The organism is Reyranella sp. (assembly GCF_052439685.1).
Lineage (GTDB): Bacteria > Pseudomonadota > Alphaproteobacteria > Reyranellales > Reyranellaceae > Reyranella.
In genome coordinates, this window is the sequence record NZ_JBQVQG010000008.1 from 160400 (window position 1) to 215336 (window position 54937).

The 54937-nt window shown below is 65.8% G+C and carries 60 protein-coding genes (1 of these 60 only partly in view); 28 read left to right on the top strand and 32 right to left on the bottom strand.

Annotation, left to right across the window (positions count from 1 at the left end):
• A protein-coding gene (locus tag ACT6UX_RS13330) for a YheT family hydrolase (RefSeq protein WP_444775641.1) crosses the window boundary here: on the bottom strand, positions 1 to 458 show its start. The gene continues 526 nt to the left of window position 1, outside the view; the window shows 458 of its 984 coding nt (coding positions 1-458); the start codon lies at positions 456 to 458; the stop codon falls past the left edge of the window.
• Positions 455 to 1465 (bottom strand): YheT family hydrolase, encoded by a 1011-nt coding sequence (locus ACT6UX_RS13335; protein WP_444775642.1) that lies wholly within the window; start codon positions 1463 to 1465, stop codon positions 455 to 457. Before ACT6UX_RS13335 ends, ACT6UX_RS13330 begins: the two co-directional genes overlap by 4 nt.
• Before the next feature lie 47 nt (positions 1466 to 1512).
• Between ACT6UX_RS13335 and ACT6UX_RS13340 the strand changes: the two genes are divergently transcribed.
• The 3 genes from ACT6UX_RS13340 to ACT6UX_RS13350 are packed head-to-tail and all read left to right on the top strand — an operon-like array spanning position 1513 to position 5980.
• A complete protein-coding gene (locus ACT6UX_RS13340) occupies positions 1513 to 2370 on the top strand; it encodes a DMT family transporter (protein WP_444775643.1) in 858 nt (285 codons plus the stop codon).
• Positions 2371 to 2379: 9 nt separating this feature from the next.
• Positions 2380 to 3537: a CaiB/BaiF CoA transferase family protein gene (locus ACT6UX_RS13345; RefSeq protein ID WP_444775644.1), complete on the top strand. Its 1158-nt coding sequence runs from the start codon at positions 2380 to 2382 to the stop codon at positions 3535 to 3537.
• 4 nt (positions 3538 to 3541) lie between these two features.
• Positions 3542 to 5980 (top strand): penicillin acylase family protein, encoded by a 2439-nt coding sequence (locus tag ACT6UX_RS13350; RefSeq protein WP_444775645.1) that lies wholly within the window; start codon positions 3542 to 3544, stop codon positions 5978 to 5980.
• Positions 5981 to 5983: 3 nt separating this feature from the next.
• On the opposite strand, the gene ACT6UX_RS13355 is transcribed toward ACT6UX_RS13350, so the two are convergent.
• From ACT6UX_RS13355 to ACT6UX_RS13365, 3 genes are read right to left on the bottom strand one after another with little or no spacing between them, the layout of a single operon-like run.
• Positions 5984 to 7294, bottom strand: a complete 1311-nt coding sequence (locus ACT6UX_RS13355; RefSeq protein WP_444775646.1) for a hemolysin family protein — start codon at positions 7292 to 7294, stop codon at positions 5984 to 5986.
• Positions 7295 to 7306: 12 nt separating this feature from the next.
• Complete coding sequence (locus ACT6UX_RS13360) at positions 7307 to 8143, bottom strand: TauD/TfdA dioxygenase family protein (protein WP_444775647.1); 837 nt, start codon at positions 8141 to 8143, stop codon at positions 7307 to 7309.
• 2 nt (positions 8144 to 8145) lie between these two features.
• Positions 8146 to 8946 carry an enoyl-CoA hydratase/isomerase family protein gene (locus ACT6UX_RS13365; RefSeq protein WP_444775648.1) on the bottom strand — a complete coding sequence of 267 codons (801 nt, stop codon included), beginning with the start codon at positions 8944 to 8946 and terminating at the stop codon, positions 8146 to 8148.
• Here ACT6UX_RS13365 and mepA point away from each other — a divergent pair.
• Positions 8945 to 9811 carry a penicillin-insensitive murein endopeptidase gene (mepA, locus tag ACT6UX_RS13370; protein WP_444775649.1) on the top strand — a complete coding sequence of 289 codons (867 nt, stop codon included), beginning with the start codon at positions 8945 to 8947 and terminating at the stop codon, positions 9809 to 9811. The genes ACT6UX_RS13365 and mepA overlap by 2 nt on opposite strands.
• A 4-nt stretch (positions 9812 to 9815) precedes the next feature.
• Here the strand turns inward: mepA and ACT6UX_RS13375 are convergent, their stop codons facing one another.
• Genes ACT6UX_RS13375 through ACT6UX_RS13390 form a run of 4 tightly spaced genes read right to left on the bottom strand, consistent with a single transcriptional unit; the run spans position 9816 to position 12928 of the window.
• Positions 9816 to 10211: a hypothetical protein gene (locus ACT6UX_RS13375; RefSeq protein WP_444775650.1), complete on the bottom strand. Its 396-nt coding sequence runs from the start codon at positions 10209 to 10211 to the stop codon at positions 9816 to 9818.
• A 26-nt stretch (positions 10212 to 10237) separates the two neighbouring features.
• On the bottom strand, positions 10238 to 11035 hold the full coding sequence (locus ACT6UX_RS13380) for an ABC transporter permease (RefSeq protein WP_444775651.1): 798 nt from the start codon (positions 11033 to 11035) through the stop codon (positions 10238 to 10240).
• Positions 11032 to 11805, bottom strand: a complete 774-nt coding sequence (locus ACT6UX_RS13385) for an ABC transporter ATP-binding protein (RefSeq protein ID WP_444775652.1) — start codon at positions 11803 to 11805, stop codon at positions 11032 to 11034. The genes ACT6UX_RS13380 and ACT6UX_RS13385 overlap by 4 nt, the downstream gene beginning before the upstream one ends.
• A 7-nt stretch (positions 11806 to 11812) precedes the next feature.
• Complete coding sequence (locus tag ACT6UX_RS13390; protein ID WP_444775653.1) at positions 11813 to 12928, bottom strand: pyridoxal phosphate-dependent aminotransferase; 1116 nt, start codon at positions 12926 to 12928, stop codon at positions 11813 to 11815.
• Between the two features lie 195 nt (positions 12929 to 13123).
• On the opposite strand from ACT6UX_RS13390, the gene bamE reads away from it, so the two are divergent.
• Genes bamE through ACT6UX_RS13410 form a run of 4 tightly spaced genes read left to right on the top strand, consistent with a single transcriptional unit; the run spans position 13124 to position 15495 of the window.
• The gene (gene bamE, locus ACT6UX_RS13395) at positions 13124 to 13420 is read left to right on the top strand and encodes an outer membrane protein assembly factor BamE domain-containing protein (protein WP_444775654.1); all 297 of its coding nucleotides are present in this window, start codon (positions 13124 to 13126) and stop codon (positions 13418 to 13420) included.
• A gap of 31 nt (positions 13421 to 13451) precedes the next feature.
• Positions 13452 to 14402: a hypothetical protein gene (locus ACT6UX_RS13400; protein ID WP_444775655.1), complete on the top strand. Its 951-nt coding sequence runs from the start codon at positions 13452 to 13454 to the stop codon at positions 14400 to 14402.
• Positions 14399 to 14965 carry a chromate transporter gene (locus tag ACT6UX_RS13405; RefSeq protein WP_444775656.1) on the top strand — a complete coding sequence of 189 codons (567 nt, stop codon included), beginning with the start codon at positions 14399 to 14401 and terminating at the stop codon, positions 14963 to 14965. The genes ACT6UX_RS13400 and ACT6UX_RS13405 overlap by 4 nt, the downstream gene beginning before the upstream one ends.
• Complete coding sequence (locus tag ACT6UX_RS13410; RefSeq protein ID WP_444775657.1) at positions 14962 to 15495, top strand: chromate transporter; 534 nt, start codon at positions 14962 to 14964, stop codon at positions 15493 to 15495. Before ACT6UX_RS13405 ends, ACT6UX_RS13410 begins: the two co-directional genes overlap by 4 nt.
• Here the strand turns inward: ACT6UX_RS13410 and ACT6UX_RS13415 are convergent.
• A complete protein-coding gene (locus ACT6UX_RS13415; protein ID WP_444775658.1) occupies positions 15477 to 16070 on the bottom strand; it encodes a hypothetical protein in 594 nt (197 codons plus the stop codon). The genes ACT6UX_RS13410 and ACT6UX_RS13415 overlap by 19 nt on opposite strands.
• A gap of 126 nt (positions 16071 to 16196) precedes the next feature.
• On the opposite strand from ACT6UX_RS13415, the gene ACT6UX_RS13420 reads away from it, so the two are divergent.
• On the top strand, positions 16197 to 16493 hold the full coding sequence (locus ACT6UX_RS13420; RefSeq protein WP_444775659.1) for a hypothetical protein: 297 nt from the start codon (positions 16197 to 16199) through the stop codon (positions 16491 to 16493).
• A gap of 30 nt (positions 16494 to 16523) precedes the next feature.
• Positions 16524 to 17093, top strand: a complete 570-nt coding sequence (locus tag ACT6UX_RS13425; protein ID WP_444775660.1) for an NnrU family protein — start codon at positions 16524 to 16526, stop codon at positions 17091 to 17093.
• On the opposite strand, the gene ACT6UX_RS13430 is transcribed toward ACT6UX_RS13425, so the two are convergent.
• The 5 genes from ACT6UX_RS13430 to ACT6UX_RS13450 all read right to left on the bottom strand — a co-directional run bounded on the left by ACT6UX_RS13430 (position 17090) and on the right by ACT6UX_RS13450 (position 21762).
• Entirely contained in the window at positions 17090 to 18628 is a 1539-nt protein-coding gene (locus ACT6UX_RS13430; RefSeq protein ID WP_444775661.1) for an amidohydrolase family protein, read from the bottom strand. The two genes, ACT6UX_RS13425 and ACT6UX_RS13430, sit on opposite strands and share 4 nt — an antisense overlap.
• A 26-nt stretch (positions 18629 to 18654) precedes the next feature.
• Positions 18655 to 19485 (bottom strand): ABC transporter permease, encoded by an 831-nt coding sequence (locus ACT6UX_RS13435; RefSeq protein WP_444775662.1) that lies wholly within the window; start codon positions 19483 to 19485, stop codon positions 18655 to 18657.
• Positions 19457 to 20239 (bottom strand): ABC transporter ATP-binding protein, encoded by a 783-nt coding sequence (locus ACT6UX_RS13440; RefSeq protein WP_444775663.1) that lies wholly within the window; start codon positions 20237 to 20239, stop codon positions 19457 to 19459. The genes ACT6UX_RS13435 and ACT6UX_RS13440 overlap by 29 nt, the downstream gene beginning before the upstream one ends.
• Positions 20240 to 20249: 10 nt before the next feature.
• Entirely contained in the window at positions 20250 to 21248 is a 999-nt protein-coding gene (locus ACT6UX_RS13445) for an ABC transporter substrate-binding protein (RefSeq protein WP_444775664.1), read from the bottom strand.
• Positions 21249 to 21312: 64 nt separating this feature from the next.
• Complete coding sequence (locus tag ACT6UX_RS13450) at positions 21313 to 21762, bottom strand: YqaA family protein (protein ID WP_444775665.1); 450 nt, start codon at positions 21760 to 21762, stop codon at positions 21313 to 21315.
• Positions 21763 to 21896: 134 nt separating this feature from the next.
• Here ACT6UX_RS13450 and ACT6UX_RS13455 point away from each other — a divergent pair, with 134 nt between their 5' ends.
• Entirely contained in the window at positions 21897 to 22229 is a 333-nt protein-coding gene (locus ACT6UX_RS13455; protein ID WP_444775666.1) for a hypothetical protein, read from the top strand.
• Between the two features lie 156 nt (positions 22230 to 22385).
• Complete coding sequence (mdlC, locus tag ACT6UX_RS13460; RefSeq protein ID WP_444775667.1) at positions 22386 to 23987, top strand: benzoylformate decarboxylase; 1602 nt, start codon at positions 22386 to 22388, stop codon at positions 23985 to 23987.
• Here mdlC and ACT6UX_RS13465 read toward each other — a convergent pair.
• On the bottom strand, positions 23972 to 25435 hold the full coding sequence (locus ACT6UX_RS13465) for an amino acid permease (RefSeq protein WP_444775668.1): 1464 nt from the start codon (positions 25433 to 25435) through the stop codon (positions 23972 to 23974). The two genes, mdlC and ACT6UX_RS13465, sit on opposite strands and share 16 nt — an antisense overlap.
• A gap of 56 nt (positions 25436 to 25491) precedes the next feature.
• On the opposite strand from ACT6UX_RS13465, the gene ACT6UX_RS13470 reads away from it, so the two are divergent.
• Together ACT6UX_RS13470 and ACT6UX_RS13475 are read left to right on the top strand one after the other, a co-directional pair.
• A complete protein-coding gene (locus ACT6UX_RS13470; protein ID WP_444775669.1) occupies positions 25492 to 25866 on the top strand; it encodes a hypothetical protein in 375 nt (124 codons plus the stop codon).
• An 88-nt stretch (positions 25867 to 25954) separates the two neighbouring features.
• Entirely contained in the window at positions 25955 to 26620 is a 666-nt protein-coding gene (locus ACT6UX_RS13475) for a dihydrofolate reductase family protein (protein WP_444775670.1), read from the top strand.
• A 5-nt stretch (positions 26621 to 26625) separates the two neighbouring features.
• Here ACT6UX_RS13475 and ACT6UX_RS13480 read toward each other — a convergent pair whose 3' ends face one another.
• Entirely contained in the window at positions 26626 to 27594 is a 969-nt protein-coding gene (locus tag ACT6UX_RS13480) for a Bug family tripartite tricarboxylate transporter substrate binding protein (RefSeq protein WP_444775671.1), read from the bottom strand.
• A 199-nt stretch (positions 27595 to 27793) separates the two neighbouring features.
• On the opposite strand from ACT6UX_RS13480, the gene ACT6UX_RS13485 reads away from it, so the two are divergent.
• Both ACT6UX_RS13485 and ACT6UX_RS13490 read left to right on the top strand, forming a co-directional pair.
• The gene (locus ACT6UX_RS13485) at positions 27794 to 28192 is read left to right on the top strand and encodes a helix-turn-helix domain-containing protein (RefSeq protein WP_444775672.1); all 399 of its coding nucleotides are present in this window, start codon (positions 27794 to 27796) and stop codon (positions 28190 to 28192) included.
• An 83-nt stretch (positions 28193 to 28275) separates the two neighbouring features.
• Positions 28276 to 28662, top strand: coding sequence for an MliC family protein (locus tag ACT6UX_RS13490; protein WP_444775673.1), 387 nt, complete (start codon positions 28276 to 28278; stop codon positions 28660 to 28662).
• 9 nt (positions 28663 to 28671) lie between these two features.
• Here the strand turns inward: ACT6UX_RS13490 and ACT6UX_RS13495 are convergent, their stop codons facing one another.
• From ACT6UX_RS13495 to ACT6UX_RS13510, 4 genes are all read right to left on the bottom strand, one after another.
• A complete protein-coding gene (locus tag ACT6UX_RS13495; RefSeq protein WP_444775700.1) occupies positions 28672 to 29337 on the bottom strand; it encodes an amino acid ABC transporter permease in 666 nt (221 codons plus the stop codon).
• The gene (locus ACT6UX_RS13500) at positions 29334 to 30014 is read right to left on the bottom strand and encodes an amino acid ABC transporter permease (protein ID WP_444775674.1); all 681 of its coding nucleotides are present in this window, start codon (positions 30012 to 30014) and stop codon (positions 29334 to 29336) included. Before ACT6UX_RS13500 ends, ACT6UX_RS13495 begins: the two co-directional genes overlap by 4 nt.
• A gap of 12 nt (positions 30015 to 30026) precedes the next feature.
• Complete coding sequence (locus ACT6UX_RS13505; RefSeq protein WP_444775675.1) at positions 30027 to 30767, bottom strand: amino acid ABC transporter ATP-binding protein; 741 nt, start codon at positions 30765 to 30767, stop codon at positions 30027 to 30029.
• Between the two features lie 95 nt (positions 30768 to 30862).
• A complete protein-coding gene (locus ACT6UX_RS13510) occupies positions 30863 to 31714 on the bottom strand; it encodes a transporter substrate-binding domain-containing protein (protein WP_444775676.1) in 852 nt (283 codons plus the stop codon).
• An 88-nt stretch (positions 31715 to 31802) separates the two neighbouring features.
• Here ACT6UX_RS13510 and ACT6UX_RS13515 point away from each other — a divergent pair, with 88 nt between their 5' ends.
• Positions 31803 to 32465 carry an aspartate/glutamate racemase family protein gene (locus tag ACT6UX_RS13515; protein ID WP_444775677.1) on the top strand — a complete coding sequence of 221 codons (663 nt, stop codon included), beginning with the start codon at positions 31803 to 31805 and terminating at the stop codon, positions 32463 to 32465.
• 1 nt (position 32466) lies between these two features.
• On the opposite strand, the gene ACT6UX_RS13520 is transcribed toward ACT6UX_RS13515, so the two are convergent.
• From ACT6UX_RS13520 to ACT6UX_RS13535, 4 genes are all read right to left on the bottom strand, one after another.
• The gene (locus tag ACT6UX_RS13520; RefSeq protein ID WP_444775678.1) at positions 32467 to 33090 is read right to left on the bottom strand and encodes a flavin reductase family protein; all 624 of its coding nucleotides are present in this window, start codon (positions 33088 to 33090) and stop codon (positions 32467 to 32469) included.
• Positions 33091 to 33100: 10 nt separating this feature from the next.
• Positions 33101 to 34051 (bottom strand): N-carbamoyl-D-amino-acid hydrolase, encoded by a 951-nt coding sequence (locus ACT6UX_RS13525; RefSeq protein ID WP_304850439.1) that lies wholly within the window; start codon positions 34049 to 34051, stop codon positions 33101 to 33103.
• 110 nt (positions 34052 to 34161) lie between these two features.
• On the bottom strand, positions 34162 to 35631 hold the full coding sequence (gene hydA / locus ACT6UX_RS13530) for a dihydropyrimidinase (RefSeq protein WP_444775679.1): 1470 nt from the start codon (positions 35629 to 35631) through the stop codon (positions 34162 to 34164).
• Positions 35632 to 35635: 4 nt separating this feature from the next.
• A complete protein-coding gene (locus ACT6UX_RS13535; RefSeq protein WP_444775680.1) occupies positions 35636 to 36592 on the bottom strand; it encodes a dihydrodipicolinate synthase family protein in 957 nt (318 codons plus the stop codon).
• A gap of 136 nt (positions 36593 to 36728) precedes the next feature.
• Here ACT6UX_RS13535 and ACT6UX_RS13540 point away from each other — a divergent pair, with 136 nt between their 5' ends.
• The 10 genes from ACT6UX_RS13540 (at position 36729) to ACT6UX_RS13585 (ending at position 49345) form a co-directional block, all read left to right on the top strand.
• Positions 36729 to 37667 (top strand): ABC transporter permease, encoded by a 939-nt coding sequence (locus ACT6UX_RS13540; protein WP_444775681.1) that lies wholly within the window; start codon positions 36729 to 36731, stop codon positions 37665 to 37667.
• Positions 37664 to 38569 (top strand): ABC transporter permease, encoded by a 906-nt coding sequence (locus ACT6UX_RS13545; RefSeq protein ID WP_444775682.1) that lies wholly within the window; start codon positions 37664 to 37666, stop codon positions 38567 to 38569. The genes ACT6UX_RS13540 and ACT6UX_RS13545 overlap by 4 nt, the downstream gene beginning before the upstream one ends.
• A 25-nt stretch (positions 38570 to 38594) precedes the next feature.
• The gene (locus ACT6UX_RS13550) at positions 38595 to 40169 is read left to right on the top strand and encodes an ABC transporter substrate-binding protein (protein WP_444775683.1); all 1575 of its coding nucleotides are present in this window, start codon (positions 38595 to 38597) and stop codon (positions 40167 to 40169) included.
• Positions 40170 to 40203: 34 nt separating this feature from the next.
• Positions 40204 to 41667, top strand: a complete 1464-nt coding sequence (locus ACT6UX_RS13555; RefSeq protein ID WP_444775684.1) for an amidohydrolase family protein — start codon at positions 40204 to 40206, stop codon at positions 41665 to 41667.
• A gap of 130 nt (positions 41668 to 41797) precedes the next feature.
• Complete coding sequence (locus ACT6UX_RS13560; RefSeq protein WP_444775685.1) at positions 41798 to 42808, top strand: ABC transporter ATP-binding protein; 1011 nt, start codon at positions 41798 to 41800, stop codon at positions 42806 to 42808.
• Positions 42805 to 43881, top strand: coding sequence for an ABC transporter ATP-binding protein (locus ACT6UX_RS13565; RefSeq protein ID WP_444775686.1), 1077 nt, complete (start codon positions 42805 to 42807; stop codon positions 43879 to 43881). Before ACT6UX_RS13560 ends, ACT6UX_RS13565 begins: the two co-directional genes overlap by 4 nt.
• 53 nt (positions 43882 to 43934) lie before the next feature.
• Positions 43935 to 44453, top strand: coding sequence for a sigma-70 family RNA polymerase sigma factor (locus ACT6UX_RS13570; RefSeq protein ID WP_422036289.1), 519 nt, complete (start codon positions 43935 to 43937; stop codon positions 44451 to 44453).
• Between the two features lie 88 nt (positions 44454 to 44541).
• The gene (locus ACT6UX_RS13575; RefSeq protein WP_444775687.1) at positions 44542 to 45525 is read left to right on the top strand and encodes a FecR family protein; all 984 of its coding nucleotides are present in this window, start codon (positions 44542 to 44544) and stop codon (positions 45523 to 45525) included.
• A gap of 116 nt (positions 45526 to 45641) precedes the next feature.
• Complete coding sequence (locus ACT6UX_RS13580) at positions 45642 to 48083, top strand: TonB-dependent siderophore receptor (protein WP_444775688.1); 2442 nt, start codon at positions 45642 to 45644, stop codon at positions 48081 to 48083.
• A gap of 8 nt (positions 48084 to 48091) precedes the next feature.
• Positions 48092 to 49345 (top strand): PepSY-associated TM helix domain-containing protein, encoded by a 1254-nt coding sequence (locus ACT6UX_RS13585; protein WP_444775689.1) that lies wholly within the window; start codon positions 48092 to 48094, stop codon positions 49343 to 49345.
• Between the two features lie 108 nt (positions 49346 to 49453).
• Here the strand turns inward: ACT6UX_RS13585 and ACT6UX_RS13590 are convergent, their stop codons facing one another.
• Together ACT6UX_RS13590 and ACT6UX_RS13595 are read right to left on the bottom strand one after the other, a co-directional pair.
• Positions 49454 to 50218, bottom strand: coding sequence for a hypothetical protein (locus tag ACT6UX_RS13590; RefSeq protein ID WP_444775690.1), 765 nt, complete (start codon positions 50216 to 50218; stop codon positions 49454 to 49456).
• 10 nt (positions 50219 to 50228) lie between these two features.
• Entirely contained in the window at positions 50229 to 51251 is a 1023-nt protein-coding gene (locus tag ACT6UX_RS13595; protein ID WP_444775691.1) for an NAD(P)/FAD-dependent oxidoreductase, read from the bottom strand.
• 235 nt (positions 51252 to 51486) lie between these two features.
• Here ACT6UX_RS13595 and ACT6UX_RS13600 point away from each other — a divergent pair, with 235 nt between their 5' ends.
• On the top strand, positions 51487 to 51786 hold the full coding sequence (locus ACT6UX_RS13600; protein ID WP_444775692.1) for a hypothetical protein: 300 nt from the start codon (positions 51487 to 51489) through the stop codon (positions 51784 to 51786).
• 193 nt (positions 51787 to 51979) lie between these two features.
• Here ACT6UX_RS13600 and ACT6UX_RS13605 read toward each other — a convergent pair whose 3' ends face one another.
• The 5 genes from ACT6UX_RS13605 to ACT6UX_RS13625 form a co-directional block, all read right to left on the bottom strand.
• Positions 51980 to 52201, bottom strand: coding sequence for a hypothetical protein (locus ACT6UX_RS13605; RefSeq protein ID WP_444775693.1), 222 nt, complete (start codon positions 52199 to 52201; stop codon positions 51980 to 51982).
• 366 nt (positions 52202 to 52567) lie between these two features.
• Positions 52568 to 53368, bottom strand: coding sequence for a dienelactone hydrolase family protein (locus tag ACT6UX_RS13610; protein ID WP_444775694.1), 801 nt, complete (start codon positions 53366 to 53368; stop codon positions 52568 to 52570).
• A 192-nt stretch (positions 53369 to 53560) separates the two neighbouring features.
• A complete protein-coding gene (locus ACT6UX_RS13615) occupies positions 53561 to 54274 on the bottom strand; it encodes a carbonic anhydrase (RefSeq protein ID WP_444775695.1) in 714 nt (237 codons plus the stop codon).
• Between the two features lie 176 nt (positions 54275 to 54450).
• A complete protein-coding gene (locus ACT6UX_RS13620; protein ID WP_444775696.1) occupies positions 54451 to 54615 on the bottom strand; it encodes a hypothetical protein in 165 nt (54 codons plus the stop codon).
• A 52-nt stretch (positions 54616 to 54667) separates the two neighbouring features.
• On the bottom strand, positions 54668 to 54937 hold a 270-nt coding region (locus ACT6UX_RS13625), incomplete at its 5' end, for a hypothetical protein (protein WP_444775697.1).

Below are 54937 nucleotides of genomic sequence, written 5' to 3' on the forward strand. Positions count from 1 at the left end.
ATCGCTGCCCCGAGCGAATAGCCGACGGCCCGGACGCCGTCCGTCTTCAGTCCAGTGGGGAGGTTCGCCAGAAGGTTGCGAAAATCCTGGCTCCGGCCGGCATAGTACTGGCCAGCGCAGGTCGCGCGCGACGGCCCCGCTCCCCGCAGGTTCACCCGCAGGACACGCTCTCCGGCGTCCAGCAGACAACGGGCCATGCTGATCGCATAGGAACTCTCCTGTGATCCGGTCAGTCCGTGGATCAGGATCGTGAGGGGCTTGTTCGGCGCCGGCACCGACGGGCGGTCCAGCATGCAGGCCAGCCGATCGCCCGTCCCATCGCGCAGTTCGACGGTCAGCCGCTCCGACGTATGCGGCGCCAGCTCTTTCGGGGGCGGCCTCAGGAAATTGGCGAGAGTCTGGAGATCGGGGCCCCACCAGGGGAAACGCGGACGGAACGGCGGGAGGTCGAGGCTCACGCCTCGATGATATCAAGCCGGTCGAAGAATTTCTCCACGGCAAGGTCGCACCAGGGCCGCGCACTGTCATGCGCATGGAAGCCGATATGCCCACCGGCGGGCGGCATCAGCGGCACCAGCGACGGATTCTCGGACCAATTGAACTCGCGATAGTATTCGACGGGAATCCACGGATCGTCGCACGAGGCAATGACCATCGTCGGAACGCGAATCTCGGGCATGAAGGCCAGCGGCGAGCAGAGTTCGTAGTAATCTTCGGCACCGCGGAAGCCGTAGCGCGGCGAGATGAACCTGTCGTCGTACTCCCACACGCTGCGGGCCGACCGGATGACCTCGCGCTCTTCGGGCGAGGTCAGCGCGCCGGGCGCCAGCGCTTCCGCCTTCATGTCGTTCAGCAGATACGTGTGATAGAGCCAGTTGCGCGCCCGCATCATGTGCTTGCAGGTCCGCGCCAGATCAATCGGCGCGCAGATCGTTGCCGCACCGCGCAGCGGCGAGAAGGACCCTTCCTCGCCCAGATACTTGAGCAGCATGGCACCGCCCAGCGAATAGCCGATGGCAACAATGCCGTTGCCCGTCAGGTCCTCTGGAAGCTGGGACAGAACACGGCGAAAATCGGCGGTCCGGCCGACGTGATAATGCTCGCGACAATGTGGCCGCGAAGGCCCACAACCGCGCAGATTGAGCCGCAGGACGCGATATCCCCCGTCCAGCAGGTGACGTGCTGCATTCAGCATGTAGGCGCTGTTCTCGCTCCCGGTCAGCCCGTGAATGAGGACCGCCAGCGGACGCTCCACCACCGGTTCGACCGGATGGTCGAGCATGCCGAGCAGAATGTCGCCGGTGCGGTCGCCCATCGCAAAAGCCATGCGCTCGCTCGTATGCGGTGCGAGATCGCACACGCGGGCCGACGTCAGCCGTATGGCGATGGTCTGGAGATCGGGGCCCCACCACGGAAACCGTGGCTTGAATGGCGGCAAATCGAGGGAATCGATGGACGGGGGCACGGGGGGTCCGTATTCACACTTTGGTTCGGATGAAAACGCTCGCTACCTTGCCAAGTTCCTCTCTGCTCGGAGTGCTCTTCGCCGTCGCCGCCGCCATTGCCTTCAGCACGGCGGGAGTCATCGTGCGACGGATCGACCTCCCCGCCTGGGACGTCTCCTTCTGGCGCTCCGCCCTCCTCGTCGGCACCATGCTGCCGCTGCTGATCTGGCAACGCCGGCAGGTGATGATCGACATCCGCAATGGCGGACCCGCGCTGCTGCTCAGCGCCGTCCTGCTCGCGGGCAGCTTCGTGAGCTTCATCCTGGCGTTGGGGCTGGCGCCGGTCGCCAACGTGCTGATCATGTTCGGCGCCACGCCCTTCATCACCGCCATTGCGGCGCGCCTGTTCCTGCGCGAGCCGCTGCACCGCCACACCGTCCTTGCCATGCTCGCGGCGGTCGCCGGCCTGGCGATCAGCGTCGCCGGCTCCCTGCAGCCCGGCGCCCTCGCGGGTATGGCCGTCGCCTTCATCGTCGTGTTGTGCATGAGCGGCAACTACGTCGTGGTCCGCCATCGGCGCGACATCGGCATGACGCCCTCGATCTGGCTGGCCGGCCTGATTTCCGGCCTGGTGGCGCTGCCCTTCGCCCACCCCGAGAACGTCACCTGGGCGCAGCTTCCGTGGCTGTTTGCCCTGAGCCCAGGGCAGCTCGCGGTCGGGCTGCTGCTCTACATGGCGAGCCTCCGGCGCATCCCGGCGGCGCAGGCCGCCCTGCTCGGACTGCTCGAACTGGTGCTGGGACCGGTCTGGGTGTGGCTGTTCGATGGCGAAAAGCCGGACGATCTCACCTTGTTCGGTGGCGTCATCGTGATCTCGGCGGCAGCGGTCAATGTGTGGCTGGATTCGCGGCGATCCACTGGCTAAGAACCGGACATGACCCAGAATATCAAGGGCCCGCTGTCGGGCATTCTCGTCGTCGATCTCTCCCGCATCCTGGCGGGCCCCTACTGTACCCTTCTGATGGCCGAAATGGGCGCCCGGGTAATCAAGGTGGAGCCGCCCAAGGGGGGCGACGACGCCCGCGCCTACGGTCCCTTCGTCAACGGCAAGTCGACCTATTTCGCCTCGGTGAACCGCGGCAAGGAGAGCATTGCGCTCGACCTCAAGAACGACGAGCACCGCAAGATCTTCGAGAAGCTGCTCGAGAAGGCCGACGTCGTCGTCGAGAATTTCCGCCCCGGCACCATGGAGAAGCTGGGCTATGGCTGGGAGACGCTGCACGCCAAATATCCCAAGCTGATCTACGCCTCGGCGTCGGGCTTCGGCCACACTGGCCCGAACTCCAAGGATCCCGCCTATGACATGGTCATGCAGGGCCAGGGCGGCATGATGAGCATCACCGGCAACGAGGGCCAGCCGCCGAGCCGCGTGGGCATGTCGATCGGCGACATCGGCGCCGGGCTCTACACCGCCGTCGCCGTGAATGCGGCGCTCGTCCACCGTCTCAAGACCGGAGAGTCCACCAAGGTCGACATCGCGATGTTCGACTGCCAGCTCGCGCTGCTCGAAAACGCGATCATGCGCTACACGGTCGAGAAGGAAATCCCCGGTCCGCTCGGTGCGCGGCACCCGACCATCACCCCCTTCGAAGCCTTCGCCACCTCCGACGGCTCGATGATCATCGCAGCGGGCAACGACAGCCTGTTCATCAAGATGTGCGAGGCGCTCGGCCGGTCCGACATGGCGACCGATCCCGCCTACAAGTCGAACGCGCTACGCCAGAAGAGCCAGAAGAAGCTGAAAGAGGAAATCGAGTCGGTCCTGAAAACCAACACGACCGAGCACTGGATCGGCGTCGTGTCCAAGGGCGGCGTGCCGTGCGGTCCGATCAACAACATCGCACAGGCGATTGAGCATCCTCAGGTCGCGGCGCGCAACATGCTGGTCGATGTACCGGATGGCAGCGGCGGCACGCTGAAACTGGCAGGCAATCCGCTGAAGATGTCGGCCTTCCCCGATCCGACCACCCGCCCGGCCGCGCCGGACCTCGACGCCGACCGCGACGCGATCCTCTCCTCCTTGGGCGGTTGAGCCGGTGAGGCTGTTGGTCCGCGTCGCAGCCTTTCTCGGAAAGTTCCTGCTCGGTACGGCGCTGGCTCTCGCGGTCTTCGTGGCCGGCACCTACTTCCATGTGCGCGGGGCCCTGCCAAGCTATGCCGGCCAGCTCGAGGCGACAGGCCTCAAGGCTCCGGTCGAGATCCTGCGCGACAAGAATGCCGTACCGCACATCATCGCGGGATCGATCGAGGACGCGTCCTTCGCCCTGGGCTATGTCCATGCCCAGGACCGGTTCTGGCAGATGGAGCTCATGCGCCGCATCGGCCAGGGACGTCTGGCGGAACTCGTACCGCCGGCCGTGGTCGGCCAGGGCCTGGTCGACAGCGACCGCACGATGCGCGGTCTGGGCGTCTACCGTCGCGCCACGGAGAGCGTGGGCGCGCTTTCGCCCGCGATGCGCACCCGGCTGGAGGCGTATGCGGCGGGCGTGAATGCCTGGATTTCAAACGATGCCCAGCAGTACGGTCTGGAACTCTCGCTGATCAAGCTCCTGTCCGGCGGACGCTACCGCCCCGAGCCATGGCGCCCGGCCGATTCGCTGGTCTGGGCCAAGCTCATGGCACTCGGCCTCGACGGCAACTGGCGGGCCGAGCTTCTCCGCCTGCGCCTCTCTCAGAAGATCGGCGAGGACGGGGTGAAATTCCTGATCGAGCCGTCCGGCGACAGCAAGGATTCGACCCTGTCGATGGTCATGGCGGCGACCAAGGACATCGACCTCGACCGTATCTTCCGCGGTACCGACAACGAGGTGACGCGCAAGCGCGAGGCCTCGAACGAGTGGGTCCTGTCGGGCGCCCATGCGGTGTCGGGACGTCCCCTTCTCGCCAACGACCCGCATCTCGGATTCTCCTTCCCCGGCGTCTGGTACCTCGCCCGCCTGGTCGGTCCGGGCTTCGACATCCGCGGCGCCACCTCGCCAGGATCGCCCGCCGTGGTGCTGGGCCACAACGGCACCATCGGCTGGGGCTTCACGACCACCAACCTCGACAGCCAGGACGTCTTCGTCGAGCGCGTCGATCCGACCGACCCCAACCGCTACATCACGCCCGACGGCGCCCGCCCCTTCGCAGTGCGCGACGAGACGATCAAGGTCGCCTGGGGCGATCCGATCACGATGCGCGTGCGCGAGACACGGCACGGACCAGTAATCGACGACTTCGTCCGCCGCGGCGACAATCTCACGCCGCAGGGACATGTCCTGGCACTACAGGCCACCGCCCTCGACGGCGCCGACACTTCTGCCGAGGGCTTCGCCCGCATCGGCTCGGCGCAGAACTGGGAGGATTTCCTGGCGGCGGCCCGGCGCATCGTCTCCCCGATGCAGAACATGGTCTATGCCGACACGTCGGGGAACATCGGCCTGATCTCGCCGGCACGTGTGCCGATCCGACGCAAGGGCGACGGCTCGATGCCGGTGCCGGGCTGGACCTCGGAGTTCGACTGGGCAGGCTACGTGCCGTTCGACGACCTGCCGAGAGTCTACAATCCGGGGGTCGGCGTGATCGTCAACGCCAACGGCCGGCTCGTGCCTGACGACTACCGTCACTTCATCAGCCGGGACTGGGCCGAACCCTATCGCCAGCGCCGCGCCGCGCAACTGCTCGGCGAGGTCCAGCGGCATCCGGTCTACGGCATGATCGTCATGCAGGCCGACAATCTCACGCTCGACGCCGCGGAGATGCTGCCCTACCTGCTGAAGGGCACGCCGCGCAACGCCCGCGCCGCCCAGGCCCGCGAGCGGCTCGCGCGGTGGAACATGTTCATGCTGGCGAGCCGGCCCGAGCCGCTGATTTACGATGCCTGGCTCGCAGAACTCCAGAAGGGACTGTTGGGCGACGAACTGGGCCAGGATCTTTACGCCTCCCTGGCCGTGCCCAACGTCCCCCTGCTGGTGCGCATCCTGCGCGACAAGCCGGGCTGGTGCGACGATGGCGGCACTCGCCAGACCGAGTCCTGCGAGGACGCGATCGCCCTGGCTCTGGACCGGGCGCTCGACTGGATCGCACGGCGCCAGGGGCCCGACATGACCAAGTGGCAATGGGGTCGAGAGCATCTGGCCGTGCATCGCCACCCGTTGTTCGACGGCATTCCCCTGCTGCGCGACCTCGCCTCGGTCCGCTACCCGTCGGATGGCGGCAACCAGACGCTCAACCGGGCCTCGCCCTCGTTCCGCGGCGACCGGCCCTTCGACGCCGTTCACGGCGCCGGCTATCGCGGCATCTACGATTTCAGCGATCTCGAGAACAGCCGTTTCGCGACGCCGCTCGGACAGTCCGGAAACATGCTGTCGCCATGGGCCCGCAACTTCGTCGAACCCTGGCAGGAGCTCGCCTACATCAACATCGGCGGCACCCGCGCCGAGACGGCCCGCAGCGCCATCGGCACGCTGACCTTGTCGCCCCCGTCGGCGCGCTGACGGTCAGGCCTCGAGAGTCGGCGTGCGGCGCACGAGGAGCTTGTCGATGCGCCGCCCGTCCATGTCGACGATCTCGAAGGTCCAGTCCTCGTAGGTGAATTGCTCGCCGGCCACCGGCAGGTGCCCGAGCTGGGCCAACGCAAAGCCGGCGATCGTATGGAACCTGGTGCTGACCGGCAGCTTCTTGAGCTGCAGCCGGTCGAGGGTCGCGTGCACCGGCGCCATGCCGTCTATCAGCAGCGAGCCGTCCTCGCGCTCGTAGACGTCGGGGTCCTCGCCCACGGCCTCCGGGAGGTCGCCGGCCAATGCTTCCAGCAGGTCGGCCTGCGTGACGATTCCCTCGATGCCACCATACTCGTCGACGACCACCGCGAGCCGCACCGGCGACTTCTTGAACTGCTCCAGCACCTTGAAGATCGGCATGGCCTCGTGGACCATCAGCGGCACGGCGACCACCGCGCCCGGATCGATCGCGCCGCCGCGCAGCGTCTGGTTCAACAGCTCCGTCTTGGTGACGGTGCCCAGCAGATTGTCGATGCTGCCCTGGCCTACGAGCATCTGCTCGTAGGGACTTTCCAACACCGTCCGCACGATCTCGTCATGCCCGTCGTTCATGTCGATCCAGTCGAGTTCGGTGCGCGGTGTCATAATCTCGCCGATCCGGCGATTGCCGATCTCGAGGGCGCGTACCATGACCTCTTCCTGGGCGTCCTGCAGCAGGCCGGCATCCTGGCTGGCCTCGACCAGCAGCTTCAGCTCACCAGGCGAATGCAGGGATTCCTCCCCTGTTCCAGGCCGCAGGCCGCACAATCTCAGCACGAGATTTCCCATCCCGTTCAGCACGAGGATAGCGGGGCTGAGAAGCCACCTGAACAGGCTGAGCGGCCGCACCACCCACAGTGCCGTCGCCTCGCTGCGCTGGAGCGCGAGGCTCTTGGGCGCCAGCTCGCCCAGCACGATGTGCAGCGCCGTGATCAGCAGGAAGGAGATGCCGACCGCAATCGCGTAGGCGCTGATGCCAGCCGTCGTGCCCCACAGGTGCGCCAGAGGCTCTTCGATCAGGTGGGCGATCGCCGGCTCGCCGATCCAGCCCAGTGCCAGTGACGAGATGGTGATGCCGAGCTGTGTTGCGGCAAGGTTGGAATCGAGATGGTCGAGGGCGCGGACCAGCGCCTTGGCGTTGATCCGCCCCGAGGCGGCGAGTTCGATGACGCGGCTGCGACGCACGGCCACCAGCGCGAATTCGGCGGCCACGAAGAATCCGTTGGCCGCGACCAGCAGCAATACGGCCAGCAAACCTCCCGCTCCGGACATGCCCCTCTCCCCCTATCGCGGCTTGTCGCCGGCCAGCGTGATCCGGTGCATGATGCGCCGGAAGCCGTGATAGTCGTTGATCGGATTGTGCATCGCGCAGCGATTGTCCCAGAAGGCCAGCGAGCCGGGTTCCCAGCGGAAGCGACAGGTGAATTCGGGCCGCGTCTGGTGCTCCCACAGAAAGCGCAGCAGCGGCAGGCTCTCCTTCTCGGTCCAGCCCTTGATGTGCGCGGTGTGGGCGTCTGACGTGTAGAGCGCCTTGCGGCCGGTTTCCGGATGGGTCCGCACGATCGGATGCTCGGCCGTCATCACCTTCAGCTCGGCACCGGCCGCTTTCATGCGGTCCTCGCGGGTCTTGGTGACGTCGGCCTTGGCCGAGGAGCTGACCCCGATCAAGCCATCCAGCGTCGCCTTCAGCCCATCCGACAGCGCCTCGTAGGCAAGGTACTGGTTGGCGAACATCGTGTCGCCGCCGAACGGCGGCACCTCGCGCGCCAGCAGCATGCTGCCCATCGGCGGGACCGGCAGATAGGTCGTGTCGGAGTGCCAGATGCCGCCAAAATTGTTGCGCTCGTGTTCGAGCTTCACCACCGGCGTGATCATCTGCGATTCCGGCAGCCCCTTGAGCTGCGGATACTCGACCGGTTCGCCGAACTTCCGCGCAAAGGCCAGCTGCTGCAGCGGAGTCACCGTCTGGCCGCGCAGGAAGATCACGAGATGGTCGAGCAAGGCCTGGCGCATTTCGGCCACGACCTCCGCATCGAGATCCCGCGCCATGTCGACGCCGTGGATTTCAGCGCCCAGCGCCCCCGCGATCGGCCTCACTTCGATGTGGCGATAGTTTCGCATGTCTACCTCTTGGCCCAGGAGGGCGTCGTCTTCGCCATGAAATGCCGGATGCCCTCGGCCGCCTCCGGTTGACGCAGCAGCCCGACCAGATTGGCCGCCGCCTCGTCGAGCACGTCGAGATCATCCTTCTTCGCGCAGGACAGGACCAGCCGCTTGGCCACGGCCAGCGCCTTGGGCTCCATCTTCAGAACGTCATCCAGCAGGCCCTGCAGCGCCACCTCGACCTCGGCGCCGGCCGCGCAGAGATGGCGGCCGATCCCGAGACGGTAGGCCTCCGCGGCATCGATGACCCTCCCGGTGACGGCGAGGTCGCGCACCGGCCCCTCGCCGAGGCGCCGCACCAGGAAGGGAATGATCTGCGAGGGGATGAAGCCGACCCTGGGTTCGGGAATGCCGAAGCGGGCGTCGCCGCGCAGGATCACGACATCCGAACAGCAGGCCATGCCAAAACCGGCCCCAACCGCCGAGCCTTCGACCACCGCGATGGTGGCTTGCGGCAGCGCTTCCAACGCCAACAATGCATTGCCGAACTGGCGATAGCTCGGGAGCAGCGGGTCCGTGCCACCGGGCGGTACAGACGGCAGGTCGGCCATCGTGTCGAGATCGCCGCCGGCGCAGAAATGCCCGCCCGCCCCGCGAAGGACCAGCACGCGGCACGCCGCATCGCTGGCGACGCCGACGAAGGCGTCCTCCAGTTCCAGCATCATCCGGTGCGTCAGCGCATTGCGCCGCTGCGGGCGATTCAGTGTCAGGAAGGTGACGGCGCCCTGCCGTTCGATCTCGAGGAACTCGTAGTCGGCCATGGGCAAAGTCTTAGCGAGCGACTATCGTGCCAACAAGATGATGCGCTTCGCGGTTCCGCTCCTCGCGGCTCTCCTTTCCCTGACGAACGCGGCCCGCGCCGACGACTGGGCCACCGTCATGACGCCGGCGCCCGGCCCGACACAATCCATTGGGTTCTATACCGCCGGATGCCTGCAGGGCGCCCAGGCGCTGCCCCTGGAAGGTCCGGGCTACGAGGCCATCCGGGTCAGCCGCAATCGCTATTGGGGCCAGCCGGTCACGATCGAGTTCATCAAGACGCTGTCGGAGAAGATCCGGGCCGCCGGCCAGGCCCATCTCTACATCGGCGACATCGGCCAGCCGCGCGGCGGTCCCGCCCCGTCCGGCCATGCCAGCCACCAGGTGGGCCTCGACGCCGACATCTGGTTCGAGCGCCAGCCCGGACCACGTCGCACGCCCGCCGATCGGGAAAATCCACGCCTGCGTTCGCTGGTGCTGGCCGACGACAGCGGCATCGACGACTCGGTCTTCAACGAGCAGCACGTCTTCCTGCTGAGGACGGCGGCGCAGATGCCGAACCTGGACCGCATGTTCGTCAACAAGTGGATCAAGCAGCGGCTCTGTCAGACGGTCGGCGGCGACCGCTCCTGGCTGCGCAAGCTGGTCCCCTGGTACGGGCACGACTCGCATTTTCATGTCCGCCTCTATTGCCCGCCGGGCAATCCGCAGTGCCAGCCGCAGGCCGACTATGCGCAGGACGACGGCTGCGGAGAGGCGCTCGACTCGTGGTTCCGCAAGGCGCCGGTCGTTCCGCCGACCACCCCGCCCAAGCCCTACCGGCCCAAGTTGCCGGCGGCCTGTACGGCGGTACTGAACGCGCGGTAGCCGATCAGCCGATCCCGCCGCAGCGATTGGCGCGCTGGCGGGCCTGGACGTCGAGCCAGTCGAGACCACCCACCGTGCCGACGCGGATCCAGTCGACCTGGATCGTACCGTCGGGCACGCGCTTCACGACGTAACGCGATTCCGCCTGGGGCGCGCTCTGCGGCACGTACAGGACCGTTGTCGTGCCAGGCGCCGATGAAGGCTCGATGTTGACCACGAAGCCGCTGGCCGCCGGGGCCGCAAGGCACCCCACCATCGCGTCATAGGGGACAGTGTAGACACTCGACCAGGCCGGCACCGGCTTGGGCGGCGTAATCGGCTCACTGCCCAACTTGTCGACGGTCGAACACGCTGCGGCGGCGAGCGATAGAAGGGCGGGAACCATCACGTGCTTGAACATCACTCACCTCCGGAAACGTCCCTATTCTACTCGCCTTGCCCAAGGAGGGAACCGGCCCGGCGCGAAGAGCGGAAGAACCACTGGAAGACCTGAAAGCCGATCACGAGGTAGACGGCCGACAGGCCAAAAGCGACCGCCAGCATGTCCCAATGGACCGTCTTCTCCAGCATGATGGAGCGCATTCCCTCGAAGATATAGGCCGGCGGCAATCCCCAGGCGATGACCTGCAGCCAGTGCGGCAGCACGGTGATCGGATAGTAGACCCCGCTCACCGGCATCAGCACGAACACGGCCGCCCAGGCAAAGCTCTCCGCACTCTGCCCCACCCGCATGACCAGGCCCGACATGGCGAGCCCGATCGACCAGGAGAACATCTGCAGGATCACGAAGAAGGCGAGCAGCGGCAGGCCGAGCGTGTAGATCGAATAGCCGAAGAACGCCCAGGCCATCAGCGACACCGGGATCATGCCCAGGAGGGTACGCAGCAGCGACGCGACGATAATGCCGGCGGCCAACTCCCAGGAGCGGATCGGGCTGACGAAGAGATGGCCGAGATTGCGCGACCAGATCTCCTCCAGGAAGGCGATCGAGAGCGAGAGATTGCCGCGGACCACGACCTCCCACAGCAGCAGCCCCGACAGAAGCACGCCGGCGGCTTGCGCCACGAACGAGGCCTGCGGCAGGAGGTACTGGGTCATGAAGCCCCACATCACCATCTGCACGGCCGGCCAGTAGATCGAATCGACCAGACGCATCACGGAGCTGCGCCAGAGATAGATGTGGCGCAGCACCAGGGCATAGATGCGCTGGAGAGAACCGGTCATGACGTGCTCCCGTCGCGCTTGAGCGCATCGAGCCCGCGTCCCCGGCCGCGCGCCATGTCGAGGAACACCTCCTCCATGTCCTCGCGGCCGAACCGCTCCAGCAGTTCGCGCGGACTGCCGCGCTCGAAGACCTTGCCGGCCTGCAGCAGGATGACGTCGTCGCACAGCCGCTCGACCTCGGCCATGTTGTGCGAGGCGAGCAGGATCGTGGCGTGGGTTTCGTGCTGGTAGGATTCGAGGTAGCCGCGCACCCAGTCGGCCGTGTCGGGGTCGAGCGAGGCGGTCGGCTCGTCGAGCAGCAGCACGTCCGGCCGGTTGATCAGCGCCTTGGCCAGCGCCACGCGCGTCTTCTGGCCGGCCGACAACTTGCCCGCCGGGCGGTCGAGGAAGGCCGAGACCTGCATGTGCTCCGCGATCTCCTCGATGCGGTGCCGCAGGTCCTTCACGCCATAGAGCCGGCCGTAGAACTGCAGGTTCTGGCGCACCGTCAGGCGATGCGGCAGGTCGACATAGGGCGAGGAGAAATTCATCCGCGGCAGCGCCGCATATCGGCGCCGCAGCATGTCGATGCCCAGGATCTCGATGCTGCCGCCGGTCGGCTCCAGCAACCCGAGCAGCATGGCGATGGTCGTCGTCTTGCCCGCGCCGTTCCCGCCGAGCAGCCCCAGCACGGCGCCGCGCGGCGCCGAGAAGCTCAGATCGTCGACCGCGACGATCTCGCCATACACCTTGCGGAGGTGCTGGACCGCGATGGAGGGCGTTTCGGGCATGCCGGCATCACAACGCCTTGACGGCGGCTTCGATACGATCGAGCCCCTTGCTCAGCCGCTCGGCGCTCGAGGCGAAGCACAGGCGCACATTGCCCTGCCCGCCCGGGCCGAAGGCCTCGCCAGGGGCCAGGCCCACCTTGTACTGCTTTGCCATCGTCTTGCAGAAGGCCAGCGTGTCACTGACGCCCTCGACCGAGAAGAAGGCGTAGAAGGCGGCGTCCGGCCGCGCGATCTTCACTTTCGGCAGCGCGGAGAGCCGCTGGAACACCAGCTCCCCACCGGCGCGGCAGCGGTCGACCATCTCGTGGACGAAATCGTCGCCCTGCTCGAGTGCCGCGACCGCGCCCTTCTGCAGGAAGGCGGGAACGCCCGAGGTGTTGATCTGGACCAGCTTGGCGAACTGGTCGCCCAGCGCCGCCGGATGGGTAAGCCAGCCCAGGCGCCAACCGGTCATGGCCCACGGCTTGGAGAAGCTGTTGAGCACGATGACCGGATCGTCCGGCCCGGCCACTTCGAGGAAGGACGGCGCCACCTGGCGGCCATCGGGCCGTTTCGTATAGATCAGCCGGGCATAGACCTCGTCGGCCATGATCCAGACGCCGCGCTTGCGCGCGAAGTCCAGCAGTGCCGCCTGCTCCTCGGTGGACATCGTCCAGCCCGTCGGATTGCCCGGCGAGTTGACGAAGATCGCGCGCGTGCGGTCGTCGACGGCATCGAAGATCTTCTGGAGGTCGAGCGTCCAGCCGCCGGTCGGCGTCCGCTCGAGCGCCACGTATTTCGGAACGCCGCCCACCAGCCTGGTCGCCGATGTGATGTTCGGCCAGATCGGCGAGACGATCACGACATTGTCGCCGGGATCGAGCAGCAGCTGGCAGGTCAGCAGGATTGCCTGCATGCCGCCGGTGGTGACCGTGAGGCGCTCCATCGGGCATTTGATCCGGTAGAGCCGCTCGGTATAGGCCGAGAGGGCACTCCGCAGCTCGGGGATGCCCCGCTGCCAGGTATAGAAAGTCTCCCCCGCCTGCAGGCCCCTGGCCGCGGCGTCGCGCACGAAATCCGGCGTCACGAGATCGCTCTCGCCGAACCACAGCGGGACCACGTCCGGGTCTCCGAACACGGTCATGGCCACTTCGGAAATAGGCGTTTCGGCCATGCCGGCGGTGGCGCCGCTCAACGAAGCCGGGAGGCCCGGCGCGACAAATCTGGGGTGGTCTTGCATCCATCGGACGTACCGCATCGTTCGGAATTGCGCCAGCCATCCGCCTGCACGACAATTGTTGGCGGCGAGGCCCAACCCTACTAATCACAGGAGAAAGCCATGAAGTATCCAGCATGCCTGCTTGCGGCCGCCCTGCTGCTGGCCGGTTGCGTGCACGGCGACAACGTCGAGCGCCTCCAGGCAGGAATGGATCGCGAGCAGGTCCGTTCCGTCATGGGACCGCCCGAGGGATCGACCTACACCCCCGGCAAGGACTGCGCCTACTACAGCGTTCTGAGGGATTTCTGGAGCCGCACGCCGTGGTCGATGTCCGACCGCTACTACGTCTGCTTCACGGACGGGAAGGTCGAGACCTACGGTAAGGCGACCCAATCGGCCCAGATGACAGCGCAATAGGGCGGCGCTACGGTACCGCCAGGGAGAGACAATGCATTCACATCAGGATGACGGGCAGATCGCGCAGTGGCTCGGCGATCGCCAGGACAGCCTCTATGCAGACGGCCGCCGCTGCGACGAAATCCAATATCTGCAGTGCAAGCTGATTCTCAAGCCCGATCGTTTCACCTCGGCTCACGTGTTCAAGGAGTTCGCCGCGCTGGTCCAGCGTGCTGCGGCAACCACGGGCGTCGGGTATCAGCACACGCCGAAGTCCCAGCAGCGGCCCGAGGTGCGCGAGGTCCTGTTCCTCGATACCGGCGGCTACCACCTCTACAACAACAACTTCATCGTGCGGCGCCGGATCGCCTATCAGGACGGTTTCGCCATCGGCGATCCCGAGATCGTCTTCAAGTATCGCAGCGCCAACATGGAGAAGGCCCAGGCCCTCGACGTACGGCCGCGCATCGACGGTAAGTACAAGATCAAGTTCAAGCTCGAGGTAATGCCGCTCAAGGAGAAAATCGGCGGCATCCGGCGTCTGCTGTCGCACAATGTCGAGTTCGGCCTCAGCCAGGCCCCCCAGGCAGCCCGTATCGTGATGTCTTCGCTCGGCAACATGTCGCTGCCGGAACTGACCCAGATCTTCCCGACGCTGAGCGGGATCTCCTGTGATGGCCCCAACGACATCTCCCTCGTCAACCAGACGATCGTCGAGGAACTCCTGCAGGATATCTGCCTGCTCGACTTCGGCCATCACACGGCGGCGACAGCCAATCTCGGCCTGTGGCGCGCCCGCGGCGACCACCATGCCTTCGTCGGCGAGTTCGCCTTCCAGCTGAGGTTCGCGGGACCCACCGACATCAAGCACAAGTCGCTGAATCACTGCGAGCGCTTCTTCCTCGAACTCCAGCAGGTCGCCGCCGACTGGCTGACGCTGACCACGACCAAGACCGGCGCCGTGTACCGCCTGAAGGGCAACCCGCCGCAAGCGCACGAATGAGCGACGCCGCAACTCCTCCACCCCCGCCGTCGCTCGGAAAGCTCTTCTGGGTCTTTCTGGTCATGGGAGCGACCAGCTTGGGCGGCGGCGTGGTCGCCTATCTGCGCACCGGCCTGGTCGTTCGCCAGCGTTGGCTGGACGATGTGTCCTTCGTCGAACTGCTGTCGATCAGCCAGACCCTGCCCGGCCTCAACGCCACCAACATGTCGATCCTGGTGGGCGACCGCCTGCGCGGCGGCATGGGAGCCCTGGTCGCCACCCTGGGCATGTGCATTCCCGGGGCCAGTCTGATGACCGCGGCCGGACTGCTCTATGGGGCGGGCGGAGACGGTCCCTGGTCGAAGGCCTTCCTGCACGGGATCGCCGCGGGTGCGGTCGGCCTCATCCTGGTCGTCCTGGTCCAGCTCGGCGCAAAGACACTGAAAACCTACGCCGACTATGTGTTCGTGGCCGCCACCGCCGTAGCCGTCGCCTTTTTCAAGGTGCCAGTCCCCTATGCGCTGATCGTTGCGGGAATCGTCGCCATCTGGTGGCATCGGCCACGCAACAAGGACGTCCCGTGAAGCAGCTGTGGGACCTCGCCGGCGTCTTCGCCTACCTGTCGCTGCTCACCATCGGCGGCGGCATGGCTGCCTTCCCCGAGATGAAGGAACTCACGGTCGACACCTACCACTGGGTGACCTTCCCGGAGCTGCTTCATTTCTACAGCCTGGGCCAGCTCGCGCCCGGACCGAACATGATGATGGTCGCGTCGATCGGCGTCACCGTGGCCCATATTCCAGGGGCACTCGTGGCGCTCGTGGCCTTCTTCCTGCCGACCGGCCTGCTGACCTTCTTCGTGGGCCGGCTGTGGACCCACCTGGCGACGTGGCGCTGGCGGCCCGCCATCCAGACAGGCTTGGGTTCCGTCGCCGTGGGTCTCGTGCTGGCGGGCGCCATCATCATGGGTCGCGGTGCCATCACGCAGTTCTTCTTCGGCGTGATCGCCCTGGTGGTTTTCCTGCTGCTGTGGCGGACGAAAATCAATCCCGCCTATCCGATCGTGGCCTCCGGGCTCGTCGGGATGGCCCTGCACTATTTCAACATCGCCTGATCGGGCGGCAGCTGCGCGGTCTCGCCAACATATTCGGGCTCCGGCGCCTGGTCGCAGCTTGCCAATGGAACCCCAATCGCCACGGATTTGTCGCCTGCCCTGAGGCAGCCATCCCGCCACTGCCCGGACAGAGTGACTCCTGAAACCGTCACGGCCCCGTAGCCGTTCGGGAGACCCCTGGCATAGCTGCCTTCGAACCGGTCCTCGCCATTCCACGAATATCGACCAAGCCCCTCACGGCGGCCATTCCGGTAGGTCCCCTCGAAGCGGTCGATTGGCTGGCCATGCTCCGTCCATTGGGCCACGCCCATACCCTCCCGCAGAGCGGCGCGGCAGGACGCACTCCAGGTTACCTTATCTTGCGGATCGGGATGCCAGTCGGCGATGCGGCAGCCGACGCCCGGCTCGTAGATCCAGGAGCCTGTCTTACACGGTGTGTCCCAGCTGATCTGAATGGGATCGGGCTCGGTCGTACCGCAGTCGGGTTTCCCCGGCACCAAGGCAATCTGCTGAGCGAACACCGGGAATACGGCCAGGATCAGCGTCGACGATACTAGAGCGGCAAAAATCTTCACGGGACCCTCGACGAACGCTTGGTCTGGACGATTGAAACGCCCTGCCCGCGCGTGCGTTCCAGACCGCAACGTCCGGCAGCTTTCCGCATTAACTCCCTACATTGTGCAGAATTGAAGGATGCCCCGATGAAGCTCGTCCTCCCGACCGCCGCCAGCCTCGTCCTCTTTGCTTCTTTGGCGGCAGCGCAAATGCCGCCAGCGACCGGAAAATCCACCACCCCGGCCGCCCCGCCAGCCGGCATGCCCGGAAGCGCCCAGACCGCCACGTCGGCCCGCACCCAGATCGAGGCGAGCGGCTATACCAACATCAAGGAGCTCAAGCGCCGCGACGACGGCTCGTGGCAGGCGCTCGCGACCAAGAACGACACCGAAGTCGCCGTGACGGTCGACACCAGCGGTGGCGTAACCCAGATGTCGCGGTAACCTTCCCGGGTCGGCATGCTATGCTGAAACATGTCGACCCTCCTGCTTGGCCTCGCGCTCTTCATCGGCGTCCATATTTTCACCACCCTCCGGGGCACGCGGACCGCCGTGATCGGCCGGCTCGGTGAAGGCGGATACAAGGGCCTCTATTCCCTGATTGCGGCCATCGGCCTAATCTTGATCGCCATTGGTTTCGGGCAATATCGCGGTGCCGGGTACATCCAGATCTGGAACCCGCCCTTCCGGGCCTTCCATCCCATCGCGGCAGCCCTCCTGTGGTTCGCCTTCGTGGCGCTCGTGGCGACCTATGCACCGCCCAGCCGCATCAAGTCGCTCCTCCGTCATCCCATGCTGGTCGCGGTCAAGGCGTGGGCCCTCTCCCATCTGCTGGTGAATGGCGACCTGGGCTCGATGCTCCTGTTCGGTAGCCTGCTCGCCTGGGCGGTCTATGACCGCATCGCCGTCAAGCGCCGGGGCGACGTGGGCGCGCCCCGGGTGGCTTGGTCAAAGAACGACCTTCTTGTCGTGGTGATCGCCACCGTGGCCTATGCCGCGATGATCTGGCTGCATGAATCGCTGATCGGCGTCACCGCCGCCTAGTGGTGGTGATGACCGTGATAGGCGTGGTGATGGCTCCCGCCGAACCGGTCGATATGTAGCGGTTGCTTGGCGAGCCCCGGGCAGAAGGTGTTCACCACCTTCTCGAGCTTGTCGTAGAGCGCCTTGGCCGGCTTGCGACCCCGCTCCAGCCGCTCGCGGGCCTTCTCGGCAAGGCGCGCGAGCTGCACCATGTCGACGTTCAGCAGCTTGCGGTCCTCGAGGATCATGCGGCCGCCGACCATCACCGAATGCACGGCCGCGCCGTCCTCGGTGTGGACGATCTGGTTCGTCGGATCGTTGAACGGGATCCAGTTGATGTGGCCCAGATCCAGGAACACGATGTCGGCCTTGTAGCCGGCCTCCAGCTTGCCGATCTTGTCGCCCAGCCCCAGTGCCCGGGCGCTGCCCGCGGTCGCCGCGTGCAGCACTTCCTCGGTCGTGATCCACTCGCGGTTATCGGGCCCCTGCACTTTCGAGACCATCGAGGCCAGACGCATGTTCTCGTACATGTTCTGATTGTCCGAGCAGCTCGCGCCATCGGTGCCGATGCCGACATTGACCTTGGCATCCAGCATGCCGCGCATGTCGGCGATGCCGTTGCCCAGCACCATGTTCGAGCCAGGATTGTGCGAGACCGAGGCGCCCTTGTCGCCCAGCAGCTTCATGTCGTCGCCGTCGAGCCAGACACCATGCGCCACGGTGAATTTCGGCCCGACCAGGCCCAGCGAATCCATGTAGGCGGTGAGCGACGTGCCGTAGAGCCGGTAGCCGGCGACGACCTGCACCTTGGATTCGGACACATGGGTGTGCAGGCCGGTATCGTAGTCCTTGGCAAGCTTCAGGCAGGCCAGCAGGAACTCCCGGCTGCAATGATGCGGGATCGTCGGCGCCACCGCCAGATGCACGCCCTGCCGGTCGAGCTTCCAGCCATGCAGTGCCTTCTTCATCTGCTTCACGCTCGCCTTGTAGGGCGAGAATTGATAGGCCTCGACCTCCTTCTGCAGCGATGGCGGCAGCTGGTCCATGAGGCCGGGGATGGCCTGGAAGAAGCTGGTGTCGGCCACCATCGGCGCCAGCATGGCGCGCATGCCGACATCGGCATAGGCCTGTCCGATGGACGCCAGCCCTTCCGCCGTCGGCATGGGAAACTCGGCCGCCAGGTCATAGGCGGCCGTGCAGCCTTTCATCACCATCTCGCACGCGCCGATCAGGCTCGACAGGTACTTGTCCTCGAGGGTGCGGGCGCCGCTCATGTAGGGACCCGCTGTCAGGAGAAGCTCCAGGGTCACGCGATCGACCATGCCCTTGGCGAGATTGCCATGGCTGTGGGTATGGCCGTTGATCAGGCCTGGATGAAGCAGCTTGCCCTTGGCGTCGATCACGATGGCGGATTCGGGTGCCGATACCTTGGGACCGATTTCGGCGATCGTGTCGCCATTGACGAGGATATCGGCTTTCGGCGCTGAATGCCCCTTGATGTCGACCACACGGCCACCGCGGATGACCGTCATCGGTGCGTTCGGCTTCTTCGCCATATGATTCACTCCCCTCTTTCGGCCGGTCAGGCACCCGGCGTCGTATTGCTGCTCGACCACGGGAAGAAGACCCGCTCGGCGACGACCACGATCTGGAACAATACGACGCCCATCACCGACAGGATGATAAGCGCCCCGAACGCCACGGGCACCTTGAAGAACGCCGTCGACGTCTGAATGAGGAATCCCAGGCCTGCGTCGGCATTGACGAACTCCGCGACCACCGCGCCGACGACGGCGAGCGAGATCGCCACCTTGAGGCCCGCGAAGATGAAGGGAATGGCATAGGGCAGCCGGATGCGCAGCAATTCGCTGAGCTTGGAGGCGCGGCAGGCGCGGCTGAGTTCGATCAGTTCGGGCGGAACGGACAGCAGCCCGGTCGCGATCGAGATGACCAGCGGAAAGAACGCGACCAGCACGGTGATCACGATGCGCGGCAGTTCGTTGGTCCCGAGGAGCACCACGAGAATCGGCGCCAGCGCCACCTTGGGGATCGACTGCGTCCAGACGAGGAACGGATAGACCGCGGCCGCGATCGCGGGCGACGCGGTCAGTACGACGGCCAGCGGCAGGCTGATCAGGATCGAGACCACGAAGCCCAGCATGACCGTCTTGAAGGTCGCCATCGTATGGCCGGCGACGGTCGGCCCGATGGCCATCGTGTCCTTCCAGATATCGGACGGCGTCGGCAGCAGGTATCCGGGAATTGCGAAGGCGCGGCAGGCGCCTTCCCACAGCAGGAACAGGCCGGCCGTGGCGATCAGGGGCACCACCACCTCGTACAGGGCGGCGCTCCTCTTTCGTCGTCGCGGCGGCTTCTGCCGCTGCTCAAGCGGCGGCGCGGCCTGGACTGACATTGCGTGTTCCGAAGATGAGTTGGCGGATGCGGTGACTGGCTTCGTGGAAATCAGGCGTGGCCTCGGTTTCGAAGCTGCGCGGGCGCGGCAGGCCGATATCGATGATTTCGGCGATGCGGCCGGGCCGCGGCGACATCACCACCACCCGGTCGGCCAACACGACGGCCTCCGTGATCGAATGCGTCACGAACAGCACGGTTTTGGGCCTCTCGCTCCAGATCCGCAGCAGCTCCATGGTCATTTCCTCGCGCGTCAACGCGTCGAGCGCCCCGAACGGCTCGTCCATCAGCAGGATGTCCGGATCGTGGACCAGGGCTCGGCAGATGGCGACGCGCTGCTGCATGCCGCCCGACAGCTCGCGTGGCGACTTGCCCTCGAAGCCTGTGAGGCCGACCAGCTTGAGCAGCGCCATCGCCTTGTCGGTACTGGTCGAATCGATGCGGTGCATCATGCGCAGCGGAAACAGCACATTGTCGAGCACGCTGGCCCAGGGGAGCAAGGTCGGCGCCTGGAAGACGATACCCGTTTCCGCCCGCGGCTCGGTGATTTCCTCGCCACCGATCGAGGCCCGCCCCGCCGTCGGCAGGATCAGCCCGGCGACGATGCGCAGAAGCGTGGACTTGCCGCAGCCAGACGGCCCAACGAGGGTGATGAACTCGTTGCGTCCGATCTCGAGCGACACGTCCTGCAGCGCCGTGACCTGATCGCCGTCACGGCTGTTGAAGATGCGGGTGACCCGGTTGAGCGAGATCACGTCGAACCCGTCATTTGGCGATCTTGCTGGTGTCGATCGCGGTCTTGTAGTCGAACTCGGGCTTCAGCTCGTTGGCCGTGGCGATGGTTTCCCACGAGAACTTGAGCCGGTCCGGGCTTTCCTTGCCCCAGCCGAACTCCTTGCTGTGGTCGTTGAAGACGAACTTCATCACCGCCTTCACGCTGCCCATGCAGTCGTCGAGTTCGACCTCGGGGAACCGGGCGACATGCAGCTTGCAGGCCTCTTCCGGATTGGCCGCGGCCCATTCGAAGGCCTCCTTGGTGGCGGCCAGGAAGCGCGTCACCAGGTCGGGTTTGTCCTGGATCATCTTGTCGGTGGTGATGAGGCTCGCCGCGTAGATCTTGAAGCCGACCTCGACGAAGGGCAGCGGCAGGATCTCCTGCCCGGCCTTAACCGCCGCCTTGTTGATGTAGTAATAATGGATCGAATAGAACGGCGCGGCGTCGATGTTCTTGGCAATGAGCTGGGCCGCCATTGCGGCCCCGTCCATGTTCGTCCAGATCAGCTTGTTGGGATCCGTCCCCGCCTTCTTGGCGACTTCGGGGAAGTAGAAGCGATGGCTGTTGCCCGGCGTGATGCCGATCTTCTTGCCTTCCAGTCCCTTGAAGTTGGTGATGCCCGAACTCTTCAGCACGAACAGCGAATGCGGCGATTCGTTGTAGAGTACGGCGATCGTCTTGACCGGCACGTTGGTCCGCGCCCTCGCCGTCATGACGGCCGCGATGTCGGCCACCCCGAAATCGGCAGCCCCCGAGGCCACCTTGGTGACGGTGTCGCCCGAGCCGTAGCCGCGGGTAATCGTGATGTCGATGCCGTGCTTGGCGTAGATGCCCTTGCTCCAGGCACCGTAGTACATCGCGTGTTCGCCGGACGGGATCCAGTCGGTCTGGAACCGAACCTTGTCCTGCGCAAACGCCGCCCCTCCGAACAGGAACGTCAGGGCAAGCGCCGCCAATCCTGTGCGTCGGCGAAACGATGATGACTGCATGAATGCCTCCCCCTGGCGTGTCGAGCACTGCGAGGGAAGCAATATCGGTGCCACGCGCTTATCGCTAAGCGAGCCAGCCCAAGGTCGCCGCGACCAGGACGGCGTAGCGCGCCGTCTTGCCGATCCCGACCAGCAGGACAAATGGCAGCAAGGGCGTGCGCAGCGCGCCGGCTACAACGGTGAGAGCGTCGCCGCCGAACGGCAGCCAGGCCAACAGCAAGGACCAGATCCCCCACCGGGCATACCAGCGCTCGACGCGCTCGTAGTCGCGCGGCTTCACGGGAAACCACGAGCGGTCGCGGAAGCGCTCGATCAGGCGACCCAAAATCCAGTTGATCACGGAGCCCAGCGTGTTCCCGAGCGACGCCGCGAACAGCAGCGTCTCCCCATGGGTCGGCTCGGCGACCAGCAGGCCGATCAGCACCAGCTCCGACTGAAAGGGCAAAACCGTTGCCGCCAGGAAGGCGGCGGCGAAAAGGCCGGTATGGCTAAGGATGAAAGAACCCGGGTCCATGCACCTTTCACTTACAGGATGGAGTTTCTTCGCGCAGCCGACGGCGGCGGACGGACCGTGTTTCAGCAAATCCATGCAACACCTTTCAGAAGCCGGCGTTGATCCCCCACAGCCTGAAACCCCTGGAGGAATGCATGAAGAAGACCCTCGTTACCTTTGCCGCGATTGCCGTGACCAGCATCGCCGGGGCCGCCTTCGCCCAGACGGTGCAGCCGAGCACGCCGGCTGGCCGCGACATGAACTCGATGCCCGGCCAGACCAGCAATCCGAACACCAACCTTCCGGCCACCTCGTCCAACGCCACCGCGGCGGAGGCCGCCGCCAAGTCGAAGCTCGAGGCCAAGGGCTACAACGGCATCAAGTTGCTGAAGCGCGATACCGCCGGCAACTGGACCGGCAAGGCGATGCGCAACAATGTCGAGGTCGCGGTGACGCTCGACCCGTCGGGTAACGTCCGCGAGCAGTAGGAGCCACACCCTACTGGCCTGCGGATTGGCGGAGCGCCCTACCCCTCGTGGGGCGCTCCGTTCGCATGTCTGAACCTGGCTCGTGCAATCGAGGGTGCCACAGCTCGGCCGCCACGCTACGATGCGTCCCTCATAACGGCGGCGGGGAATCTGCGCATGCGCACAGTCAAGGACGTCACGTTCGATCTGCTCCGCAAGCTCGGTCTCACGACGATCGTCGGCAACCCCGGTTCGACGGAAGAGACCTTCCTCAAGGACTTCCCCAAAGACTTCGACTACGTGATGGCGCTGCAGGAGGCCAGCGTCGTCGGCATTGCCGACGGGATCGCGCAGGGGCTCCGCAAGCCAGTCATCGTCAATGTGCATACGGGCGCCGGCATGGGAAACGCGCTGGGCTGCATCGTCACGGCCTTTCAGAACAAGACACCGCTCATCATCACCGCCGGCCAGCAGACTCGCGAAATGCTCCTGCTCGAGCCACTCCTCACGAACATCGACGCCGCCAACCTGCCGCGGCCCTGGGTGAAATGGGCCTATGAACCCACACGGGCGGAAGACATTCCAGCCGCCTTCATGCGGGCCTATGCGACGGCGATGCAGCAGCCAGCCGGTCCGGTGTTCCTCTCGCTGCCGCTCGACGACTGGGACAAACCGATGCCGGAGATCGATGTCTTCCGCACGGTCGCCACGCGCATCGGCCCCGATCCGGTCCGCGTCGCCGAGTTCGCCGAACGCATCAATGCCGCCCGGTCGCCCGTCATCGTCTATGGATCGGACCTGGCCCGCAGCCAGGCCTGGAAAGATGGCATCGTATTCGCCGAAACGCTGGGCGTTCCCGTCTGGACGGCCCCCTTCGCCGAGCGCACGCCCTTCCCCGAGACCCACCCCCAACATGCGGGCGCGCTCCCTGCAGCCATCGGGCCTCTGGGCAAGAAGTTCGCGGGCCACGATCTGGTGATCGTCATCGGCGCGCCCGTTTTCCGCTACTATCCCTATGTCGGGGGCGACTACATTCCCAAGGGCACGCAACTGCTACAGGTTACCGACGACCCGAATATGTCTTCAAAGGCGCCGGTCGGCGACAGCCTGGTGTCGGACGCGCGGCTGTTCCTGGAGGCGATCCAGCCGCAGCTCAAGAAGCGGACTTCGTCCATCGCCTCGCCACTGCGCCCGGCCCCGAAGACGCCCGACATGGAAGCGCAGCCCCTGGCGGGCGACGCCATCATGGCCGCGGTGCGCGACGCCTGCCCCGCCGACTACGTGCTGGTCGAGGAAGCGCCTTCGGTCGTTGCCGAAATGCAGGACCAGTTCCGGATCGACAAGCCGGATTGCTTCTACACTTTCGCATCTGGTGGGCTCGGATGGGACATGCCGGCGGCGGTCGGCCTGGCGTTGGCGGAACGCAGCAGTGGCCGCAATCGCCCGGTCGTCGCGCTGATGGGGGACGGTTCGTTCCAGTATTCGGTCCAGGCGCTCTACACGGCGGTCCAACAGAAGGCCCACGTCGTCTTCGTCGTCCTGCAGAACCATGAATACGCCATCCTGAAATCCTTTGCCGAGCTCGAGGAGACGCCGAACGTCCCGGGCCTGGACCTGCCAGGGATCGACCTGGAGGCACTCGCAAAAGGCTATGGCGCGCCGGCGAAGCTGGCCAGGACCGGTGCGGAGGTCACGGCGGCCGTCGCCGAAGCGATCGCACGGCCCGGCGCCAGCATCGTCGTCGTGCCGCTCACGCGGAAGCGTCACTCCCTGATCTGAGGGCCTGTCCTCAGACGGGCGGCGTGCGACCGGCCGTAGGCGTAGTAGATGACGAGGCCGATCGCGATCCAGAGGACGAGCCGCGCCCATGTCACGGGGGCCAGCCCGACCATCAATCCGAGGCACGAGAGGATTCCGAGCATCGGGATCAACGGCACGGCCGGCACCCGGAAGGGTCTCGGAGCATGCGGCTCGAGACGACGAAGACGCACCACCGACGCGCAGACCATCAGGAATGAGAACAGCGTGCCGACGCCGACCAGCTCGCTCAGCATCTCGATCGGTGACAGGGCGGCGATCGTCGCGACCACTACGCCAATCAGAATCTGACTCACCCACGGCGTCTTGAGCCGCGGATGGACGCGGCTGAACAGCGGTGGCATCAGCCCGTCATTCGCCATGGTCGCGAAGATGCGACATTGTCCGTAAAGCAGAACGAGGATCGCCGTCGTAATGCCGATCAGCGCCCCGAGCTGGATCAGTGCCGCGAACCAGCCGATGCCCATGCGATCGGCCGCGAGCCCGACGGGAGCAGCCACGTTCAGCTCCAGATACGGGACGATGCCGACGAGCACGCCCGCGACCAGGATATAGAGGACCGTCGAGATTACGAGGGCGCCCAGAATGCCGATCGGCATGTCCCGCTGCGGCCGCTTCGCTTCCTGCGCGCAATTCGAAACGGCGTCGAAGCCGATATAGGTGAAGAACACGACCGAGGCGCCATGCAGGACGCCGCTCCAGCCGAAGGTTCCGAAAGTTCCGGTATTCGCCGGCACGAAGGGCTGCCAGTTGGCGGCCGAGACGTGGCTGATCCCGAAGCCGATGAACGCCAGAATGACGAGCAACTTGATCGCCACCATGAGATTGTTGAGGCGCGCCGACTCACGCGTGCCCTGCACGAGCAAGAGGGTGAGCAGCGCGACGATCGCCGCGGCCGGCAGGTTGGCGATCGCGGTCACGGAGGTGCCATCGGCGAGCTGGACGACCTGCCCTGTCGAGGCCGAAAGCCGCGGCGGGATGGCAAGCCCGATGGAGGCCAGCGTGCCGTTGAAGTAGCCAGACCATCCCACGGCCACCGCCGCCGCACCGATCGAGTATTCGAGAATGAGGTTCCAGCCGACCAGCCAGGCGGTGAGCTGCCCAAGGCTGGCATAGGTGTAGGTGTAGGTGCTGCCGGCCACCGGCATGAGCGCCGCCAGCTCGGCATAGCAGAGCGCCACGAAGGCGCAGGCGGTCCCGGCCAGCACGAAGGACACGACCACGGCAGGCCCGGCGTACAGTGCGGCTGCCGTGCCGGTCAGGACGAAGATCCCCGCGCCGATGATGGCGCCGATCCCCATGAAGACGATGCTGACGGGACCCAGGACCCTGGGCAGCGCGACAGCATGGCTCGCTGGCGCCAGGATCTCGGAAAGCAACTTACGCGACGCAGCGCCTTGAATTCTCATACGGGTCCCCCGTCCTCCTCATAGCAAGAGCGGGCCGGACAACCCATATAAAGTGGATGCGTACCACCCTCCTCACCGTCGTCTTCGTGATGGCCCTGGTCGCTGCGGCGGACACGGCCTTCGGTCAACTCGTGCCCGGATCGATCGGCAATGGCGGCCGGATGCCCGACACCATGTCGCCTGGTGCCCTGCCGCCGCCGCCCGTCGCCCCACCCGCGCCGGTCATGGCACCGCCCCCATCCCAGCCGAATACCTACTCGCTAACCCGCGACCGCCTCGAGAATCAGGGCTACCGGGTCCAGCGACTGGAAGAAAAGAATGACGGTTCCTGGCGCGCCAACGTGAGCCGCGATCCCGTACCGACCCGCCCCCAGGGGGTACCCAAGCGGGTCACAATCCACCCGAACGGTCAGGTCGTCGAGGAGTACTGATACCCCTCCTCCTGCGACAATCTGCGACGCCGATGTCGGATCTGGCCCCTCTCGGCCGTCCTCGGGGCAGTAACATCGGAGGATTGCCATGAGAAAGATCGTTGCCGGCGCGTTCGTCAGCCTGGACGGGGTCATGCAGGCGCCCGGCGGGCCCGAGGAGGATCCGACGGGCGGTTTCGAACACGGCGGCTGGACCGTGCCCTACTGGGACGGCCCGATGGGCCAGTTCATGGACGCATGCTTTTCTCAGCCCTTCGACCTGCTGCTCGGCCGCAAGACCTACGAGATCTTCGCCGCGCATTGGCCGTTCGTGGGCGAGGACGATCCCATCGGCAGGGTCTTCAACGAGGTGACCAAGTATGTCGCGACCTCCTCGGCCGTGTCTCTTGGATGGACCAATTCGGTCGCTCTGGAGGGCGACGTCGCCGCGGAGGTCGCCCGGCTGAAGCAGGGCGACGGGCCAGTCCTGCTGACGCAGGGCAGCAGCGTCCTGCTGCAGACCCTGCTCGCTCACGACCTGATCGACGAGTTCCGCCTGCTCACCTTCCCGCTCGTGCTCGGACACGGCAAGAAGCTGTTCGGCCCGGGCACGAAGCCCGGCGCGCTGAAGCTTACGGAGAGCAAAGTCTCGACGACGGGCGTCACCATGGGCGTTTACGCTCGCGAAGGCAGCGTGAAGTCCGGCAGCTTCGCGTTGCCGCAAAGCTCCGACGCCGAGCTGGCCCGACGCGAGAAGATGAAGAAGGAAGGCTGACGGAGCTACTGCCTCGTCTTGATGTTGGCCTCCTTGATCACCTTCGCCCATTTCGGAATGTCCCCGGCGATGGCGGCCCGGGTCTCCTCCGGCGTACTGCCGACGAGGTCGAGGCCCATCGCCGCGAACTTCCTCTGCATCTCCGGATCGGCCAGCGCCTTGAGCGATTCCGCGCGCACTTTTTCGACGATGGGACGCGGCAGGCTAGCGGGGCCCATCAGGGCGAACCACGAGGTCGCCTCGAAACCGGGAAAACCCTGCTCCGCCAGGGTCGGCAGGTCCGGGGCGCTCGAGGCCCGCTTCAGCGAGGTGACGGCGATACCGCGTACGCGGCCGTCGCGCACCAGCGGCATTCCCGCACCGGCATTCTGGATGCCGACCGGGACCACACCGCTCATCACGTCGGTGAGGTTGGCGCCGCGGTATGGGATGTGCTCCATCTTTATGCCGGCCAGATGGCAGAACAGCTCGCCTGCGATGTGTTGAGGCGTGCCGACACCCGGCGTCCCGTAGGAGAGCTTGCCGGGATTGGCCTTGGCATAGGCGATCAGCTCGGCAATCGACTTCACCGGCAGGTCGTTGTTCACGACGAAGACCGACGGCATGACCAGCGAGGTCGAAATCGCGGTCAGGTCCTTCAGCGGATCGAAGGGCAGCGCCTGCAGCGACGGCAGGATGGTGATCGCGGCATTCCCCGACCACATCAGCGTGTAGCCGTCAGGAGGGGCCTTGGCGACGCGGTCGACCCCGATCGCACCGGAATTGCCCGAGACGTTTTCGACGATCACCGGTTGTCCCCAGGCCTCGCTGAACTTCTGCGCAAACATCCGGGCGGTGACGTCGGTCGCACTGCCGGCCGTGAAGCCCACGACCAGCTTGACCGGCTTGTCCGGCCAAGTGGTTTGGGCGGCTGCGCCGTGTGCGCAGAACAAGGCGAGCAGGCACGAAGCCATAGCGCGAATGAGACTTAACATTTGCCAGTCCTCCCGTGGGCGGTCTTTGCCGCCTCTTGGCACACGGTAGGGGCCGTGCCCGCGTACGGCAACCGCCCCCGACTCCGCGCCCGTCGTCACGCGAAGGTCACCGAGACTCAGTCGTCCTGTCGCACCCTGTGGGGCGAAAGGTAGGTGTAAGACCTGCGTGCAATACCCATATTAATCGGCGGAGGTATATGTGACGGTTTCCCATCCAGTAGACACCCACGTCGGCAGCAGACTGCGCCAGCGGCGCGCGCTTCTCGGCATGAGTCAGACCGATCTCGCTAACGCGGTCGGATTGACCTTCCAGCAGGTCCAGAAATACGAGCGCGGCTTCAATCGCATCAGTTCGAGCCGGCTGTTCGAATTCTCGAAGGTCCTCGACGTCCCCGTGACCCATTTCTTCGACGGGATGGATGCGTCGGTGGGCAGCACCAAGCGCAAGCCGGGTCGACCCAAGGCGGCCGTGAAGCAGACGGAGGATCTCAATACGAAACGCGAGACCCTCGAATTGGTCCGCGCTTACTACAAGATCCGGAACAAGGGCCTGCGGACCAAGACGCTCGACCTGATCCAGGCACTTGCGAAGGATTGACGGACGGTCGCAACATTCGTTCCTCCAGAACGTTGGGTGTCTCTCTACCAACGTCGTGCCGCCTGCGGCTTCGGAGACCTTGAATGACCCGTCCGCTGGTCGCGACCGCTCTGCTTCTCCTGCCCGCTCTCGCTGCGTGCAATGACGGCCCGCCGCTCAAGGCCCCTTCTCCGGATGCCCCGATCTCGACGGTCCGGTACCAGTGCCAGCAGGACAAGACGATCGTAGCCGACTTCTACGATGGAAAGTCGAGTGTCGGACCCGATGGCCGCCCGATCCCCGGGGGCCGGGCCATCGTCCAATTGAGCGACGGCCGAAAGTTCAGTTTGCCGCAGACCCTGTCGGGGTCGGGCGTCCGCTACGCCGATTCGAGCGGGACGTTCGTCTTCTGGACCAAGGGTGACACCGCCTTCGTCGAGGAAGGCGCGACCCAGACGGTGACCTACCGGGACTGCCTTCAGAAGCGCTGAGGCCCTGCCCTACCGCCGCCCGGCGAGCGCCCGGTTCTCGAGGCGACTGAGCAAGCGCACCAGGGGCCACAGCAGCAGGAAGTAGATCACCGCGGCCATGACGATCGGCGTCGGATTGTAGGTGATGCTCTGCGCCTGGCGGGCCTCATAGAGCAATTCCGGCACGGCAACCACCGAGCCCAGCGAGGTGAGTTTCACCACTTCCAGCGTGTTGGAGAGCAGGTCCGGCATCACGTTGCGCACGGCCTGGGGCAGCACGACGTATCGCATCGCCTGCATCCGGCCGAGACCGGTGGAGCGCGCCGCCTCGACCTGCCCGCCCGGCACCGAGTCGATGCCGGCGCGGAAGATTTCTCCGTAGTACGAGCCGGTATTCAGAAAGAAGGCGATGGCCACGCAGGCGAAGCCCCCCAGCTCGAGGCCGGCGAAAGGAAGCCCCGCGAACAGCAGGACCAGAAGGACCAGCGGCGGAAAGGCCCGGAAGAAGTCGACCCACGCCATCAGCGGCCAGCGCACCAGCGGATGCTTGATCGAGGCAAGAAGCGCCAGGATCAACCCGCCGAACAGTCCGAGCGGCACGACGATCAGCGACAGCAGGATCGTGTTCCAGAGACCCGTCAGCACGATGGGCCACGCCGCCTTCATGATCTCGATGTTGAAGAAGGCTTCGATCATCGCTTCCACGCGAACTTGGCCTCGATCCAGCGGGCCGCAACGACGACCGGCAGGAACAGCACGACGTAGGCCGCCGCCCCCATCATCAAGGGCGAGGGATTGTAGGAGTTGGACATCGCAGAGCTGGCCTGTCCCAAGATCTCGGTCACCGCCACGACGGTGCCCAGCGCCGTCCCCTTGGTGATCGAGATGGTGCGGTTGGTGAGTGGCGGGATGGTGAGCCGGAAGGCCTGCGGCAGCACGACGTTGAACAGGGTCTGGCCGAACGACAGGCCGGTCGAGCGCGAAGCTTCCCACTGGCCCTTCGGGATCGAGGTGATGCCCGCCCAGAAGATCTCCTCGGAGAAGGCCATCAGGACAAAGGCGAGCGAGAGCCAGGTCGAGACGAATCCCGACGGCGACGGGCCTGCATAGGGGAGTCCGAAGTACATCAGGACGATGATGACCAGCGGCGGCAGTGAGCGAAACAGATCGACGACGAAGATGATCAGCCAGTTGAGCGGCCGGATCGCCAGGCTGCGCAACAGAGCGAGCGCCAGCCCCGCCCCGAGGCCCGAGACGACGATCAAAATCGCGAGCTCGATGGTCACCACCATGCCGGACAGGATGTCCGGCAGGTACTTCCACATGACCTTCGCGTTGAAGAAGGTTTCGACGAATTTGTCCCAGCCGCTCATGCCAAACCGGCCTCAGTGCCGCTGGATCTGGCCGATGAAGGCGCGCGTGCGTTCGTGGGCCGGGTTCTCGAAGATCGCCGAAGGCGGTCCCTGCTCCACGATCAGCCCGTCATCCATGAACACGACACGGTCGGCCGCATTGCGCGCGAACCCCATCTCATGGCTGACCACGATCATGGTCATGCCGCTCTCGCGCAGGCCGCGCATCACCTCCAGGACCGAACCGACCAGCTCGGGGTCGAGGGCACTGGTCGGCTCGTCGAACAGCATCACGCGCGGCTCCAGCGCGATCGAACGGGCGATGGCGACACGCTGCTGCTGGCCGCCGGAAAGCTGGCCCGGCGTGTGATCCGCACGCTCGGCGAGGCCCACGCGTTCGAGCGCCGCCCGGCCCAGCGCCTCGGCCTCGGCGCGGCCCTTGCCCGCCACCTTGCGCAGCGCCAGGGTCACGTTCCCCAGCGCCGTCATGTGCGGGTAGAGATTGAACGACTGGAAAACCATGCCGATGCGACGGCGGGCATGGTTGATGTCGGTCTTCGGGTTGAGCATGTCGATGCCGTCGACCACGATCGAGCCGGAGGACGGTTCCTCCAGCCGGTTGAGACAGCGCAGCAGCGTTGACTTGCCGGAACCCGACGGCCCGATCACGAAGACCAGTTCCCGCTCGTCCACCTTCAAATCGACGCCCTTCAGGACGTGAAGGGTGCCGAAATGCTTGTGGATGGCGCGCGCATCGACGATGTGGCTGGTCACGGGACCCTTGTCATTTCAAACGGATCAAAACGAAATCGAGGGGCCCTTGCCGACGCCGGAAAGGCCCCTCGGTCTGGCGATTCGGAAGGACGAACTCAGCCGCCGCACTTCAGTTCGTGCGGGGTCGGATCGTACCCGGGCATGCCCGGGACGCCGTAACCCGGCGTGATCACGACGGCGAGGTCATCGGCCGCCGGCTTCTTGTTGAACCACTTCTCGTAGAACTTCGCCATCGTGCCGTCCTTCTTCATGCAGTCGAGCGCATCCTGCAGCTCGGCGCGAAGCTTGGGATTGTCCTTCGGCACGGGCGCGGCCCAGTGGGCACGCGTTTCGGCAAGTTCGAGGTCGGCGATGAACTGCGGGTTCTTCGAGGCGGCGTAGACGATCGTGGTATTGCCGCCCAGTGTCGCATAGGCGCGGCCCGAGAGGACGGCCTGCGTCGCGTCGGGCTGCGTGTCGTAGACCTGCACGGTGAAGCCGTGCTGCTCGGCCATCTTCTTGGCCAGCGTCTCGTAGGGCGTGCCCTTGTTCACGGCCACGGCCTTGCCCTTGAGGTCGGCCCAGCTCTTGATCGGCGCGCTGCCCTTCTTGATGCCGAACTGGAACGCCGTCCACAGATAGCCTGCGGTGAACAGCATGTTCTCGGCACGCTCCTTGGTCACCGTCGTCGGCGCCGCGATGAAATCGTAGCGGCCGGACTGCATGCCCGGAATCAGGGTCGAGAAGCTCACGGCGTCGATCGTGATGTCACGCTTCATACGCTTGGCGGCCTCGGTGAAGACGTCGATCTGGAAACCCTCGACGCCGCCCCCCAGTTTCGGCATGGCGTGCGGTGCGAAGGTGCCATCGACACCGGTGCGCAGCGGCGGCTTCTTATCCTGGGCGAGCGCGGGGCTCACGCACATCAGCGCGGCCACGGCCAGCGCGGCAAAGCGACGGTGCATCATTTCGTCAGTTCCCTTCCCATGAAATCCCCAAGCGGCAAAGTTAGAACAAGCGTTGTCGGATAGCAATTTAGGGGCCATCTTGCGGCCCATGTCCGACCGCATCCTCGTCATCAATCCCAATTCCACCGAAGCCGTCACCCGCGGAATCGATGCCGCCATGGAACCGCTGCGCATGCAGGGCGGCCCGGCCATCGAATGCGTCACGCTGAAGGACGGTCCGCCCGGCATCGAGAATCAGGGGCATGTCGAACAGGTCGTGCCGCTGATCGGCGCCATGGTGAAGCAGCGCGACAACGACTGCTCGGCCTTCGTCATCGCCTGCTATTCCGATCCCGGCCTGCATGCGGCGCGCGAACTCACGACCAAACCGGTGCTGGGCATCGCCGAATGCGGCATCCTGACCGCCCTCACCCTCGGTCAGCGCTTCGGCGTCATTTCGATCCTGAGGAAGTCGATCCCGCGCCATCTGCGCTACGTCGGCCAGATGGGCCTCAACGATCGCATGGCCGGCGACCGCGCGATCGGGCTCGGCGTGGTGGCACTCGCCGACGAGGCGCGCACCTTCAGCCGCATGGCCGAAGTCGCCGCCGAGTTGCGCGACGAGGACGGTGCGGACGTGCTGGTGATGGGCTGTGCCGGCATGGCGCGGTACCGGGAACGGCTGCAGCGCCATGTCGGCCTGCCGGTGGTCGAACCCAGCCAGGCCGCCGTCGCGATGGCGATCGGCCGCTCCCGGCTGAACTGGTCCTGAGCTATTCGGCCGCGGCCTTGACGACCGGCGCCGCCGGGAAATCCATGCGGTCGTTGGTGCGACAATAGCGGTCGGCGAACATGCGGCCGACCGGATGGTACTTGTCCATGTGGACGCGCTTGGCCTTGTCGTCCCACAGCTCGTCGCGGATGTGGAAGCGCAGCCCCTCGCCGATCACGAGCTGACGGTCGTCCTTGACGTTGATGACCTGCCAGGTCTTGCACTCCATCGCCCACGGCGCCTCGGCGAGACGCGGAGTCTTGATGTCCACCGAGGGCGCGAGCTTCAGGCCGAGATAGTCGGGCTCGCCGACATTCGGCGGAAAGTCGCCGCTCGATTCGTGCATCTTGAGCGCCAGCGGCTCGTCGGTCAGGTTGATGACGAACTCGCCTGTCCGCTGGATGTTCGTCCAGGTGTCCTTGAGGCGCCCGTCCGGCCGCTTGTTAATCGCGAACATGCAGAGCGGCGGGTCTTCGGCGAAGACGTTGAAGAAGCTGAACGGCGCCGCGTTTACCACGCCGGTCGGTCCCAGCGTCGTCACCCAGGCGATCGGCCGCGGAAGAACGAAGGCGGTCAGGACCTTGTAGCGCTCGTGCGGCGTCAGCTCGTCGGAAGCGTATTGCATCTCTCTGTCCTCAGTTCGACGGTTCGAGCTTCACGCCGGTGCGCTCGCTGATCAGCTTGTAGTGCTCCGGTCGACGATGCTTGGCAAAGTTGAAGGTGGTGTTGCGGATGTACTCGCCTAGGCCGAGATCGCAATCGTAGGAGATGACTTCGTCGTCCTCGGTCGTGCCCTTGGCAACGATCTCGCCGGTCGGCGCGACGATCACCGATCCGCCATGCAGCCAGAACCCGTCTTCCTTGCCGGCCTTTGCCGTCGCCACGACCCAGATGCCGTTCTGATAGGCAGCTGCCTGCAGCGACAGCATGTGGTGGAACACACGCAGGTACGGCGGCTCGTGCGGCGCGTAGACGTTGTCGCTGGGCGTGTTGTAGCCCAGCACCACCATCTCGGCGCCCTTCAGTGCCATGACGCGGAAGGTCTCGGGCCAGCGGCGATCGTTGCAGATGCATTGGCCGACGATCACCTCGTCCTTGAACATCTTCCAGACGTTGAAGCCCAGGTTGCCGACCTCGAAATATTTCTTCTCGAGATGCTGGTACGGCACCGTCGGACGATGCTCGTCATGACCCGGCAGATGCACCTTGCGGTATTTGCCGATCAGGCGCCCGTCCGGTCCGACCAGGATCGACGTGTTGAAATGGTGGGTCGATCCCTCTTCCTCGGTTCGCTCCGCATAGCCCAGGTAGAAGCCGATCCCCTTCTCGCGCGCCAGCTCGAACAGCGGCAGCGTGTCCGGGCTCGGCATCTGGCTCTCGAAGTACTTCTCGACCTCGTTGGGATCCTCCATCCAGTAGCGCGGGAAGAAGGTCGTCAGCGCAAGTTCCGGGAACACGATGAACTTGGAGCCGCGGCTGTCGGCCTCCTTGAGCATTTCGATCATACGCTTGACCACACTCGCTCGGCTGTCGGCGAGGTGGATCGGACCCAGCTGGGCGGAAGATACTTTCAGGCGGCGAGACACGGCGACGACTCCCTTTTTGTCATCCTGGGCGAAGCGAAGGATCTCCCGCTTCGCACAAACTCGATTTAACTCCCGTCAGGTCCTTCGCTGCGCTCAGGACGACGACAAGACTAGAACAACGGCTTGAGGCCGAAGCGCGACATGGCCTGCAGCTCGGGCGTGGACTGCCCGATCGGCTTGGACGAATCGGGCGAGGCACAGGGCAGGAACTGGCCCGAGCCGCGCTCGGCATTCAGCTTGCCGTCCTCGACGACGACGCGGCCGCGGCTCACCACGGTGATCGGCCAGCCCTTGATCTGGCGGCCCTCGTAGGGCGTGTAGCCGACATTGTCGTGCAGGTCCTTCCAGGTGACCGTCACGTCCTTGTCGGCATCCCAGATCGCGAAGTCGGCATCGGAGCCGACGGCGATCGTACCCTTCTTGGGATAGAGCCCGTAGAGCTTGGCGTGGTTGGCCGAGGTCAGCGCCACGAACTGCTGCAGGGTGATGCGGCCCTTCTGGACGCCTTCCGAGAACAGCATCGGCAGCCGGATCTCGATGCCGGGCACGCCGTTGGCCATCTCCTTGAAGGTCGTCTTGTCGCCCTTGGGGATCTTGCCGCCGGCATTGAACTGGTACGGCGCATGGTCGGACGAGAAGGTCTGGAACGTGCCGTCCTTCAGGGCCGCCCAGACCGCCTCCTGCGCTGCCGAATCGCGCGGCGGCGGGCTGCAGCACCACATGGCACCCTCGACGCCGGGCTTGTCCATGTCGTCGGCGGTCAGCGCGATATATTGCGGGCAGGTCTCGCCGAAGATCTTCAGCCCCTTCTTCTGCGCCTGGCGCACCGTCTCGATCGCCTCGATCTCCGACATGTGCACCAGCAGCAGCGGCGCATCGACCAGCCGTGCCAGCGAGATCGCGCGGTTGGTCGCCTCGGCCTCGGCCAAGCGGGCATGGGCGATCGCATGAAACTTCGGCGCGCCGTGGCCCTGGTCGACCAGGTGATGCGCCAGCCACTGGATCATGTCGTGGTTCTCGGCATGCACCATGACCAGCGCACCGTCGCGCCGCGCCACGGAAAGGATGTCGAGGATCTGGTAGTCGCTGACCTTCATCGCATCGTAGGTCATGTAGATCTTGAACGAGGTGTAGCCGTCCTTGATCAGAGCCGGCAGCTCCTGCCCCAGCGCCTGCGGCGTCGGATCGGTGACGATCAGGTGGAAGGCATAGTCGATGACGGCCTTCGGCGTCGCCGCCTCGTGATACTCGTTCACCACCTGCCGCAGCGACATGCCGCGATGCTGGGCGGCGAAGGGAATGACGGTGGTGGTGCCGCCGAAGGCGGCGGAGACGGTGCCCGTATAGAAATCGTCGGCGCACATCACGCCCATGCCCGACTTCTGCTCGATGTGACAGTGGCTGTCGACGCCGCCCGGCAGGACGAACTTTCCGCCGGCATCGATCTCGCGCGTGCCCTCTCCCTTGATACCGGGCCCGATCTCGACGACCTGGCCATCCTTGACGGCGATGTCTCCCTCGGCCTGCCGCTCGGCGGTGACGATGCGGGCGTTGCGAACGATCAGATCGTAATCAGCCATGTCCCTACTCCGCCGCCTTGGCGAGACGGCCGGTGGCCGCCAGACGCCGCTCGAGGCGCGCTATCATCCCGTCGAGTTCCGTCCTGTCCGCGGCCATCAGCGACGAACCGGGCGCCCGCTGCTTCGGGCTCTTGATGGCGCCGCGCCGGAACAGCACTTCCTTGCGCAGCGCGAGCCCGATCGCCGGCTGCACCTCGTGGCGAACCAGCGGCAGATAAATGTCGAACAGGTCCTCGGCCTCCTCCGGCCTGCCCTGGGCGAAGAGCTCATAGACTTGCACCAGCATCTCGGGCCAGGCGAAGCCGGTCATGGCGCCGTCGGCGCCGCGGCGCATTTCCTGCGGGTAGTAGAGCCCACCATTGCCGACGAGGATCGACACGCGGCGCCGGCCGGGCTTCTTCTCGCCGTCCCGGACCTTGGTCAGCTTGGCAAGGCCCGGCGCGTCTTCGTGCTTCAGCATGACCAGCTGCGGGAAGTCGTCGACCAGCCGTTCGAACACGTTGACCGGCAGGTAGACGCCGGTGGTCTGGGGGTAGTCCTGATAGACCACGGGAATATCGGGACCCAGCGCCTGGAAGACCTGTGCGTAGTAGTTGTAGAGGGCCTCGTCGCCCTTCAGTCCCGGCGACGGCGCCACCATCACACCCGACGCGCCAGCCATCATCGCCTCGTGCGACAGACGGCGGACGTTCTCGAGGCCGGCATGGCTCACGCCCACGATCACCTGTCGCCCCTGCGCCCGGCCGATCACGCGGTTGACCACGGATATCGATTCGTCGGCGGTCAGCTTGTGAGCCTCGCCCATCATCCCGAGCAGGGTGAAACCATGTACGCCACAGCCCAAATAAAAATCGGTCAAGCTGTCGACGCTCTGGAGGTCGACCGCACCCTCGTCCGTGAAAGGCGTGGCGGCGATGATGTACACGCCCTTTGCCTGCTCGTTGAGCTTCCCTGCTGACATCGTCGACACTCCTCGGCGCGGTTCTTGCAACGCCCCGGGTATGAGGTTGCAGCGATCATGCCACTCGTCGGGCGCTTGTCGAGCGTCCCGGCGTCGGCCAGTGTTCATACCCGAAGAGGGGCAGGTGTCGAAATAAATGGCACGGCATATCGCTCATCGATTGATGATTTCGCTTCCGGTCCTGCTGGGGGTGCTGCTCATCGGCTTCCTGCTGCTGCAGGTCGTGCCCACGGATCCGGCAACGGTGGTCGCGGGCCCGACCGCGACCAAGGCTGAAGTCGACGCGATTCGCAACGACCTCGGCCTCAACCAGCCGCTCTGGGTCCAGTTCGGCCGCTATCTGGGCCGCGTCTTCCAACTCGACCTCGGCCGCTCCATGATCTCCAATCGCGCCGTCGTCGACGAGATCGCCCTCACCCTCTGGCCGACCATCGAGCTGATGCTGGCCTGCCTGATCTGGGCCGTGCCGCTCGGCATCACCCTGGGCACCCTCGCCGCCCGCCGCCGCGGCACGGTAATCGACCGCGCCATCATGGCGCTCTCGGTCATGGGCGTGTCGGTGCCGATCTTCTGGGTCGGCCTGCTGCTGATCCAGTATGTCGGCGGGGCAGGCCTGTTGCCCTTCCAGGGTCGCAACGGACCGATCTGGACCGCCGACGGCTTTCTCAGCATCATCCTGCCGGCCGTGACCCTGGGCGCCGTGTTCGTCGGTCCGGTTGCGCGCATGACCCGGACGTCCCTGCTGGAGACGCTGGGCGCCGACTACGTGCGCACCGCCCGCGCCAAAGGCGCTTCGGACTGGCGCGTGACGATCCGCCATGCGCTGCGCAACGCCATGATCCCCGTCATCACGCTGGTCGGCCTGCAGATCGGCTTCCTGCTGGGCGGCTCGATCGTCACCGAGACCATGTTCGCCTGGCCCGGTGTCGGCCGCATGGCGGTGGGCGCCATCACCTCGAGCGACTTCCCGCTGGCACAGGGCGCGATCCTGATTCTCGCCGTCGGCTTCATGGCGATCAACCTGCTGGTCGACGTCCTCTATGCCTATCTCGATCCGAGGATCGCCCGCGGATGACCGACGCCGCCCTTCCCCTGCAGAGCCAGGCCGACCAGCGCGCCATCGCCGCGATCCGGCGCAAGAATGCCGTATGGCGGCGCATCCTGCGCGATCCGCCGGCCGCCATCGCGGCGCTCTTCCTCATCGTGATCGTCGGGGCCGCGCTGCTCGCGCCCTGGATCGCTCCCTTCGACCCCTATGCCTCCAACATGCGGCTGCGCCTGTGCCCGATCGGCGGCGCGCGCTGCCCGGATTTTCTGCTGGGTGCCGACAACCAGGGTCGCGACATGCTCAGTCGCATCCTGTTCGGCCTGCGCGCCACTTTGGGAATCGGCATCATCGCCGTCGTGGTCGGCGGCGGCCTGGGAGCGTTGATCGGATTGAGCGCCGCCTATTTCAGGCGCCTCGACCAGCCGCTGATGCGTTTCGTCGACGTCCTGCTTTCCTTCCCGTCGATCCTGTTCGGCCTCGCCATCGCAGCCGTGCTGGGCACGGGTCTCTTCTCGCTGGTGGTTGCGCTCAGCATCGCATCGGTCCCGTCGATCGCCCGCATCGCCCGCGGCGCCGCGCAGTCGATCATGCAGCAGGAGTACATGGAAGCCGGCCGTGCCGTGGGACTTGGCGACGGCGCGCTCATCTGGCGTTACCTCGCGCTCAACTGCTGGCCGACCATCCTGATCTACATGACCCTGCAGCTCGGCCAGGCAATCCTGCTGGGTGCGGCGCTGTCGTTCCTCGGCCTCGGCGCGCAGCCCCCGACCGCGGAACTGGGAAGCATGGCCGCCGACGGCCGCAAATTCCTGTCGATCGCGCCGCAGGTCTCAACCATCCCCTGCGCGGCGATCTTCCTCGTGGTTCTCGCATTCAATGTCCTGGGCGACGCGCTGCGCGACGCCCTCGATCCGAAGTTGAGGCAATAGACCCGGAACAAACGGAGGTGTGGGCATGAGAAGATTGACAGTGACGGCGCTTGCGGCAGTTGCCGTCGTGGGCATCGCCGTGCCGGCGATGGCGCAGAAGAGCGTGACGATCGTGCGCGAGATCGACACCGATCGCTACGATCCGCACAAGTCGACCGCCCGGTCGGGCGCCGAGGTCATCTACATGATGGGTGACACGATGGTGAACCTCGACTTCGACATGAAGACCCTGAAGCCGGGCCTCGCCAAGAGCTGGAGCGTCTCGCCCGACGGCCTCACCTACACGTTCAAGATCCGCGACGACGTCACCTTCTGCAGCGGCAAGAAGATGACGGCGAAGGACATCGTCGCCACCTACGAGCGCTGGCTCGCCCCGGAGACCAAGGGTCTCGTGAAGTGGCGCATGGGCGACGTCGACAAGGTGACCGCACCCGACGACTTCACCGTCGAATACAAGCTCAAGAAGCCGTTCTCCGAGCTCCTCTACCAGATGACGCAGTACTTCCACACGGTGCTGAACGTCGACCAGGCCAAGCAACTCGGCGCCGACTTCGGCGTAAAGGGCTTCGACGGCACCGGCCCCTACTGCTTCGAGAGCTGGACGCCGCGCGACTCGACGGTGCTCTCCAAGCACAAGGGCTACAAGTGGGGTCCGCCGATCTACGACTATACCGAGGCGCAGGTCGACAAGGTGATCTGGAAGGTAGTGCCCGAGGAGAATACCCGAGTCACCGCACTGCAGGCCGGCCAGGCCGACGCCAGCCAGTACGTGCCCTACTGGTCGATCAAGGAGCTGCAGGCCAACAAGAACCTCTCGGTGACCAAGGCCGAAAACTTCTTCTGGACCTACTTCATCGGCTTCAAGGTCGACAAGGAGCTGGTCAACGACGTGCGCGTCCGCCAGGCCATGAACCTCGCCGTCGACCAGAAGGCGATCACCGAAGCCGTGACCTTCGGCTTCGCCGACCCGGCTTCGACGATGCTGATGCCCAACGTCCTCGACTTCAACGGCAAGCTGAACAAGGCGGCCTACGGCGAGAACATCAAGGAGGCCGACAGGCTGCTCGACGAGGCGGGCTGGAAGAAGGGTGCCGACGGCTTCCGCTACAAGGACGGCAAGAAGCTGGCGCCGGTGATCTACGGCATCTCGGGCGCCTTCAAGGAGATTGCCGAGGCCGTGCAGGGCGACCTGCGCAAGGTCGGCGTCGACCTGCAGATCCAACTGTTCGACGCGACGGTCGCCTGGGGCAAGCTCGCCACGCAGGAGTTCGACGCCTTCGGCATGAGCTTCCCCTATGTCAGCGCCGGTGATGCGCTCAACCTCTACTTCCGGTCGACCAATGCGCCGACACCCAACCGCATGAACTGGAAGGACAAGGAAACCGACGAGCTGCTCGACAAGGGTTCGACCGCCCTCGACGAGGCCACGCGCACGAACTCGTACCAAGCGGTGCAGCAGAAGGTGCACGATGCCTTCGTCTGGATTCCGCTGTTCCACGAGCCGCTGTTCGTTGTGGCCGGCGCCAAGCTGAAGCCCATCAAGGCACACGGCAACTATGGCTGCGGTCTCTACAAGGGCCTGGGCCTCGCCTACAAATAGCCAGCAGACAGCAAGCAATCGGAGCGAAGCGCTTATGAAGACGACCAAGATCGCCGGCCTCGACCACATCGTTGCGTGGGACGAGGCCGAAGGGCGGCACGTCTATCTCGAAAATGCCGATCTCGTGTTCAAGGGCAATGAGATCGCCCATGTCGGACCGGGCTACACGGGCCCGGTCGATACGGTCATCGACGGCAAGGGGATGATGGCCATCCCCGGCCTCGTCAACGTGCACAGCCATCCCTTCTCCGAGCCCGCCAACAAGGGTCTCACCGAGGAGTATGGCAGCGACAAGCTCGGCCAGAGCTCGCTCTACGAATACCTGACCGTCTTCGGACTCAATCCCGAGGATGCCGGCCCGTCCTCCAAGGTCGCGGTCTCGGAGCTGCTGAAGAGCGGCGTGACGACCATCACCGACCTGTCGATGGCACGCCCCGGCTGGTCAGACGACCTCGCCTCGACCGGCATCCGCGCCGTCATCTGCCCGATGATGCGCCAGGGCGTCTGGTACACGAAGAACGGCCACACGGTCGAATATGCCTGGGACGAAAAGGCCGGCGAGAAGGCCTTCGAGGCCTCGATGGCGACACTCGACGAGGCCGCGAAACACCCCAGCGGTCGCCTCTCCGGCATGGTCGGCCCGGCGCAGATCGACACATGCCGCGAGGGCTTCTTCAAGGAGGCCCTGCAGGAAGCCCGGCGGCGCGGCCTGCCGATGCAGACCCATGCCTGCCAGGCCGTCGTCGAATTTCACGAGATGGTCCATCGTCACGGCAAGACACCCATCGAATGGCTCGACTCGATCGGCGTGCTCGGGCCCGATCTCATCATCGGCCATGGCATCTTCCTGAACGACCATCCGCAGATCCACTATCCGCACGCCAACGACTTCGAGCGGCTGCGCGATTCCGGCGCCTCGGTGGCACACTGCCCGACCGTGTTCGCGCGGCGCGGCATGGTGATGAACTCGATCGGACGCTACATGGATGCAGGCATCACGGTCGGCATCGGCACCGACACCTTCCCGCACAACATGCTCGATGAGATACGACTGGTCTGCTACCTCGCCCGCGCCATAACCATGAACTACAAGATGGGCACGACGCGGCACGCCTTCGAGGCGGCCACGATCGGCGGCGCCAGGATGCTGCGCCGGCCCGACATCGGCCGACTGGCGCCGGGCTGCAAGGCCGACTTCTCGCTGGTCGACATGAGCCATCCCTACATGCAACCGGCCCACGAGCCGGTGCGCAGCCTGATCTACTCTGCGGGCGACCGCGCCATCCGCCACGTCTATGTCGATGGCACGCAGGTCGTGAAGGACGGCCAGGTCCTGACGGTCGATGTCGAGGCGGCGACCGCCGGCCTCGTCGAGGGCCAGCGCAAGCGGCTCGAAACGGTAAGCCAGCGTGACTGGGCCGGCCGCACCGCCGACCAGCTCGCGCCCCCCGTCTACGGCACGCGCGATCGTCTGCCGCAGTCGCGGCCGGTGACATGAAAACGATGAGCCGCATTCAATTCATGCTCCTCTCCCCTGCCAGGGGGAGAGGTTGGGCGAGGGGGTTACACCCGGCCTCGCCTCCTCACCTAGCCTCTCCCCCTGGCGGGGGAGAGGAACACGATCGGCGATGATGACAAAGGATACGCCCCTCCTCGAAGTGAAGAGCCTGCGCACGGAGTTTCGCTCCGGCGGCAGTTCCTTCGCCGCTGTCGATGGCATCAGCTTCTCGCTGGCGCCCGGCGAAACGCTGGGCATCGTGGGCGAGTCGGGTTGCGGCAAGTCGGTGACGTCGCTCTCGATCATGCGGCTGGTGCCCAATCCGCCCGGCCGCATCACAGCCGGCGAGATCAAACTGGAAGGTCGCAATCTCCTCGACCTGCCGGAAGGCGACATGCGCGCCATCCGCGTCGACGACATCGCCTTGTTCGTACAGGAGCAGATGACCAGCCTCAACCCGGTGCAGACCGTGGGCAATCAGATCATCGAGGCCGTCCAGCTCCACCGCTCGCTCAGCGCCGCCGCGGCCCGCGCCCGCGCGCTCGAAATGCTGCAGCTGGTGAAGATCCCCTCGCCCGAAACCCGGCTCGACGAGTATCCGCACCAGCTCTCCGGCGGCATGAGACAGCGCGTGATGATCGCCATGGCGCTGGCCTGCGACCCGAAACTGCTGATCGCCGACGAGCCGACCACCGCCCTCGACGTCACCATCCAGGCGCAGATCCTCGACCTGCTGCGCGACCTGCGCGAGCGCACGGGCGCGGCGATCATGCTGATCACCCACGATCTTGGTGTGGTGGCCGAACTCGCGCATCGCGTGATCGTCATGTATGCCGGCCGCATCGTCGAGGAGGCGCCGGTTGGCCTGCTGTTCGCCGACCCGCAGCATCCCTATACGCTGGGCCTCCTGGGCTCGATCCCGCGGCTGGGCAGCGACGGCGACGAACGTCTCACCGCCATCGAGGGTGTCGTGCCCAATCCCTACGCCCTGCCGCCCGGCTGCCGCTTCAGCCCGCGCTGCGCGCTCGCCGATGAGAAGTGCCGCGCCGAGCAGCCCGCGCTGCGGGAGATCGCGCCTGGCCACCGCGCCGCCTGCTGGAAGGCGCCGCTCGACCTGGTTCTCGCCGAGGCCGCCGAATGACCACCGAGCCTCTCCTCTCCGTCTCCGGCCTCACCAAGCACTTTCCGGTGAAGCGCGGCATCGTCTTCCAGAGCGCCGTCGGCACCGTGCGCGCCGTCGACGGCCTTTCCTTCGACGTGGCCCCGGGCGAGACCCTGGCGCTGGTCGGCGAATCGGGCTGCGGCAAGTCGACGACGGGCCGTCTGGTGCTGCGCCTGATCGAGGCCACCGAGGGCACGATCCGCTTCGCCGGCCGCGACGTGCGCGGCCTGTCCCGCGGCGCGCTGCGCGACCTGCGGCGCGACATGCAGATCATCTTCCAGGACCCCTACGCCTCGCTGAACCCGCGCCTCACCGTGGGCGAGACACTGGCCGAGCCGCTCCGCCTGCATGGGATCGCCTCGGGCGCCGCCCTGCGCAAACGCATTGACGAGCTGCTGGGCGAGGTCGGCCTGTCGGCGTGGCACGCGCTGCGCTACCCGCACGAATTCTCCGGCGGCCAGCGCCAGCGCATCGGCATCGCCCGGGCCCTGGCCTCGCAGCCCAAGCTGATCGTCTGCGACGAGCCGGTCTCGGCGCTCGACGTGTCGATCCAGGCGCAGGTCATCAACCTGATGCAGGACCTGAAGGGCAAGTTTGGGCTCTCCTACATCTTCATCGCCCACGATCTCGCCGTCGTGCGGCACATCTCCGACCGCGTCGCCGTCATGTATCTCGGCAAGATCGTCGAGCTGGCGCCCAAGCGCAGCCTGTTCGCGCGGCCGCGTCACCCCTACACCCAGGCCCTGCTGTCGGCCGTGCCGGTGCCCGATCCGACCGCGCAGCGCGCGCGCATCCGCCTGGCCGGCGATGTGCCCAGTCCGCTCAACCCGCCCAAGGGCTGCCGCTTCCACACGCGCTGCGCCTACGCCCAGGACCGCTGCCGCAAGGAGGAGCCTCTGCTCCGTCCCCTGCAGGACGGCGCCGGCGCCGAAGGGCAGGTCGTGGCCTGCCACTTTGCCGAGAGCATCGTGCCACCCATCCTGGTTCCGGAGAACGATCCTCCCTACGCCCGCCGGCTGGCCGCCCTGCGCAAGCTCTCCGCGGCCGCGTAGATTGGACAACCGCGTCAATTGCGAACCGTTCGCACTCGCGATATGATCCAGGCGTGCCATCAGAAGCTACGACCGCGCTTTTCACGGAGCACCGACGTTCGCTGATCGACTACGCGACCGGAATCGTCGGCTCGCGCGCCGAAGCGGAGGACGTGGTGCAGGAGGCCTGGCTGCGTTTCGACGCGGTGTCGCGGCGCCAGCTTCTCGACGAGCCGCTGAGCTACCTCTACCGGATCGTCCGCAACCTCGCGATCGACGGCCGCCGCAAGCAGGGCCGCGAGGAGCGCCACATCGTTGCGGGCACGGCCTCGCTGCTCGACGGGATCGCCGAGGACCGGCCCTCTCCCGAGGCGGAAGTCTTGGCCCGCAGCGAACTGCAGGCCCTGCAGGCCGCCCTGCTCGAACTGCCGGAGCGGACGCGGATCGCCGTCGAGATGCACCGGATGGGCGGCGCGACGCTGAAGGAGATCGCCGCCTACCTCGGAGTCTCGATCGGACTGGCCCATTCGCTGGTGATCGACGGCCTCGAACATTGCCGTGCCCGCCTCGCGCGCGTGGCGCCCGACCGGTAATCGGTCCCCGAAATCGAACTTTCCCTGAAATTTCGCCCCTTGCCCGTCGTGTAGGAAGTGCGGGAGTTGCGCCCGCCCGCAGGAAAGCATGGCCGACAGACGAGAAGTCGCGAACGACGAGATGCCCGATACCGCTAGCAAGTGGCTTCTGGCCCTTGCCGAGAGGCCGGACGACGGTGCGCTGCGGGCTGCCTTCGAGCATTGGCGCGGCGCGAGCGCCGACAACGCGCGCGACTGGCTGGAGATGAGCCGGACGGCAACGCTGCTCGCGACCTCGGTGCCGCCCCGCGAGCCGGGTTGGGCCGAGTTCCTGAGACAGCGCCGCGCCGCCGTAGCCCGCCGGCAACGTCGGCGCCGCACGATTGGCGGCGGACTGGCCGCGCTCGCGACGGCGGCCTGCCTGCTGCTCTTCTTCCAGGGCAGCACCCTGCTTCTTCGATTCGAGGCCGACCACATGACCGCGAGCGCGGAGCAGCGCCGCCTCGACCTTGCCGACGGCACGCGTGTCGAGCTGGCGCCGGAAAGCGCCATCGTCGCCGAGTATTCGACCGGCGAACGGCGCGTGAAGCTGTTGAAGGGAACCGCCTTCTTCGAGGTCGCGAACGAGTCACGCCCGTTCGCCGTCGAGGCGCGCGGCGTCGTCGCGCGCGATGTCGGTACCGCCTTCGAGGTCAGGCTCGGCACCGACAACGTCGAGGTGGCCGTACGCGACGGCATCGTCGACGTCACGGCGCCGAACGTCGCCAGGGCGGAGCGCCTGCTCGCCGGGCAATGGGCGCAGGTGACGCATACAGGAGTTGTCGGTCGTGGGCAGGCGCCGCGCGACCTGGTCGCGGCATGGACGGCCGGACAGCTCGTCGTGAAGAACCAGCCGGTGAGCGATGTGATCGACGCCCTGCGTCCCTACTTCGACGGCGTCGTCGTCCTGCACGGCCGGAAGCTCGCCGCGGAGCCGCTCACCGGCATCTACAATCTCGCCGATCCCGTGGGTGCTCTGCGCGCCGTGGCGCGTGCCCAGGGCGCATCGCTGCACCAGATCTCGCCGTGGCTGATTGTCGTCACCGGCGACTGAGGAATTTCTTCGGAGGAAATCTGAAAACGTGACGGCGCGCCATCGTGTCGAGATCGGGGGGCTGTTGATGCGTCGCTTGTCGCCATCGTGCGCGGTCCTCGAGCGGAGAGACGCGCATGCATTCGATGAGGACGGCGATCGGACTGGCACTGGCAGCAGGACTCGGCACGACCGGCCTGCCCGCCCTGGCGCAGAGCCCGCCGGCGCAGTCACCCGGTGCGGCGGCGCCCCGGGTCTTCAACTTCAACATTCCCGCGCAGCCGCTGGCCGATGCGCTTGCGCAATTCGGTCGCCAGAGCGGCCTGCAGGTGTCCGCTCATGGCGACCTGCTGCGTGGTCTGGCGTCGCCCACCATCAGCGGCACCCTGACCGCAGACGCGGCGCTCGGCCGCCTGCTCGGCGGCAGCGGCATCGTCTACTCGGTGAGCGGCAACACCGTCGTCCTGCAGAAGCCCGGCGCTCGCAACGTTCAGGGCGCTCTACAACTCGATCCGGTGCAGGTCCAGGGCGTGTTCCCGGTGCCGAGTCAGGGCCTGATCGACAATATCCCGCCGCCCTATGCCGGCGGCCAGGTGGCGACCGGCGCGCAGCTCGGACTGCTCGGCAATCGCGGCGTGATGGACACGCCCTTCAACCAGACCAGCTACACCTCGCAGAAAGCGCAGGACCAGCAGGCACGAACTGTGCGCGACGTGCTGATCGACGACCCGTCGGTGCGCACGGTGTGGCCGTCGGGCGGCAGCCTCGACGAAGCGATGTGGATCCGGGGCTTCTATGTCGGCAGTCTCGACACCTCGTTCAACGGTCTCTACGGCATGTTGCCCGTCGCTGCCGTGGCTGCGGAAATACCGGAGAGGGTCGAAATCCTGAAGGGTCCGAGCGCCATGCTGACCGGCATGGCCCCGGGCGGCGCGATCGGCGGCACGGTAAACGTGGTCCCGAAGCGCGCCGGCAGTGAACCGCTCAACCAGGTGACGGCGGGCTATGCCTATTCCGGCCAGTTCGGCGCCCATGTCGATGTCGGCCGGCGCCTGGGCGACGACCAGCAGTTCGGCGCGCGCTTCAACGGCGTATTCCGCGCCGGCAACACCGCGATCGAACGCAACACCGAACAGCTCGGCCTGGCCTCGCTCGGCCTCGACTTCCGCGGCGACAATGTCCGCCTCTCCCTCGATCTCGGCTTCCAGTCGCAGATCATCGGCGGCCTCGTCTCCTACGTGCAACCGGCGGCCGGCGTGGCGATGCCGAGCGCACCGTCGAACGGTTCCAACTTCGGCCAGACATGGACGGGCACCGACAAGAAGGACCTGTTCGCGGTGTTGCGCGGCGAGGTCGATCTGACGGAGAGCATTACCGCCTACGCCGCCGTCGGCGCCCATGACAACAAGGTGAGCAGCTTCTCCGGCGGCAATCCCGTGGCGACCAACGTCAACGGCGACATCACACAGACTCCCTTCAAGCAGGACGTCTACAACAGCTTCTGGAGCGGCGAGGCCGGCATCCGCGCGAAGGTGCCGACCGGCCCCATCGACCACGAGCTCGCTTTCTCGGCCATGACCTTTCGGCAGGAATCGGGCGCGGGATCGGCCGTCGGCACGACATTCACCTCGAACATCTACCGGCCCAACCTGATCGCGCAGCAGAACCTGCCCAATCCCGGCGCCAACAAGACCGGCCTCACGATGCTGTCGGGTTTCGCCTTCGCCGACACGCTCTCGGTCGCGGACAAGCGACTGCAGATCACCGCCGGCGGCCGACTGCAGAACGTGAAGACGGTAAACTACGACTCGGTCTCGGGAGCAGAGACCTCGACCTACGACGCAAGCGCCTTCTCGCCGTCGGTAGCGCTGGTTTTCAAGCCGTGGAGCAACGTCTCCATCTATGGCAACTGGATCCAGGGCCTGCAGCCCGGCCAGCTCGTACCGGCAGGCTTCGCCAATGCCGGCGAGACCTTCGCGCCCTTCAAGTCGACGCAGTTCGAGGTCGGCGTGAAGATCGACTGGGGCAAGCTCACGACGACGGTGAGCGCCTTCCAGATCGCGCAGCCCAGCACCATCACCGACACGGCGACGAACACCCTCACGCTCGCCGGCCAGCAGCGCAATCGCGGCCTGGAGTTCAACGTGTTCGGCGAACCCGTGCCCGGCGTGCGGCTGCTGGGCGGCGCCATGCTGCTGGAGGCCATCATCACCCAGTCGCAGGGCGGCACGAACGATGGATGGCAGGCCTTCGGCAGTCCCGGCCTGCAGATCAATCTCGGCGGCGAATGGGACCTGCCGTTCGCGCAGGGCCTTACCCTCAACGGGCGCGTCATCTACACCGCCGCGCAGTACATCGACCTCGACTATCCGCGCCGCACGATTCCCGACTGGACGCGCGTCGACGTCGGCGCGCGCTACGTGTTCGAGAATGCAAAGAGCCCGACCGGCCATCCGGTCGCCCTGCGCTTCAACGTCGAGAACCTGTTCGATGCCCAGTATTGGGGCACGGCCTACTACGGCTACGCGATCCAGGGCTCGCCCCGCACGTTCCGGCTGTCGGCCACCGCCGACTTCTAGGCGACCGCATGCGGTTCGCCTTCGTCCTCGCACATCGCTGGCTCGGCCTCGCCCTCGCAACGTTCCTGTTCGTGGCCGGGCTCACCGGTGCGGTCATCTCGTGGGATCACGAATTGGACGGCGTGCTGAACCCGCATCTCGTCCGGGTCCGTACCTCGGGCCCGGCCCTGCCGCCGCTCGCGCTGGCGGCGATTGCCGAGCAGCGCGACCCGCGAATCCGCGCCTCCTATGTGCCCATGATCCTTGAGCCCGGCGAGTCGCTCGCGCTCAGCATCCTTCCGCGCATCGATCCCGCCAGCGGCCTGCCCCACGAACTCGGCTTCAACCAGCTCTTCCTCGATCCGGCAACCGGCGCGGAGCTGGGCCGCCGGGAATGGGGCGCGCCCTGGCCGGTCACCCGCGAAAACCTCGTCTCGTTCCTCTCCGAGTTGCACTACTCGCTCCACCTTCCGGAGATGTGGGACGTCGACGAATGGGGCATCTGGCTCATGGGCATCGTGGCCCTCGCCTGGACCGTCGATTGCTTCATCGGCTTCTACCTGACCCTACCCGCACGCCGCCACGTCGCCGGCGGCGCAAGTCCACGACCGCGTGGCTGGACAGCCTGGGCCGGGCGGTGGGCGCCCGCCTGGAAGATCAAGCGTGGCGCCAGCGCCTGGCGCCTCAACTTCGACATCCACCGCGCCTTCGGCCTCTGGACGTGGGTGCTGCTCTTCATCGTCGCCTTCACCGGCTTCTCGCTCAATCTCCATCGCGAGATCTTCTTCCCGCTGATGCAAATGGTCTCGAGCGTGACGCCGACGCCGTTCGAGGGGCGCATGCCCGGCGACGGCAAACATCCAATCGAACCGCAGGTTGGCTACGCGGACATCGTGGAAATCGCGCGACACGAGGCGGCCCAGCGCGGCTGGCAGGCGCCGGTTGCCGGAATCTACTATGCGCCGAACTGGGGCATCCATACCGTGCAGTTCTCGCACACCAGCCGGAACCGCACCGAGGCCGGGATGCATCCGACACGCCTGTTCCTCGACGCGACGGGCGCCGTGCTAGGCGAGCGCGTCCCGTGGACCGGCACGGCCGCCGACATCTTCGTGCAGGCGCAGTTCCCCCTGCATTCCGGCCGCATCCTCGGCACGGCAGGGCGAATCGCCATCTCGGTGATGGGGATCGTCGTCTCCGCTCTGTCCGTAACCGGGGTGGTCATCTGGTATCGCAAACGCTTTGCGCGGAGGCGATCTGAGCGCACGGGCCGCCCCGCCTAGCAGACCGTTGGAAAGATCGAAGTCGTGGCCGATAAACGAAACAACCGAAACAAACGAAGTAAACGAATCGCATGTCGCAGCCCCCCGAATTCCTGCCGCGGCGCCCTCCTACGCAATAATATTGCTCGTCGAATCGAGCGCAATCACTTCCTCGACGAAAGCGTCGAGGACGAGATCGTCAAACGATCCCAGATGCCAGAGGCAATTCACGTCGAGCGTGAGGAACGGCCTGTCCCACCATCGCGCGACGATCTCCTGCAGCTCTTTCGCTTCGGCCGCCTCGAGGTGATCGGTGAGATTGTAGAGACCCACAAGGTAGAGATCCGTTTCCGGCCTGCCGAGACTCCGCTGGATCCGGCGCAGCAGGTTCATGCCGTTCCGACACTCTGGGTAGACGCGCAGATAGAGGCGGCCGACGTTGATGTTGCCGGAGAACAGGCCGCGCACCTCGACACGTAACGGACCGAGCTGCCTGAGAGCGGCCCTCTCGTCGTCGGAAATGCGGTACGGCACATCCTTCGACAGAGATCCGCAGATCGTTGCGTGGAGTCTCTCCCGGCGCTTCGCCATCAGCTCCCAGGCGATCTTGGTCGCGAAGGGCGAGTGCCTGAGTTCGCCTTCCAGCGCCTGATACGCGGCCGACTTCTCCAGCTCGTCCGGAGGGATCGGCAGGACCATCGAGAAAGCCCGTTCGTGCCGTCCCATGCGATAGCTTGCACCGGGACGCGACGGGATCACGTCGGGATGATCCGGCGCGATCAGAGGCAGGTGCGCCAGACGATAGGCCTCGTCCAGCCGGAGCTCCTCTCCGGGCACGAACCGCGTGCGGCTCCGCTCGTAGCCGAGTTCTGCATCGGAGCAGAAAGTGTCCACGGCCGGCCGCTCAGGCGTCGGGCACGCCCGAGGTCGTCGAATATTCGAAGTGCAGCGGCGTCTCGGGATGGATCAGCGCATAGGCCGAGCGCGCGGCGATCGCCGCCTCCGCGAAGCCCGTCAGGATGAGCTTCAGCTTGCCCGGATAGGTGACAACGTCGCCCACGCCGAAGAGGCCGGCCTTGCTCGTCGCCGCCGTCGCCGGATTGACTTCGATCTGGTTGCGCTCCAGCGCCAGCCCCCAGTCGGCGATCGGCCCCAGCGACATCGAGAGGCCGAAGAACGGCAACAGCACGTCCGCCTCGATGCGCTTCGTCTCGCCTTCCAGGGTGGAGACCGTCGCCGCCGTGAGCTGGCCATTCTCGCCCTCGAGCCCATGGAGCTGATACGGCACCACGAGGTCGATCTTGCCCTCCTTCGCCAGCGCCTTGAGCCGGGCCTCGCTGTCGGGCGCGGCCCGGAACCGGTCGCGGCGATGGATCACCGACACACGGCCGGCGATCTCGGCCAGCGACAGCGCCCAGTCGACCGCCGTGTCGCCGCCGCCCGCGATCACCACCCGCTTGCCGCGGAAGGTCTCGCGCTGGGTGACGTAGTAGAAGACGCTCTTGCCCTCATAGGCCTCGATGCCGGGCAGCGGCGGACGGTTGGGCCCGAAGGCGCCCACACCGGCGGCGATGATCACCGCCTTGGCCTGCAGCACGGTGCCCTTGGACGTCGTCAGCCGCCAGAACCCGCCGGTCAGCGGCTCCAGCGCCTGCACCTGCTCGCCCAGGTGATAGACCGGCCGGAAGGCCGCCGCCTGGGCCTTCAGCCGGACGATCAGTTCGGCCGCCTCGATACGGGGGAAGCCGGGAATGTCGTAGATCGGCTTTTCGGGGTACAGCGCCGTGCACTGGCCGCCGGCGTCGTCCAGCACGTCGACGACATGGCAGTTGAGCCGGACCATGCCGCACTCGAACACGGTGAAGAGGCCCACAGGCCCCGCCCCTACGATGATGACGTCGGTCTGCTGCGTGTGTGCGTTGGCCATGGTCTAAATTGGCGCAGGTGATGCGCAAATGAAAGGCCCCCGGCCGCACCTCAGAGGCGCAGAACCGGGGGCCGGAATTGGTAGCTGGGGGCGACCTCGTAGCAGACGAGCAGATCAACGGCTTGGCCGCTCCCACCGGTGAGCCTGAGGCATACCGGCGCAAGGGTTTTGCGGCAAGAGGTTCCCACCGTTTTCGCCAGCACCGCCAGCAGCCCCGCGCCGCGTTCACGCCGCCATGCGCACCCGTCGGCAGACGCCCGGCGCGCCGCTGGCCTATCGTCCCGGCATGGTGAAGGCCGAGACCACCAACAACCTGCACACGCTGGTCTGCTACGGCGGTCCGCTGGGCGTCGAGTGCACCTGCGGCCGCCGGGCCGTAGTGTCCTGCGAGGCGCTGGGCGCCCACAGTGGCAACATGAAGCTGCTGCGATCCCTGCGCTTCGTCTGCCGGGAGTGCGGCTCGCGGGACTGGACGGGCTGGATCTTCACGCCGCAGGACGACGCCCTGGCCTGGGCGCGCGGGGCGCCGGGGTAGGGCCGAAACCGGCCCATTTCCGGCCCACCAACTCGTGCAAGAATTGCACAGGTTCGATATGATGGTCGGGCTGCGGCGGCTGGTGAACCCAGCAGGAACTGACAGACCCTTAGACCACCGCATCGCGCGGTTCGGGATGGGAGCGTCCTTCAACTCGCCGCAGCCCTCTTGCGCAGGTTCGCCGGACTAGTTCTTACACCGCATGTAACAACTGCCGCCCCTCGTCCGTGAGGCACACCGAGTGCCCACCCTCGACCAACAGCCAGCCGCGATCGACGGCAAGCTGCACGGCCTCGCGGGTCTCGGCGACGTCGGAGAGCCCGGCCAGTGACCGCCACTGCATCGGGCGGCCGGCGGTGGCATCGTAGAGCGCGCGCATCAAGTGCAGCGCCAGGGCTTCGGGCTTGGACGGCATCAGCGGGCAACGGGGCCGACGGTGTTAAGTTTCTCGACCGGGCGGGAGGCGATCCGCAGGCGCCGCTTTCATGGTACTGCGCACGGGAAAAGCCAATGTTCATCGGGCAAATCGAGGCGATCCGGCCCGTTCACGGGTAGTCCGCTGCGCGCGGTCGGATTTCCGACCTCGAAAGTCCCTCAAGGTACCTTCGTCACACAGGCACCCTGGCCGATATGGGAAATCCCATGTCGGGCGAGGCCATCTTCCGCGCGCCCGCAAAATGGTCTCCCCCAACGAAGAAAAGCCCGCCCCAGCGAACCGTACGATGAAATCATACAACTGCCGGAACGGGCGAAGATGGGCGCGTGGAGCGAGGGAGGATGGCTATTGTTCTAGCCAACGCTCCCAGAATCGCTGGGCGCGGACGATGGCGTCGTTTGCGGCGGCCTTGTTGTATTGCAGCCAATGGCCCAAGTACCCCGCGCCCGCGGCGACATTCGGATCGAGGAAGGAATGGTGTGTGTCTGGATACACAACCAGCTCCACCATTGAGCGATCATCTGGTTTGCGCGATGTCCCAATAGCACTCTCTCCGGCAACCATAGCGCGACAGTCGTCGGCCGGCGTCCAGTCGTCACGTTCGCCGACCATTACGAGCGTTGGCCCACTCATAGTGCCCGAGCTCCCTGAGCAGGGAGGATAGAATGCGATCGCAGCCCGGAACTTCTCAGGGTACCCCTTCTCAATCCCGTCTCGCTCGAAAGCAGCAAGCGTTGCTCCGGCGCCGAGCGAGATTCCCATCAAGCCGATGCGGTCACCGCGCACAAAAGGCTGGCCGGCAAGGAAACTCAGCGCGCGATAACTGTCATGAACCTGATCGCTGGCACCGCTACTGCACGACGATTTCCTGCCTTTCGGTGTAAGACTATCGGGTGCGACTGCCACATAACCCCAGCCTGCGAGCCGGTCTGCCCAATTCACAACGACGCCGTTGATGCCACCGCAGCCATGTAAGACGACGATAGCGGGAAAGGGTCCGTTACCGGATGGTCGGGCGAGGTAGGCAGGCAACGACTTCTCTGCGTCGCCACCCCCTGAAATCTCTACAAGCGAACCGGCGTGACACGCGCTTGCTGTCACCGCCAGGGCAACGGCAGCATACAGCAGAGATTTCAGCCAATGCATGCGAGAGCTCCTCAGCCTCAATTCACCCAGTATTATGAGCTCAATGAAAGGCGCGTCCAATGCGCGTGCCACTCCCGGATGGAACTAACTGTCTCCACACTCGACGAGAAAAGCCCGCCGACCCGATGAAGGGCCGACGGGCTAATTGCAGCACAAAAAAACGCGAGCTGGAGCAGGCCCGGAAGCGGGCGACTAGACTAAGATGACCTTGCCGGTTGGCAGATCGTAATAGGCGCCGATCACCTTGAGCTTACCTGCGGCGACCATGTCTCCCAAGATGGGCTTTTCTACTTGCAACCGATGGACGTTGGCCTGGACGTTTGCAACGACCGCGCGCTGCTGAAGATCCGGTCCAGGATTCTTCAGTGCCGATTCAACACTTGGCTTCATGGCGCGCACCAGCCCGGCAATGTGGCCTGGCAGCGTGTTGCCTTTTTGTAGCGCGTCAACGGTAGCGTTGACCGCTCCGCAGGACGTATGGCCAAGAACCATGATCACCTTAGTGCCAAGCACCGCAGCCCCGAATTCGAGGCTGCCGAGCCCATCGGGGGTGACGAAATTGCCCGCTACCCGCACAACGAACAGCTCACCGGGCGACTGGTCGAACGCCAGTTCTGGCGCTACCCGCGAATCGGCGCAGCCGAGGATTGCCGCAAACGGGGCTTGGCCTTGGGCGCGCGCAGCGCGGGAAGCCGAAAAATCGCGCTGGGCCATCTGCCCGGCGACATAGCGTGAGTTGCCTTCCATCAAACGAGCTATCGCGGCGTCGGGAGTATCAACGGCTCGCGTTGGCGGCGCGACCGTCGCAGGCGCCGCTGTCGAGCATGCTGTTGCTGCCAACGCCACGACCCCTGCGCTTGCCGCTGTCGAAAAGAGACCGCGGCGCGAAAGACACAGATTACACATTCTCTCTCCCCCCGGAACTGAGGAGAGAATGTCGCATGGAACGTGCGCAGCCGAAAGCAGCAGAGGCGCAAGACTTCTTTGTCAATCGGAGATGTTGGAGCGCGAGTAAATCGGCTCCGGACGGATCCAGATCCCGACCTCGTGTGCGCCTTAGCGCATGTTCGGTGGTTCGCTCTTCACGGGCACGTCGCGACGAACCGGGCATTGAGCGAGCGGGCCCGACCGTTGGCGGCGCGCACCTCGGCCACGGTCGGCGGCGTGTCGGCTTTGCCGTCATAGGTGATCTCGCGCACCGGGAAGCCCGGCCGCATCGCCTCACAGGCCGGGGCAGAGGTCGGCATGGCTGTCACCGGCGGCGGAGCGTCATCGCCAAGGCAGCCGCCCAGCGCCAGGCTAGCGGCGCAAACTGCGATCGTTCGGATCATGGTCGGGCTCCGGTCGGGTTTCGGATTCGTGGGCGGCTTCGGTCGCGGCACGGATGGTCGCCGTGCCGGCCTTGAGGTCGATGTTCTGCTGTTCCGCACGACCGAGTTCGCGGCTGACATCGGGCGGCGGCTGCTTCTTCACGAACAACCCGACTAGCAGATCGAGCGCCTTGGGCAGCAGCGCGCCCAGCAGGCCGAGCCACGACATCAGCCGCCCGCCGGCTTGAGCTTCGTCACG

Coding starts and splice junctions, on each gene's coding strand:
- ACT6UX_RS13355 (WP_444775646.1), bottom strand. CDS start 7,294: ATGTCCGGAGCGGGAGGTTTGCTGGCCGTATTGCTGCTGGTCGCGGCC.
- ACT6UX_RS13375 (WP_444775650.1), bottom strand. CDS start 10,211: ATGTTCAAGCACGTGATGGTTCCCGCCCTTCTATCGCTCGCCGCCGCA.
- ACT6UX_RS13470 (WP_444775669.1), top strand. CDS start 25,492: ATGCGTACCACCCTCCTCACCGTCGTCTTCGTGATGGCCCTGGTCGCT.
- ACT6UX_RS13595 (WP_444775691.1), bottom strand. CDS start 51,251: ATGGCCAACGCACACACGCAGCAGACCGACGTCATCATCGTAGGGGCG.
- ACT6UX_RS13575 (WP_444775687.1), top strand. CDS start 44,542: ATGGCCGACAGACGAGAAGTCGCGAACGACGAGATGCCCGATACCGCT.
- ACT6UX_RS13495 (WP_444775700.1), bottom strand. CDS start 29,337: ATGATCGAAGCCTTCTTCAACATCGAGATCATGAAGGCGGCGTGGCCC.
- ACT6UX_RS13405 (WP_444775656.1), top strand. CDS start 14,399: ATGAGCGACGCCGCAACTCCTCCACCCCCGCCGTCGCTCGGAAAGCTC.
- ACT6UX_RS13520 (WP_444775678.1), bottom strand. CDS start 33,090: ATGCAATACGCTTCCGACGAGCTGACGCCGCACGAGCGCTACAAGGTC.
- ACT6UX_RS13490 (WP_444775673.1), top strand. CDS start 28,276: ATGACCCGTCCGCTGGTCGCGACCGCTCTGCTTCTCCTGCCCGCTCTC.
- ACT6UX_RS13455 (WP_444775666.1), top strand. CDS start 21,897: ATGAAGAAGACCCTCGTTACCTTTGCCGCGATTGCCGTGACCAGCATC.
- ACT6UX_RS13360 (WP_444775647.1), bottom strand. CDS start 8,143: ATGCGAAACTATCGCCACATCGAAGTGAGGCCGATCGCGGGGGCGCTG.
- ACT6UX_RS13620 (WP_444775696.1), bottom strand. CDS start 54,615: ATGCCGACCTCTGCCCCGGCCTGTGAGGCGATGCGGCCGGGCTTCCCG.
- ACT6UX_RS13545 (WP_444775682.1), top strand. CDS start 37,664: ATGACCGACGCCGCCCTTCCCCTGCAGAGCCAGGCCGACCAGCGCGCC.
- ACT6UX_RS13465 (WP_444775668.1), bottom strand. CDS start 25,435: ATGAGAATTCAAGGCGCTGCGTCGCGTAAGTTGCTTTCCGAGATCCTG.
- ACT6UX_RS13425 (WP_444775660.1), top strand. CDS start 16,524: ATGTCGACCCTCCTGCTTGGCCTCGCGCTCTTCATCGGCGTCCATATT.
- ACT6UX_RS13535 (WP_444775680.1), bottom strand. CDS start 36,592: ATGTCAGCAGGGAAGCTCAACGAGCAGGCAAAGGGCGTGTACATCATC.
- ACT6UX_RS13430 (WP_444775661.1), bottom strand. CDS start 18,628: ATGGCGAAGAAGCCGAACGCACCGATGACGGTCATCCGCGGTGGCCGT.
- ACT6UX_RS13555 (WP_444775684.1), top strand. CDS start 40,204: ATGAAGACGACCAAGATCGCCGGCCTCGACCACATCGTTGCGTGGGAC.
- ACT6UX_RS13345 (WP_444775644.1), top strand. CDS start 2,380: ATGACCCAGAATATCAAGGGCCCGCTGTCGGGCATTCTCGTCGTCGAT.
- ACT6UX_RS13390 (WP_444775653.1), bottom strand. CDS start 12,928: ATGACCGTGTTCGGAGACCCGGACGTGGTCCCGCTGTGGTTCGGCGAG.
- ACT6UX_RS13550 (WP_444775683.1), top strand. CDS start 38,595: ATGAGAAGATTGACAGTGACGGCGCTTGCGGCAGTTGCCGTCGTGGGC.
- ACT6UX_RS13450 (WP_444775665.1), bottom strand. CDS start 21,762: ATGGACCCGGGTTCTTTCATCCTTAGCCATACCGGCCTTTTCGCCGCC.
- mepA (WP_444775649.1), top strand. CDS start 8,945: ATGGGCAAAGTCTTAGCGAGCGACTATCGTGCCAACAAGATGATGCGC.
- ACT6UX_RS13515 (WP_444775677.1), top strand. CDS start 31,803: ATGTCCGACCGCATCCTCGTCATCAATCCCAATTCCACCGAAGCCGTC.
- mdlC (WP_444775667.1), top strand. CDS start 22,386: ATGCGCACAGTCAAGGACGTCACGTTCGATCTGCTCCGCAAGCTCGGT.
- ACT6UX_RS13540 (WP_444775681.1), top strand. CDS start 36,729: ATGGCACGGCATATCGCTCATCGATTGATGATTTCGCTTCCGGTCCTG.
- ACT6UX_RS13400 (WP_444775655.1), top strand. CDS start 13,452: ATGCATTCACATCAGGATGACGGGCAGATCGCGCAGTGGCTCGGCGAT.
- ACT6UX_RS13615 (WP_444775695.1), bottom strand. CDS start 54,274: ATGTGTAATCTGTGTCTTTCGCGCCGCGGTCTCTTTTCGACAGCGGCA.
- ACT6UX_RS13510 (WP_444775676.1), bottom strand. CDS start 31,714: ATGATGCACCGTCGCTTTGCCGCGCTGGCCGTGGCCGCGCTGATGTGC.
- ACT6UX_RS13385 (WP_444775652.1), bottom strand. CDS start 11,805: ATGCCCGAAACGCCCTCCATCGCGGTCCAGCACCTCCGCAAGGTGTAT.
- ACT6UX_RS13560 (WP_444775685.1), top strand. CDS start 41,798: ATGATGACAAAGGATACGCCCCTCCTCGAAGTGAAGAGCCTGCGCACG.
- ACT6UX_RS13480 (WP_444775671.1), bottom strand. CDS start 27,594: ATGTTAAGTCTCATTCGCGCTATGGCTTCGTGCCTGCTCGCCTTGTTC.
- hydA (WP_444775679.1), bottom strand. CDS start 35,631: ATGGCTGATTACGATCTGATCGTTCGCAACGCCCGCATCGTCACCGCC.
- ACT6UX_RS13420 (WP_444775659.1), top strand. CDS start 16,197: ATGAAGCTCGTCCTCCCGACCGCCGCCAGCCTCGTCCTCTTTGCTTCT.
- ACT6UX_RS13475 (WP_444775670.1), top strand. CDS start 25,955: ATGAGAAAGATCGTTGCCGGCGCGTTCGTCAGCCTGGACGGGGTCATG.
- ACT6UX_RS13365 (WP_444775648.1), bottom strand. CDS start 8,946: ATGGCCGACTACGAGTTCCTCGAGATCGAACGGCAGGGCGCCGTCACC.
- ACT6UX_RS13600 (WP_444775692.1), top strand. CDS start 51,487: ATGCGCACCCGTCGGCAGACGCCCGGCGCGCCGCTGGCCTATCGTCCC.
- ACT6UX_RS13500 (WP_444775674.1), bottom strand. CDS start 30,014: ATGAGCGGCTGGGACAAATTCGTCGAAACCTTCTTCAACGCGAAGGTC.
- bamE (WP_444775654.1), top strand. CDS start 13,124: ATGAAGTATCCAGCATGCCTGCTTGCGGCCGCCCTGCTGCTGGCCGGT.
- ACT6UX_RS13585 (WP_444775689.1), top strand. CDS start 48,092: ATGCGGTTCGCCTTCGTCCTCGCACATCGCTGGCTCGGCCTCGCCCTC.
- ACT6UX_RS13605 (WP_444775693.1), bottom strand. CDS start 52,201: ATGCCGTCCAAGCCCGAAGCCCTGGCGCTGCACTTGATGCGCGCGCTC.
- ACT6UX_RS13445 (WP_444775664.1), bottom strand. CDS start 21,248: ATGCAGTCATCATCGTTTCGCCGACGCACAGGATTGGCGGCGCTTGCC.
- ACT6UX_RS13435 (WP_444775662.1), bottom strand. CDS start 19,485: ATGTCAGTCCAGGCCGCGCCGCCGCTTGAGCAGCGGCAGAAGCCGCCG.
- ACT6UX_RS13380 (WP_444775651.1), bottom strand. CDS start 11,035: ATGACCGGTTCTCTCCAGCGCATCTATGCCCTGGTGCTGCGCCACATC.
- ACT6UX_RS13565 (WP_444775686.1), top strand. CDS start 42,805: ATGACCACCGAGCCTCTCCTCTCCGTCTCCGGCCTCACCAAGCACTTT.
- ACT6UX_RS13610 (WP_444775694.1), bottom strand. CDS start 53,368: ATGCATTGGCTGAAATCTCTGCTGTATGCTGCCGTTGCCCTGGCGGTG.
- ACT6UX_RS13580 (WP_444775688.1), top strand. CDS start 45,642: ATGCATTCGATGAGGACGGCGATCGGACTGGCACTGGCAGCAGGACTC.